This is a genomic window from Fodinibius roseus, assembly GCF_900129315.1.
Taxonomy (GTDB): domain Bacteria; phylum Bacteroidota; class Rhodothermia; order Balneolales; family Balneolaceae; genus Fodinibius; species Fodinibius roseus.
The window spans coordinates 1-57,671 of the sequence record NZ_FQUS01000026.1; the positions used below are offsets into that span (position 1 = coordinate 1).

The 57,671-nt window shown below is 49.0% G+C and carries 56 protein-coding genes (1 of these 56 running past the window's edge); 17 read left to right on the forward strand and 39 right to left on the reverse strand.

The annotated features are described in order from the left end of the window. Positions 1 to 355: 355 nt before the first annotated feature. Both BUB16_RS18070 and BUB16_RS18075 read left to right on the forward strand, forming a co-directional pair. Positions 356 to 1,075: a response regulator transcription factor gene (locus tag BUB16_RS18070; RefSeq protein ID WP_073067701.1), complete on the forward strand. Its 720-nt coding sequence runs from the start codon at positions 356 to 358 to the stop codon at positions 1,073 to 1,075. A 7-nt stretch (positions 1,076 to 1,082) separates the two neighbouring features. After that, positions 1,083 to 2,531, forward strand: coding sequence for a sensor histidine kinase (locus BUB16_RS18075; protein ID WP_073067703.1), 1,449 nt, complete (start codon positions 1,083 to 1,085; stop codon positions 2,529 to 2,531). Positions 2,532 to 2,533: 2 nt separating this feature from the next. Here the strand turns inward: BUB16_RS18075 and BUB16_RS18080 are convergent, their stop codons facing one another. From BUB16_RS18080 to BUB16_RS18110, 7 genes are all read right to left on the reverse strand, one after another. After that, positions 2,534 to 3,184, reverse strand: a complete 651-nt coding sequence (locus BUB16_RS18080; RefSeq protein WP_073067705.1) for a class I SAM-dependent methyltransferase — start codon at positions 3,182 to 3,184, stop codon at positions 2,534 to 2,536. 47 nt (positions 3,185 to 3,231) lie between these two features. Continuing rightward, positions 3,232 to 3,825 carry a YceI family protein gene (locus tag BUB16_RS18085; protein ID WP_139240373.1) on the reverse strand — a complete coding sequence of 198 codons (594 nt, stop codon included), beginning with the start codon at positions 3,823 to 3,825 and terminating at the stop codon, positions 3,232 to 3,234. 110 nt (positions 3,826 to 3,935) lie between these two features. After that, complete coding sequence (locus BUB16_RS18090; protein ID WP_073067709.1) at positions 3,936 to 4,541, reverse strand: YceI family protein; 606 nt, start codon at positions 4,539 to 4,541, stop codon at positions 3,936 to 3,938. Between the two features lie 130 nt (positions 4,542 to 4,671). Next, positions 4,672 to 5,961 carry a hypothetical protein gene (locus BUB16_RS18095; RefSeq protein WP_073067711.1) on the reverse strand — a complete coding sequence of 430 codons (1,290 nt, stop codon included), beginning with the start codon at positions 5,959 to 5,961 and terminating at the stop codon, positions 4,672 to 4,674. A 382-nt stretch (positions 5,962 to 6,343) separates the two neighbouring features. Next, on the reverse strand, positions 6,344 to 6,544 hold the full coding sequence (locus BUB16_RS18100; protein WP_073067713.1) for a YgaP family membrane protein: 201 nt from the start codon (positions 6,542 to 6,544) through the stop codon (positions 6,344 to 6,346). 161 nt (positions 6,545 to 6,705) lie between these two features. Next, a complete protein-coding gene (locus BUB16_RS18105; protein ID WP_073067715.1) occupies positions 6,706 to 7,626 on the reverse strand; it encodes a c-type cytochrome in 921 nt (306 codons plus the stop codon). 209 nt (positions 7,627 to 7,835) lie between these two features. Beyond that, positions 7,836 to 8,624: a GntR family transcriptional regulator gene (locus BUB16_RS18110; protein WP_073067717.1), complete on the reverse strand. Its 789-nt coding sequence runs from the start codon at positions 8,622 to 8,624 to the stop codon at positions 7,836 to 7,838. A gap of 235 nt (positions 8,625 to 8,859) precedes the next feature. Between BUB16_RS18110 and BUB16_RS18115 the strand changes: the two genes are divergently transcribed. The 10 genes from BUB16_RS18115 to BUB16_RS18160 all read left to right on the forward strand — a co-directional run bounded on the left by BUB16_RS18115 (position 8,860) and on the right by BUB16_RS18160 (position 17,347). Beyond that, on the forward strand, positions 8,860 to 9,246 hold the full coding sequence (locus BUB16_RS18115) for a DUF302 domain-containing protein (protein WP_073067720.1): 387 nt from the start codon (positions 8,860 to 8,862) through the stop codon (positions 9,244 to 9,246). A 74-nt stretch (positions 9,247 to 9,320) separates the two neighbouring features. After that, complete coding sequence (locus BUB16_RS18120) at positions 9,321 to 9,827, forward strand: hypothetical protein (protein ID WP_073067722.1); 507 nt, start codon at positions 9,321 to 9,323, stop codon at positions 9,825 to 9,827. A gap of 71 nt (positions 9,828 to 9,898) precedes the next feature. After that, on the forward strand, positions 9,899 to 10,132 hold the full coding sequence (locus BUB16_RS18125; RefSeq protein ID WP_073067723.1) for an SHOCT domain-containing protein: 234 nt from the start codon (positions 9,899 to 9,901) through the stop codon (positions 10,130 to 10,132). Between the two features lie 51 nt (positions 10,133 to 10,183). After that, positions 10,184 to 11,551, forward strand: a complete 1,368-nt coding sequence (locus BUB16_RS18130; protein WP_073067725.1) for a TolC family protein — start codon at positions 10,184 to 10,186, stop codon at positions 11,549 to 11,551. Positions 11,552 to 11,597: 46 nt separating this feature from the next. Further along, entirely contained in the window at positions 11,598 to 12,692 is a 1,095-nt protein-coding gene (locus BUB16_RS18135; protein WP_073067803.1) for an efflux RND transporter periplasmic adaptor subunit, read from the forward strand. 23 nt (positions 12,693 to 12,715) lie between these two features. Continuing rightward, on the forward strand, positions 12,716 to 15,946 hold the full coding sequence (locus tag BUB16_RS18140) for an efflux RND transporter permease subunit (RefSeq protein WP_073067727.1): 3,231 nt from the start codon (positions 12,716 to 12,718) through the stop codon (positions 15,944 to 15,946). Between the two features lie 28 nt (positions 15,947 to 15,974). Next, positions 15,975 to 16,292 carry a hypothetical protein gene (locus BUB16_RS18145; RefSeq protein ID WP_073067729.1) on the forward strand — a complete coding sequence of 106 codons (318 nt, stop codon included), beginning with the start codon at positions 15,975 to 15,977 and terminating at the stop codon, positions 16,290 to 16,292. Between the two features lie 49 nt (positions 16,293 to 16,341). Further along, on the forward strand, positions 16,342 to 16,575 hold the full coding sequence (locus BUB16_RS18150) for a YgaP family membrane protein (RefSeq protein WP_073067731.1): 234 nt from the start codon (positions 16,342 to 16,344) through the stop codon (positions 16,573 to 16,575). 17 nt (positions 16,576 to 16,592) lie between these two features. Then, the gene (locus BUB16_RS18155; RefSeq protein ID WP_073067733.1) at positions 16,593 to 16,835 is read left to right on the forward strand and encodes a glutaredoxin family protein; all 243 of its coding nucleotides are present in this window, start codon (positions 16,593 to 16,595) and stop codon (positions 16,833 to 16,835) included. A gap of 50 nt (positions 16,836 to 16,885) precedes the next feature. Then, entirely contained in the window at positions 16,886 to 17,347 is a 462-nt protein-coding gene (locus tag BUB16_RS18160) for a rhodanese-like domain-containing protein (protein ID WP_073067734.1), read from the forward strand. A gap of 9 nt (positions 17,348 to 17,356) precedes the next feature. Here BUB16_RS18160 and BUB16_RS18165 read toward each other — a convergent pair whose 3' ends face one another. The 32 genes from BUB16_RS18165 to BUB16_RS18320 form a co-directional block, all read right to left on the reverse strand. Further along, positions 17,357 to 18,055, reverse strand: a complete 699-nt coding sequence (locus BUB16_RS18165; protein WP_073067736.1) for a hypothetical protein — start codon at positions 18,053 to 18,055, stop codon at positions 17,357 to 17,359. Between the two features lie 8 nt (positions 18,056 to 18,063). Next, the gene (locus BUB16_RS18170; protein ID WP_073067738.1) at positions 18,064 to 19,089 is read right to left on the reverse strand and encodes an ion channel; all 1,026 of its coding nucleotides are present in this window, start codon (positions 19,087 to 19,089) and stop codon (positions 18,064 to 18,066) included. A 246-nt stretch (positions 19,090 to 19,335) separates the two neighbouring features. Then, a complete protein-coding gene (locus tag BUB16_RS18175; protein ID WP_073067740.1) occupies positions 19,336 to 20,697 on the reverse strand; it encodes an NADH-quinone oxidoreductase subunit N in 1,362 nt (453 codons plus the stop codon). 5 nt (positions 20,698 to 20,702) lie between these two features. After that, a complete protein-coding gene (locus BUB16_RS18180) occupies positions 20,703 to 22,181 on the reverse strand; it encodes a complex I subunit 4 family protein (RefSeq protein ID WP_073067742.1) in 1,479 nt (492 codons plus the stop codon). Positions 22,182 to 22,184: 3 nt separating this feature from the next. Then, positions 22,185 to 24,071, reverse strand: coding sequence for an NADH-quinone oxidoreductase subunit 5 family protein (locus BUB16_RS18185; RefSeq protein WP_073067744.1), 1,887 nt, complete (start codon positions 24,069 to 24,071; stop codon positions 22,185 to 22,187). Between the two features lie 7 nt (positions 24,072 to 24,078). Further along, on the reverse strand, positions 24,079 to 24,387 hold the full coding sequence (gene nuoK, locus BUB16_RS18190; protein WP_073067746.1) for an NADH-quinone oxidoreductase subunit NuoK: 309 nt from the start codon (positions 24,385 to 24,387) through the stop codon (positions 24,079 to 24,081). Between the two features lie 5 nt (positions 24,388 to 24,392). Next, complete coding sequence (locus BUB16_RS18195; RefSeq protein WP_073067805.1) at positions 24,393 to 24,908, reverse strand: NADH-quinone oxidoreductase subunit J family protein; 516 nt, start codon at positions 24,906 to 24,908, stop codon at positions 24,393 to 24,395. Beyond that, entirely contained in the window at positions 24,908 to 25,810 is a 903-nt protein-coding gene (locus tag BUB16_RS18200; RefSeq protein WP_073067748.1) for a complex I subunit 1/NuoH family protein, read from the reverse strand. The genes BUB16_RS18195 and BUB16_RS18200 overlap by 1 nt, the downstream gene beginning before the upstream one ends. A 12-nt stretch (positions 25,811 to 25,822) precedes the next feature. After that, the gene (locus tag BUB16_RS18205) at positions 25,823 to 28,051 is read right to left on the reverse strand and encodes an NADH-quinone oxidoreductase subunit D-related protein (protein ID WP_139240374.1); all 2,229 of its coding nucleotides are present in this window, start codon (positions 28,049 to 28,051) and stop codon (positions 25,823 to 25,825) included. Between the two features lie 18 nt (positions 28,052 to 28,069). Continuing rightward, complete coding sequence (locus BUB16_RS18210) at positions 28,070 to 28,432, reverse strand: NADH-quinone oxidoreductase subunit A (protein WP_073067752.1); 363 nt, start codon at positions 28,430 to 28,432, stop codon at positions 28,070 to 28,072. A gap of 270 nt (positions 28,433 to 28,702) precedes the next feature. After that, positions 28,703 to 30,010 carry an APC family permease gene (locus BUB16_RS18215; protein WP_073067754.1) on the reverse strand — a complete coding sequence of 436 codons (1,308 nt, stop codon included), beginning with the start codon at positions 30,008 to 30,010 and terminating at the stop codon, positions 28,703 to 28,705. Positions 30,011 to 30,304: 294 nt separating this feature from the next. After that, the gene (locus tag BUB16_RS18220) at positions 30,305 to 31,075 is read right to left on the reverse strand and encodes an SDR family NAD(P)-dependent oxidoreductase (protein ID WP_073067755.1); all 771 of its coding nucleotides are present in this window, start codon (positions 31,073 to 31,075) and stop codon (positions 30,305 to 30,307) included. 703 nt (positions 31,076 to 31,778) lie between these two features. Continuing rightward, a complete protein-coding gene (locus tag BUB16_RS18230) occupies positions 31,779 to 32,045 on the reverse strand; it encodes a hypothetical protein (RefSeq protein ID WP_139240375.1) in 267 nt (88 codons plus the stop codon). 48 nt (positions 32,046 to 32,093) lie between these two features. Beyond that, positions 32,094 to 32,885 carry a prolipoprotein diacylglyceryl transferase gene (gene lgt / locus BUB16_RS18235; protein ID WP_073067761.1) on the reverse strand — a complete coding sequence of 264 codons (792 nt, stop codon included), beginning with the start codon at positions 32,883 to 32,885 and terminating at the stop codon, positions 32,094 to 32,096. Positions 32,886 to 32,909: 24 nt separating this feature from the next. Continuing rightward, the gene (locus BUB16_RS18240) at positions 32,910 to 34,055 is read right to left on the reverse strand and encodes an NAD(P)/FAD-dependent oxidoreductase (RefSeq protein WP_073067763.1); all 1,146 of its coding nucleotides are present in this window, start codon (positions 34,053 to 34,055) and stop codon (positions 32,910 to 32,912) included. A gap of 95 nt (positions 34,056 to 34,150) precedes the next feature. After that, on the reverse strand, positions 34,151 to 34,333 hold the full coding sequence (locus BUB16_RS18245) for a YHS domain-containing protein (protein ID WP_073067764.1): 183 nt from the start codon (positions 34,331 to 34,333) through the stop codon (positions 34,151 to 34,153). Between the two features lie 10 nt (positions 34,334 to 34,343). Continuing rightward, on the reverse strand, positions 34,344 to 34,562 hold the full coding sequence (locus tag BUB16_RS18250; RefSeq protein WP_139240376.1) for a hypothetical protein: 219 nt from the start codon (positions 34,560 to 34,562) through the stop codon (positions 34,344 to 34,346). Between the two features lie 36 nt (positions 34,563 to 34,598). Next, positions 34,599 to 34,787 (reverse strand): YHS domain-containing protein, encoded by a 189-nt coding sequence (locus BUB16_RS18255; RefSeq protein WP_073067807.1) that lies wholly within the window; start codon positions 34,785 to 34,787, stop codon positions 34,599 to 34,601. A gap of 253 nt (positions 34,788 to 35,040) precedes the next feature. Then, the gene (locus BUB16_RS18260; protein ID WP_073067768.1) at positions 35,041 to 35,418 is read right to left on the reverse strand and encodes a cupredoxin domain-containing protein; all 378 of its coding nucleotides are present in this window, start codon (positions 35,416 to 35,418) and stop codon (positions 35,041 to 35,043) included. A 17-nt stretch (positions 35,419 to 35,435) separates the two neighbouring features. Next, positions 35,436 to 38,141 carry a heavy metal translocating P-type ATPase gene (locus BUB16_RS18265; RefSeq protein WP_073067770.1) on the reverse strand — a complete coding sequence of 902 codons (2,706 nt, stop codon included), beginning with the start codon at positions 38,139 to 38,141 and terminating at the stop codon, positions 35,436 to 35,438. A 182-nt stretch (positions 38,142 to 38,323) separates the two neighbouring features. Next, on the reverse strand, positions 38,324 to 40,732 hold the full coding sequence (locus BUB16_RS18270) for a spermidine synthase family protein (protein WP_139240377.1): 2,409 nt from the start codon (positions 40,730 to 40,732) through the stop codon (positions 38,324 to 38,326). A 105-nt stretch (positions 40,733 to 40,837) separates the two neighbouring features. Continuing rightward, a complete protein-coding gene (locus BUB16_RS18275; protein WP_073067774.1) occupies positions 40,838 to 41,104 on the reverse strand; it encodes a DUF5676 family membrane protein in 267 nt (88 codons plus the stop codon). Positions 41,105 to 41,153: 49 nt separating this feature from the next. Then, entirely contained in the window at positions 41,154 to 42,500 is a 1,347-nt protein-coding gene (gene nhaA, locus BUB16_RS18280; protein WP_073067776.1) for a Na+/H+ antiporter NhaA, read from the reverse strand. Between the two features lie 20 nt (positions 42,501 to 42,520). Beyond that, positions 42,521 to 42,739: a DUF2933 domain-containing protein gene (locus tag BUB16_RS18285; protein WP_073067778.1), complete on the reverse strand. Its 219-nt coding sequence runs from the start codon at positions 42,737 to 42,739 to the stop codon at positions 42,521 to 42,523. A gap of 20 nt (positions 42,740 to 42,759) precedes the next feature. Beyond that, positions 42,760 to 43,038, reverse strand: coding sequence for an SHOCT domain-containing protein (locus BUB16_RS18290; RefSeq protein ID WP_073067780.1), 279 nt, complete (start codon positions 43,036 to 43,038; stop codon positions 42,760 to 42,762). A 216-nt stretch (positions 43,039 to 43,254) separates the two neighbouring features. After that, positions 43,255 to 44,127, reverse strand: coding sequence for an alpha-amylase family protein (locus BUB16_RS21835; protein WP_211483227.1), 873 nt, complete (start codon positions 44,125 to 44,127; stop codon positions 43,255 to 43,257). Positions 44,128 to 44,255: 128 nt separating this feature from the next. Beyond that, positions 44,256 to 45,335: an alpha-amylase family glycosyl hydrolase gene (locus BUB16_RS21840; RefSeq protein WP_211483228.1), complete on the reverse strand. Its 1,080-nt coding sequence runs from the start codon at positions 45,333 to 45,335 to the stop codon at positions 44,256 to 44,258. Between the two features lie 151 nt (positions 45,336 to 45,486). Next, a complete protein-coding gene (glgC, locus tag BUB16_RS18300; RefSeq protein ID WP_073067782.1) occupies positions 45,487 to 46,764 on the reverse strand; it encodes a glucose-1-phosphate adenylyltransferase in 1,278 nt (425 codons plus the stop codon). Positions 46,765 to 47,023: 259 nt separating this feature from the next. Continuing rightward, positions 47,024 to 48,505: an aminotransferase class V-fold PLP-dependent enzyme gene (locus BUB16_RS18305; protein WP_073067784.1), complete on the reverse strand. Its 1,482-nt coding sequence runs from the start codon at positions 48,503 to 48,505 to the stop codon at positions 47,024 to 47,026. A gap of 192 nt (positions 48,506 to 48,697) precedes the next feature. Next, positions 48,698 to 49,024, reverse strand: a complete 327-nt coding sequence (locus BUB16_RS18310) for an SPW repeat domain-containing protein (RefSeq protein WP_073067785.1) — start codon at positions 49,022 to 49,024, stop codon at positions 48,698 to 48,700. Positions 49,025 to 49,196: 172 nt separating this feature from the next. Next, positions 49,197 to 50,336, reverse strand: coding sequence for a cyclopropane fatty acyl phospholipid synthase (gene cfa, locus BUB16_RS18315; protein WP_280173669.1), 1,140 nt, complete (start codon positions 50,334 to 50,336; stop codon positions 49,197 to 49,199). A 220-nt stretch (positions 50,337 to 50,556) separates the two neighbouring features. Continuing rightward, on the reverse strand, positions 50,557 to 51,780 hold the full coding sequence (locus BUB16_RS18320; protein ID WP_073067789.1) for an MFS transporter: 1,224 nt from the start codon (positions 51,778 to 51,780) through the stop codon (positions 50,557 to 50,559). Positions 51,781 to 52,039: 259 nt separating this feature from the next. On the opposite strand from BUB16_RS18320, the gene BUB16_RS18325 reads away from it, so the two are divergent. From BUB16_RS18325 to BUB16_RS18345, 5 genes are all read left to right on the forward strand, one after another. Then, positions 52,040 to 53,185, forward strand: coding sequence for a YncE family protein (locus BUB16_RS18325; RefSeq protein ID WP_084088428.1), 1,146 nt, complete (start codon positions 52,040 to 52,042; stop codon positions 53,183 to 53,185). Between the two features lie 23 nt (positions 53,186 to 53,208). Beyond that, positions 53,209 to 53,793 carry a helix-turn-helix domain-containing protein gene (locus tag BUB16_RS18330; RefSeq protein ID WP_073067793.1) on the forward strand — a complete coding sequence of 195 codons (585 nt, stop codon included), beginning with the start codon at positions 53,209 to 53,211 and terminating at the stop codon, positions 53,791 to 53,793. A 66-nt stretch (positions 53,794 to 53,859) separates the two neighbouring features. Further along, positions 53,860 to 56,799 (forward strand): efflux RND transporter permease subunit, encoded by a 2,940-nt coding sequence (locus BUB16_RS18335; protein ID WP_073067795.1) that lies wholly within the window; start codon positions 53,860 to 53,862, stop codon positions 56,797 to 56,799. Next, positions 56,792 to 57,025 (forward strand): hypothetical protein, encoded by a 234-nt coding sequence (locus tag BUB16_RS18340; protein ID WP_073067797.1) that lies wholly within the window; start codon positions 56,792 to 56,794, stop codon positions 57,023 to 57,025. The genes BUB16_RS18335 and BUB16_RS18340 overlap by 8 nt, the downstream gene beginning before the upstream one ends. A gap of 228 nt (positions 57,026 to 57,253) precedes the next feature. Beyond that, positions 57,254 to 57,671, forward strand: the 5' portion of a protein-coding gene (locus BUB16_RS18345; RefSeq protein WP_170864463.1) for an outer membrane lipoprotein-sorting protein. Its footprint extends 344 nt past the window's final position; only the first 418 of its 762 coding nucleotides appear in the window; it begins with the start codon at positions 57,254 to 57,256; its stop codon lies beyond the right edge, outside the window.

The following is a 57,671-nucleotide window of genomic DNA, read 5'->3' on the forward strand; positions in this document are numbered from 1 at the left end:
GCAACTTCACCTGTTAGGTGAATATACAAAAACTGGTAACTGCTTGTTATTAGTAAAGTTATATAACTAATTTTAAATTAACTCACGGATTCAGGCTTAAATTAACCTTAAATCGGTTGCTGCTATATGAAATGATATTGCACATGCAATTGCCATAAAGTGAGATTTCTTCCATGTACTATTTTGGCACCTATTTTATTTTAGACTAAAACGTTTAATGTTAAAATTAATATAAGGGTCAGGCCAGTTCACCATGAGAGATTTTTGATACGTGTGATGTAAGAGAAATCCCTACATGAGGGTTTTCCAATCTTTATTCCTATCTTTTGGGAAAATGAAAAAATAATTTTTTGCCATGTGGATATTATTAGTGGAAGACGAAAAACAGCTTGCCAACTCATTGAAGCGCGGGCTTGAGGAAGAAGGGCATGTGGTGGAAGTCATGCATGATGGTGAGGAAGCGGAGCTGCAGGGATTTGTGAACGATTACGACGTCGTAGTATTAGACTGGCGGCTGCCGAACCGGGATGGAAAAGAAATTCTGGAAAGCTGGCGGGCAGAAGAACGGGCATACCCGGTGTTGATGCTTACGGCGCTGGGAGACCTGGATCACAAGGTTTCGGGGTTGGATGCGGGGGCGGACGACTATATGAGTAAACCATTCTCGTTCGAAGAACTGCTGGCCCGGGTGAGAGCGCTTGGGAGGCGATCCTCGGATATCACACGATCTGAAAAAGTAACGGTTGGTCCCATCGAGTTAGATTCCCGCCAGCATTGGGTTAAAATTTGCGGCGTTGAACAGTCCCTGAGGCCCAAAGAATTTATCCTGCTGGAATTGCTGCTCAAGGAGCCAGAAACCGTTTTTTCCAAGACACAGATTGCCGAGCGGGTATGGGGATCGGCGGACTATGTAAGTGACAACACCATCGAGGCTACCATTTCAACCCTTCGCCAGAAACTGGCCGAGTCATTTAAGGAGTGCGGGGAAGTTTTATTAAATGATGATTCCCAAATCATTGAAACCATCCGCGGGGCGGGTTATCGACTAAACAGCGCACTAATAAATTCAGATTAATAGTACTTTGGCTAACATATCCTCTTTTTTTAATCGGCTATCCATTTCAAAGAAACTGGCTTTTTGGTATGGGTTGAGCCTGTTTCTAATGCTCAGCCTGTTCGGGTATTTTCTGTACGAGACGTTCCACCAGTCGATCCATCACAATTACGACCGGCACCTTCGTTTTGAGGCTGAACAGTTATTATCACATATCAATACGACGGGTGATACCCTCTCGATTGACCTGTCGGAATACAGCAGAAATGAAGCGCTCAAAAGCGGCATTGAATACGGCACCTACGTACGGCTATATAATGAGAACGGCAGCCTTATTTATCAAAGTCCAAACTACACCGAAGTAGATCAGCCGCTGGAAACAGATATTCCAGATTCGCCCCAAGAGCACTCCTTCAGCAGCCAGTGGCAGGACCTTCCCGCACGAACGTTGTTTTATCCTATCAAAGATAATGACGGTAAATTTTGCGGATGGCTGGAGGTTACCGGCTTCGAGTGGACCCTTCATGAAGAGCTAAACCGCTTCAGGCGGTATATCATCATATTGATAGCTATTAGTGTTGCATTTTCGATTCTGGGGGGATACTGGCTTTCCAGGCGGGCACTGTCACCGGTTGCTTCTATTATTGAGGCTGCTAAAAACATTTCCGCGACGGATTTGGATAATCGCATTCCGGTCAACTACCAGGTGCGGGATGAGCTAACCGACCTGGCAGAGACTTTCAATATCATGTTAAACCGCCTGCAAAAGGGCTTTGAGCGTGAAAAAAGATTTACCTCGGATGCAGCCCATGAACTCATGACTCCTCTTTCTTCGTTGCGGAGTGAGGCGGAAATCATGCTCAGAAAACCCCGGTCAGAAGAAGAATACAGAGAAACCATTGATCGCATGCTGACCGAAGTCAGGAGAATGAGTAAAATGGTGAACCTGCTGCTTCAGCTTTCGCGGGTGGAATCCGTGCATCGTTCCAAACCGGAGGTCATTAATATAAGCCGGATAACCGAAGTTGTGGCAGGTGAATATGAAAAAAAAGCATGTAAAAAGGATATTACTATGGAGGTAACTATTGATTCTGAACTATATATTCGAGCTCATGGGGCCTATATCGAAGAGGTCATCACTAATCTCCTGGAAAATGCTTTAAAATATACTCCCGAAGCAGGAAACGTGAACCTGCAGCTACAACGATCCAGTGGCAAGGCGGTACTCCATACCATTGATTCCGGCATCGGTTTTGATGAAAAAACACAAAAGCACCTGTTTGAACGGTTTTACCGGGCCACACAGCAAGAGGTTCAGGAACAACCCGGCAGCGGACTGGGATTGCCACTCGTAAAGGCTATTGTTAAACTTTATGAGGGTAGAATTCGAGCATACAGTGACGGCCCCGGGAAAGGCAGTACTTTCGTGGTTGAGCTGCCGCTGGTGGACCCACCCCAACCCCTCCCTATGCCGTAAATTCACGGCACAAGGAGGGGCAGTTGCTTTGTAATAGGACAAGGACCCTGTAAAAAAGTCAGTTCTTCTTTTTTCAGGATCTCCCACCCGGCTTTCTCCACATTTTCTACGGTCTTTCGAGCAATATGTACGCCACTTATATAGTGGATAGGAGTATCCAGTTTATCCATGACGGATGCTAATGCAGGGTGATCAGCCCGCATATGTTCCAGAAGGTAAAGTTTTCCACGGGGTTTTGTAACACGGAGGGCTTCTTTCAATCCAAGAACAGGATCGGGAACGGAGCAAAACGCAAAAGTCGCCACAACTTCATCGTAGGTATCATCGGGGAATTCCATCTGCTGGGCATCCATCTCCTGCAGAGTGACATGATTATTCTTAGCTTCTGCCAACAGTTTTTTCGCACGCTTGAGCATGCCGGAAGAGAGATCAACTCCGGTTACCTCAATATCATCAGGATACCAACGGATATTTTTGCCGGTCCCCACACCGATTTCAAGCACTTGGGGACCGTTGACCTTTTTCCACAGCATTTTGCGCCATGTTTTATACCACAGTTGTTCTACAGGCCATTCCATAATGTTGTACACTACCGAAGTGGCGTTATATCGCTTTTTGGTATGTCCGGTATGTTGTCGGTTGTGTTCCACCATTTCATGTTAACTATAATTGCAGCAGATTTTTTTGCACTGGAATTCTATCAGGAAGATTTAAGTCGCACCGTTACGTCAAAATAGACCGTTAACTCGTTGCTGGCCTTGATTAATCCAAGCAAAGCCGTAGGTGGTTTTATATCATATGTTTTCATGCTGATTTGTTTGCGTCCCTTTACCCGGAACCGATCATCGCTGAGCAGCTTGCCTTTTACGTACACCTGCGTGGTATCTTGTGCACCCGCTATTTCGAGCACTCCGGTTGTTTTGATGTTCATCCAGTTGTTCAGTTGATCAACTGAAGAAGTTGTACTATCAACCAGGATCGCATGAAGGAGTTTGTAACTAATGGAGGGGTATTCCCCGGCCTTAAGGGCTTTATACATGTCGTTGTTCATGGCTTTTCTGCCACATTCCAGGGAATAAACCGGAATACTGACGGAGATAGTAACCGCACCGTGACCTTTAACATTTTCTTGAGGATTGCCGGTATTTTCAATCGTTCCGTTGCCGGATAACCGCTCGGCCTGACATCTGTAATCGACAATGCTGGCAGATCCCTCGATCCAAAGTTTGCCTCCCTGTTCTATCTCAATCGCACCTTGTGGCGAAATTTGAGCTTCTGCCGGAAAAGGAATCACTGCCAATAAGCTAACAAACACGATGGGATAAATCCCGGGGAAACGGGGTAAATACCTGCCAGCCAAAGATTGAACAATACTTCTGGTCGGGGACATGAGTTGTCTCAACGTTAATTCGCTGTTAAAAGAATATTGAATTTTATTTCTACTTCTTCCCTGCTTTTAATGGTGCCAAAAATGGCGGAAGGCGGATCAACATCATAATCTTTCATATTGATACCATAGGTTCCTTCAAACCGGTAGTTGTCTTCTCCAACCCTGGTTCCTTTCACCGGAAAGGAAACCTCATTTACGGTCCCGGCAACACTCAAATTTCCTTCCACCTTCAGGGTAAACAATTCAGCAGACTGTACCGTATCGGCCAATGCTGCAGAAATAAGGTTGAACATAATTTCGGGATGATCTTCCTCTTTCAACGCCCCGTAAATTTTTCTATTCATTCCTCCTTTTCCGCTTTCTATTTCCTTGACAGGAATGGTCAGCGAAAATTGTGAAACCGGACTTGCCATGCTGTCCTGTTCAAGCAGGGAAGGCGTTAGCGAGATTTTTGCATTCATCTCTTCTACTTCGGCTTTCCAGTCTTTAATGTTGGAAGTTCCGTTAATGACCATGGTACTGCTCTTGTCTATGGTATATTCGGTTGTTTGAGCCCATCCCTGCCCGGTAATAAGCAGCAGCCCGAGCGATATCCATATAGAGTTAATTATTGTTTTCATAATAAAGGGATTAGTAATTAATTTTCTTGTGAATAACCCAGGTTAATATCACTTACTTTTAATTAATGACGCAGTTAGCAACTGCGCCATTAATTATTTAAGCTCTGATGGTAGAATAATTATGTCTGGCTTAGAAACTGATGACCGCTTCGATTACAACACCGTCAAAGCTTGCACCCTGGAAGTCGGTGTCTTCGTAGCCAGCGCCATCGTAATTTTGTGTTACATACTCAAGTTTTGCGAGTACGTTCTTGGTCAGGAACCAGCCGCCGCCAATGTTGAAGCGATCGATTTCAGTGTCACCACTGGTCATTTCCCCATCGACCATGTTGTAGCGACCGCCGATATAGAGATCTTCGCCGGCACCGAATCTATACAGCAGTTCGGCTCCATACTGGTTGAAGGTGCGGCGGTCATCGGCAGATTTGATTTTGCCGCTGGTATTTTCAAAGACCCCATAGAATTCCAGACCCTGGTATTTTATGAACGGGTTGATCATGAAGGCGGTCATTTCGCCGGGGGCTGCAGGCTGGCCGAAGCCCGGAGTAAAGCTTGGGGCAAAGCGGCCGGCGCGAAAGTTGTCCGGGGTAATAACATCGTAATAGCGGGAACCGGCCCGGTCACCCGAGTACAGGTAAATGGATGCCGACTGTGCAATATTGAGGATGGAGCCGGTTAGGCGCACGCGCAGATCCGGGTTCACTTGTTTGTCGAACCCAAGTTTCCCGTACACGGAGGGTTTAGTTTTAAAGTCATTCTCGGCCGCATCGGTCACGCTTTGGTTCAGTTTGCCGTTGCTTACCCCGAACATGGCCAGCAGGCCTTCATTGTAGTAGTACACCTCACCGGCCACTTCGGTGGTAAACGAATCCATAATGTAGTTGCCTACAAAGGGGTTGTGAATGGCCTGGGCATTGTCTGTTCTTCGGAAGTGATTATCGCCGTAGTTCAACTCCATGTGGCCCACTTTAAAGCGTACCTTGTCCATCAGTCCGCCCAGAAATCCTTCTTGGATAAAGTCGAGTCGGTCTACCTGCAGGAAACCACCTTTAACATAGGCTTCGGTATGGTTTTGAGAAGAGAGGTAGGTACGCAGGTGCATGCGCACGCCGTTGGCAAGCGCAACATCCAGATCCAGATTGGAGGTGGCCAGGTTAAAGTTCGATTCCAAATCGGAGAGGCTGCCTACATCGTTATCTTGATTCAGCGCTTGAAATTGCAGGGTGTTCGCCCCGCCGATACGTATGTTTAAGCCATCGAATTCAACGTCGGTTTTGAACGGGGCTTCAAACTGGTTGAGGCCACGTTGGTCTGGGTATTGGAAGTATTGCATGTCCCGGGTAAATTGTCCGAATGCGCTTCCTACACTCACAAAGAATGTGATAAGTACTAAGGTGATATGTTTGGTTGAAAGTTTCATAATGGACTCCTGTAATGATGTTTGGAATTAAGAAAGTTATAGTTGTTTAGGTTACCGAGCCATGTTTAGTGACTCTTTATTTAAGTTTCTACTCAATGATAATACCTTAACCCTTAAAGCAAGCTTAAATCAGACAAAAAAGACTGGATTTGATTAAAATGAAACATAGCTCAAATTCAAGGTATGACGGGTTTCCTGAAGGTCACGTTTTATGAATCGAATTTTAAACATTGGCCAACGTTCAGGAGAAGAGTTCTGCACATTGTTCTGCATGAACTATTACGCATCATTTTATTAGGCACCTGTCTGAAAGAGATGAGGTAAAAAATAGTATTCGAACCCGGGACGCTTCTTTATTTTCCTGAATTCAGCTATCCAAAACTTATTCCTTTTTTGTTGACAGCCCGAACGGCATGTACAGCGGACAGGTACTGACCAGGCTGGTAAGCAGAAATACGATAGCCAAGATGCCCAGCACAATGGCAACCGTTCCTGAAATAATGTTCATGTAGTATAGCACACCAACCAAGATGGCCAGCAGTGTGCGAATCAACCGGTCAAGTGTTCCCATGTTTTGTTTCATAATAAAACCTCGTACTTATTTATTGATTAAGATTAGGATGTAATCCATTGTACCAAATACACAAGTCCTGTGATAATGCCTACACAAAGCAGGCAAACCAGCAATAGCTTTTTTAATGTATTGCTCGTCCCATTTTGCATATCTAAAAAGACTGTTAGTTGTTATTCATTTGACTGAGGCTGAAGCTCGGAAGCATTCCAGGGCCGGTTTCGTTTGCTGTAGGTTTTTGCAACACGGCTCACATCATCCCGGTTGATTTCCGGAAGGTCGCCCCCGCTTTGAGAACGCAGATAATTTAAAATGGCCGCTATTTCTGATGCACTCAGGCGGGCCTTAAAAGAAGGCATTACTCCCTGGTAGGTTTGCCCGTTCACTTTAATTTCTCCATTAAGCCCGTGCAGAAGGATGCGTATGGGCACGAATTTATCAGTGGTAACCCACTTTGAGTTAACAAGAGGAGGAAACGTCCCGGCTATTCCCCCGGCGTCACTTCCATGACAGGATGCACAGTTCTGGGCATACAAGGTTTTTCCGTTCTTCAGTGCAGAGGGATCTATTTCTTCGCTGGATGAAACACCTGACGGTTCATCAATACCAGGAATCATTCCCATCATCTGCTCAAACCGGCCGGAGAGCTGCCTGTGCATTTCGGCCATCGGCTGCTGCCCCATTTCCCGGTGCATAGCAGCCATTTGTTCGTGCATACCCATCATTTGCTGGTACCATTCCCCGGTCATGTGTCCCTGCCTCTGCATGCTCATCCTCATGCCTCCACCCATCATACCGTCGCCTTGCATATGCCCCTCCATATTTCCGGACATCATTTGCCGGTGGTTGGTCTCCATCTGCCCGTGCATCTGCTGCATTTGGGCGTACAAATACTGCAGATCGGCGGGCAGAGAATCCGGAGAAGTCTCGTATTCCGCGACCAGTGTTTTATAGGCGTTCTGCAGCGAGTCGTAAGTCGTTTCGAGCTGCCGACGCTGTTCGTCGCTCATATAGTTCGAACGTCCCATGTGACAGGAGGCAAAAAACACGGTTACCGATAAAATTAAAACAAATTTCAGGGTGGAATATCTCATGATTCGTAAAAATTGGTTGTTAATGTTGTTGCCACAAAAAAAAAGTAAAGTGGCTATTAATCCATTAGAGTAGTCATGGTCATTAGTTTTCTGTTACGAGTCAAAGGGGGCCGATTACCCTGCAACCTGCAACTCTAAGAACTATAATGTTAAATTACTACTAAGTGCTGGTTGGCTGCTATAGAAGGATGCAGGTGGTGTTATCTTTCTCATGCATTTATGCGGGCAGTAAATTCATTGACCTGCGCATTCTCCGGTCTCTTCCGATCTGAGCCTCCTCTCTGGGTACGGACCTCAAATACGATCTTGTCGTTCCGGTAGAACCGCTTCTGAAAATAGATCGGTTTATCCCCGATGGTGTACGAAATCCTGTTGATCAAAAGCAAGGGAGTATGTTCTTCTACTTCCAGATGGGAAGCCAGCGTTGCATCGGTGAGCGTCGCCTCCAGGCGATAGCAGCCTTTTTCCACCGGAATTTCAAATTCGTTTTCCAAAACCTTGAATATGGTTGTCTCCTCCAAGTCAAATCCTTCAATAAGCTGTCCATAAAATACGGGTAACCAGGTAATATCATAAGCGATAGGCTGTCCGTTGCCGAGCCGGATACGCTCAAGTCTTACTACGATACCGCCTTCTTTAACATTCAGGTAGGAAGCGACCACTTCACTGACTTTTTCCTGTCCCAGGGATATCACTTTTGAGGAAGTCTGTAAACCGGATCCGGCCAACTCTTCGTTAAAATCCTTTAGCTGTGCGAACGACTGATGCGTTCGATGGTCGCTCACAAACGACCCCAGTCCCTGGCAGCGGTAAATAAGCTGCTCATTTTCCAGCGTTTGCAAAGCCCGCCTGACGGTAACACGGCTGACCTCGAAGGTGTCGCTCAGCTCGTTCTCGGAGGGCAGTTTTTCATTTACCTTTAACGAGCCATTCTGGATCTGTTCGCGCAGCCAGTCGCTGATCTGCTTGTGAAGGGGGATACCATCTTGTAATTCCATAAGCTTTCCAATTTACAAGGTTCAATTTTTAACAAATATAGTCATTAATAATTAAAATAACCATACCTGTAAATACAAGTACAATTCGTGATTCATAAGAAAAGAGTAATTTTTTTTAAAATTTAAGCTTTATTTAAGGTTTAGGCTGTATCTTTCAAACAGTAATAACTTGTATTGACATGTCAATTATAATCATATTTTGGGACTCGCAAAAAATACCGAAAGAGCACATATTATGAAATACTTCACTTCAAAAACGACAGACCGATCGTACGAACAGGCCATAGCCGATGTAACCGAACTCCTTAAAGAAGAAGGATTCGGCGTCTTGACGGAAATCGACGTCAAAGAAACCCTGAAAAAGAAGCTGGACGTGGATTTTAAAAAGTATAAGATATTGGGGGCTTGTAATCCCAACTTTGCCCACCAGGCTTTGCAAGCAGAAGACAAAATTGGCGTAATGCTGCCGTGCAATGTGATCGTAGAGGAGCACGAAGACGGTACGGTAGAAGTCTCGGCCGTGGACCCGGTAGCGTCCATGCAGGCCGTTGACAATGACAAACTGCAGCCCATAGCCGAACAGGTTCGGGCCAACCTTAAAAAGGTGATCAACAAACTGTAATCACAACACGCTCTATTTGAAGTATCTGAATAAATGTTTAGTTCAAATCATACACAAAACAAATGGTGACTATTATGAAACGCTTAACCACAATATTCGCACTCATGTTCTCTTTGATGCTGATCGCAAGCACTGGCTTTGCCCAGCAGAAGAAAGCTGACATGAGCCAAAAGAAACAACAAATGATGGAAATGATGCAGGATTCGACCATGCGGTCCATGATGATGGAGCATATGGCACAGAATCCCGAAATGCGCAAGCAGATGATGCAGTCCATGATGCAAAACATGAAGATGGACAGTACCATGATGATGGGTAATATGCAGGGTATGATGGATAACCCTGAAATGAAGCAACGCATGCAAACCCATATGCAGATGATGCAATCCATGATGAAGGATGGAAATATGGATCAGGCCAAGATGAAGGAGATGATGAACAATCCCATGATGAAAAAGATGATGCCGATGCATATGATGTGCATGCAGATGATGCAGGGGGATATGATGGATCAGAAAGGCATGATGAACAAGGACGGAATGAAGTCCGGCAACGGTGACCATCAGCAACATCATAATTAATCAATGAACTGGCATCTGCCCGGGGACCAATAACCCGGGCGGTTATTAACTATTAAAATTATGGAGCAATTATGCATGGATTTGACGGCTTCGGAGGCGGCTGGATGATGATACTCTGGTGGATACTGATCATTGTGGCAATTGTAGCCCTGCTTAAATGGGCGGTCCCCTCATCCGGAAGATGGCCCGGAAGTGAGCGGCAGCCCCAAAGCAAAAGCGCACTGGACATTCTAAAAGAACGGTACGCCAGGGGTGAAATTGACAAGGACGAGTATGAAAGAAAGAAGAAAGACTTGCTGAATTAGCAACACAGAATACCAATCTGATTAAACGAATTTATAAATAGAATTAAACCTATGAGCATCCCTTTATCCATACTACTTCGGGTTCTGCCAGCCGGGCTGCTACTGTTGGCAACAATACAGCCCCTGGCGGCCCAAAATAATGAAACCGGCGGTCAGAGTGTACGCAAGATGAGTCTCGTAAAAGTGCTGAATATAGCAGAAAAAGAGAACTTCCAGGTACGCATGGCTGAGTCCGACATTGAAATAACACGGTCGCAATACCGGCAGACGAACGCCGCCTTTTTGCCCCGGATTTCACTGGAAGAGACGGGAGTCAGCACTAATGATCCGCTGAATGTCTTCGGCTTTAAACTGAAGCAGGAATCGGCAACGACCGCCGATTTTAACCCTGCACGGTTAAACGCTCCCGACCCGTATGAGAACTTTACGACCAAACTGCAAGTACAACAGCCTCTGTTTAATCCCGATCAGCTATTCCGGCGCAGTGCGGTGAAGAACCAGCTCAATGCTGTAAAAGAGCAACTGGAGGGCACACAAAGCTATGCCCGGTTTCAGGTTAAGGATACCTATTACCAGCTGCTGCTTACCGAAGAACGGCTTTCTGTTATCAATACGTCGCTGAAAGCGGCGCATAAAAATGAAGAACGGGCCCGGGATTTACGCGAGCAGGGTATGGTAAGCAAGGCTGACTACCTGGCCGCGGCCGTTCGGGTCCGGGATTTGGAAAGCCGTCAGTCCGAGGCAGAAAATCAGCGGCAATCGGTTCAGGAGAATTTACGTTTTCTGCTGGGGATGAACGAAGAGGTTGTTATTCAACCGACGGACAGCCTGCAGATGGCTTCGGCTTCTCTGGGTTCGATACCAGATAACCCGCCAGTAGAAAATTCAACATTACAAGCTCTGCAATACCGGGTTCAGGCAGCCGAAGAGATGGTAAAATCCTCGAAGTTCAGTTTTTTACCGAGTTTAAACGCCTTTGGCAGTTACGAATTTAATGACAAGGTGCTGCTGGGCACCCGCGGCGAAAGTTACTTTGTGGGCGCCACCCTGAAATGGGACCTATTCAGCGGCTTCAGCAAAGCGGGCAAGGTGATGCAATCACGGGCTGAGCTGAAAAAAGCCGAAGTGGCCTACCGGAGCCGGTCGCTGAAAACCCGGATGGAAATCAAGCAGGCCCGCCGCTCGGTAAAACAGGCCCAAAAACAGTTCGATTTCGCCGATGCTTCCGTGGAGCAGGCTGCTGAAGATTTTCGCATCCGCTCCGACCGCTATCAGCAGGGCATGGAAACAACCTCAGATCTGCTACAGGCAGAAGCGAGGTTATCACAAGCCCGTCTGCAGCGGCTTAATGCCCTGTATCAGTATAATATCAGTATTGCCAGGCTGGAGCTGCTGCTCGAACAGGAGCTACCCAATTAACCCCCAAAATTTTTGAGATAAGATGAATATCAAAACGACAAATACCATGAAAAGGAACCAAATATTTACGACCACCGCCAAGCTGTTGGCAGTCGTACTGCTTTCTTTTTCGGCCTATTCGTGCAGTTCACCGGAAGAACCCCCGCAGGAAACTGAAAATCCTGTCACGGTGGCCATAGAAACGGCGGAACGTAGTCAAATGCCAGCTTCGTACCATTTTTCAGGGACCGTCAAAAGCGAACATACGGTACATCTCAGTACCAAAGTGATGGGAAAGATTACGCAGCTGGATGTGGAGGCCGGGGATTTTGCCCGGAAGGGAGACGTACTGGTACGTATCAAAGACGATAACCTGCAGGCACAGAAAAACCAGGTGGAGGCGAACCTGGCACAGGCTCGTTCAGCCCTGCAGAATACCGAAACCAACTACAAGCGCCTGAAGGCCCTGCATGAAAAAGGGAGCGCCACCCAAAAAGAATTCGATGACATTAGTACCCAATACGAGTCGGCTAGGGCAAATGTAACCGCCCTCAACGGAAAGCTGCAGGAAATCAACGATATGCTGGATTATACGGTGCTGGAAGCTCCCTTTAACGGCTACGTGGTTGCAAAGCAGGTTTCGCAGGGCGACATGGCGGGACCCGGACAGCCGCTCATATCTTTTGAACAGGAAAAGGGAATGAAGGTGATAGTAACGGTGCCGGAGACGGAAATTGCTCTGTTTAGTCTTAATGATACGGTGTCGGTGGATGTTAAAGCGGCCGGGCGGCAACAGCTTGCCGGTGTAGTATCCAGTGTAAATCCTTCAGGCAGCCGGGCAAGCCGTCAATTTATGGTGGAAGTAAGGTTGCCGGAGTTGAGCAGGAATCACGGCCTTAAATCAGGAATGTTTGCCGAAATCGGGCTCGGGTCTGTCTCAGATTCTTCGTTGACCGTACCCAAAACCGCCATTGTAGAGCGGGGGCAGCTTACCGGCCTGTACACACTTACCGACGATTCAGAAGTACTGCTTCGCTGGGTTCGTCTCGGAGATTCAAGCGGGGACCAGGTTGAGGTACTGTCAGGTCTGGCGCCGGGCGAACGATATGTATCGTCTTTTGGAGCCCCGCTTCGCGAAGGACAAAAAGTGAATGCACAGTAACAGCACAGAACGAAACAGATATTATGAAAACCGGAATAGCAGGAAACATTGCAAAGGCCTTTATTGACTCAAAGCTGACACCACTGCTAATGGTGGTGTTTTTGGGACTGGGTTTCTATGGAACCTATTTAACGCCCCGCGAGGAGGAGCCGCAAATTGATGTACCGATGGCTGATATCTTTGTCGGTTACCCGGGCGCTTCGCCAGATGAGGTGGAAAAAAACATCTCCATACCGCTTGAAAAAGTGCTCTCAAATATTGAGGGAGTGGAATATGTCTATTCTACCTCCATGCCTGACCAGGCGATGGTCTCGGCCCGCTTCTATGTGGGCGAAGATGTGGAGCGAAGCCTGGTACGCTTGTATAACGAGCTGATGAAAAATATAGACCGGCTGCCTGAGGGGGCCACCATGCCGATGGTCAAGTCGCGCTCCATCGACGACGTGCCCATTATGACGCTGACGCTCTGGAGCAAATCGTACAGCGATTTTGAGATCCGCCGTGTGGCTGATGAGCTGGCGCTGGAGATCAAACAAATCGAGAATGTTGCCCAGACCGATATCCACGGCGGGCGGACGCGCCAGGTTGAGGTCTCCCTCGACAAAAATAGAATGGCCTCCTACGGTATCTCCCCGATGAAGGTAGCCCGGCAGATACAGGCGGCCAACCAGGAGCTTTCCTCGGGTTCATTCAGTAAAAATGACACGCAGTACCTGGTAGAAACCGGCAGTTTCTTTCGCAATGCCGAAGAGGTGCGCAACCTGGTGGTTGATGTACAGGGCGGCGACCCGATTTACCTGAAGAGTATTGCGGAAGTGACCGACGGGCCGCAGGAACCGGGCGAATATGTTTCCTACGGGGTGGGAAATGCCAAAGCGGAGAGGACCGGAATGAATATCGGGGAATCCTATCCCGCGGTGACGCTTTCGATAGCCAAGCGTCCGGGTTCGGATGCCATGTTTATTGCCGAAAAAGTTCAGGAAAAAGTGGATAAGTTGGATGGCAACCTTATGCCTGCGGACATCACTGTGACGACTACGCGTAATTACGGAGAGACCGCCGCCGCGAAAGTGCTTTCCCTGCTGGAACACCTGTTGGCTGCTATACTTGCGGTGACCGTGGTGGTTGCGCTGGCTATGGGATGGCGGGGTGGTCTGGTGGTCTTTTTGTCGGTACCGGTTACCTTCGCCCTGACCCTGTTCCTTTACTACATGTTCGGCTACACCCTGAACCGCATCACCCTTTTTGCGCTGATATTTGTAACAGGTATTGTGGTGGACGACTCCATTATTATAGCTGAAAATATGCACCGCCACTTTAAGATGCGCAAGTTGCCGTTGAAGCAGGCGGCGATTGCAGCAATTAACGAGGTAGGAAACCCGACCATCCTGGCTACCTTCACCGTCATTTCGGCGGTACTACCGATGGCTTTTGTATCAGGTTTGATGGGGCCGTATATGAGCCCTATGCCCATTGGCGCATCGTTGGCTATGATCTTTTCTCTGGTCGTAGCACTGGTTATCACTCCGTGGCTGGCTTACATGCTACTGCCCCATGTGAAGCCGGAAAAAGACGAGAGCGGCGCCGACAAGGAGTACCGGCTTGAAGAGACCCGTATCTACAAATGGTACTCGCGCATTGTGAAACCGCTGCTGGAGAGCGTAACCAAGCGATGGGTGTTTATCGGAGGCGTAACCGCTTTGCTTTTCGCCTCAATGCTGCTCTTCGTATTTCGCATGGTGGAAGTAAAAATGCTGCCTTTTGACAATAAAAACGAGGTACAGCTCATCATCGATATGCCCGAAGGCACCACCCTGGAGCGGACCAATGCCGTGGCACGGGAAGTGGGATTAAGTTTAAAAGAAGTGCCGGAAATTCTTGATTATCAAATTTATGCCGGTACCAACGCCCCTATTAATTTCAACGGACTGGTACGGCACTACGACCTGCGCAACGGGGCAAATATCGCGGATATACAGGTGAACCTGATGGATAAAGGGAATCGCAGCGATCAAAGCCATGCTATTGCCAAGCGCATCCGTCCCATCGTGCAAAAGGTGGGCGATAAATACAACGCCAACATCAAAGTGGTAGAAGTACCGCCGGGCCCGCCCGTACTATCCACGCTGGTTACCGAAATATATGGCCCTGATGAAGAACAGCGCCAGAGGGTAGGGCGTAAGGTGAAAAATATCTTCGAAGATATGGAGGGAATTGTTGATGTAGACTGGATGAAGGAAGCGCCCCAGACCAAATATAAGATGGATGTGAATACCGAAAAAGCGATGCTTTCCGGCATTTCATCCCGGCAGGTGGTGCAGACGGTCAGGATGGCGCTGAGCGGCAAGCCTGTTTCACGACTTTATAGCGAAAAGGAGGTCAATGATATCCCTATTGTTTTAAAGCTATCTGAAAACGAGCGTTCCGGAATTGAGCAGTTAAGCCGCCTTTATATGCAGTCGGCTTCCGGCGCTATGATTCCGGTAACAGATTTAGTAACGGTGACCGAAGATACGTTGGAGCCGAGTATCTATCGCAAAAACCAGCGCCGGGTGTTGTATGTAACGGCCGAGGTGGCCGGGGCCATCGAGAGCCCGGTCTATGCCATCCTGGATACCGGCGAAAAGATTGATGCCATTGATATGCCTGCCGGTTACAACCTGGATCAGATTTTTGCAGGTCAGCCCTTCATGCAGGAGGATTATACGCTGAAGTGGGACGGAGAATGGCAGATTACCTACGAAGTATTTCGTGACCTCGGGATCGCTTTCGCCGTTGTACTGGTGATTATCTATATGCTCATTATCGGCTGGTTCCAGGATTTTATGGTCCCCATTATTATGATGATCGCTATTCCGCTTTCACTGGTCGGTATTCTCATCGGGCACTGGCTGCTGGGGGCTTTCTTTACAGCAACCTCGATGATCGGTATGATCGCCCTGGCAGGAATCATGGTGCGCAATTCCGTGCTGTTGATTGACTTTATCGAAATACGGCTTAATGAAGGAGAAAAGATGAAGCAGGCGGTTATTGAAGCCGGGGCCGTGCGCAGTATGCCTATTTTGTTGACGGCCGGTACGGTGGTTATAGGGGCATTTGTAATACTGTTCGATCCGATTTTCCAGGGATTGGCCATTTCTCTGATGGGCGGAGCAATAGCGTCAACCGCCCTTACGCTGCTGATGGTTCCGCTAATTTATTACATGGTGGAAAAGAAAGCCGATCAGCTGAAAGACAGCAACACGGAAACATAGTTTAAAATTAATCTTCAACCTCAGACCAATGAAACTACTGATTATTTTGAGCATCGAAGAATACGCGGATGAGGTACGCCGTATTCTGGTCAGGCAACGCATCCCCATTTACAGTGAAACCGAAATCCGGGGTTGCCGGTGCGACACGAAAGATAAGGCAACCGACCTGACGAACTGGTTTGCCCATACGGATACGATGGTGTATTCTCACCTGTTTTTCGCCTTTCAGAATGAGGAATCAGTCGATACGATTCTTTCGGAAGTGGATCACTATAACCGGATGCATGGCGAAGAACAGACCAACCCTCTTCACGCATACCAGTTGAACGTAGAAAAATCCGTTTAACCAAGACAACTAATAACGATCTAATAATTTTAAACAAATACTTAATATTATGAGAAAAATGGAACGCATTATACGAGCGGTCGCAGGAAGTTTTGTAACTATCAGCCTGATACTGGGCTACTTTTACAGCCCCTGGTGGTACCTGTTCACCCTGTTTGTGGGATTGAACCTGTTTCAGTCGGCCTTCACCAAGTGGTGCCTGGCCGAAGAGATATTGAAGAAATTCGGTATTGGCGTGCCCTGCGCTACAGACGAGAGTACAACCACCCAACCTACAGAATAAAAGTAAAGGTAGTAACCATGAATGTACTTATTATAGCAACCGAAAATTGTAATCATCGTCCCTTAGTGGAAGAACGACTAAAGAAGATGAACATACCATACGAGGTCCGGTTTATAGATAAGCACCCGGAACTGGTTAAAAAGTTCGACGTTTCTTCTTCCCCCAATATTATCGTAGACGAAGAAGTCATTTTCCGCGGCGACTGTGGACAACCTCTTCCTACAGAAGGGGAGTTGAAAGCACTATTTTCTAAAAAATAGCCGTGATTGGAATTCGTAAAAATGAATCGTAATACAGAAAGCATATACCAATGGAACAGACGATAGAACGATTTCCCCAGCGAGCCGAAACGCAAATGATTCCCGAATATGCAGCGGATAAGAAAGGATTGGTGACGGTTGATATAACGTGGGGAGAAATTCAACCGATGCAGGCCGCCGAAGGAGTACAAACCGTCGGTGAAGAGGAAGTAATCAGGCATCTTGAAAAGGGACTGCCGGTGGTTGATGTACGTGCTCCGGGTACGCGTCATGGAGCGGGTATTCCCGGAACAGCTGCCATTCGCCTTTCAGATATTGTGGAACGCATGGATGAGCTGGACCGGGCAAAGCCGACGGTTTTCTTCTGCAACGGTCCGCAGTGCCCGCAGTCGCAGAAGGCGATCAACATGCTGCTTGAGGCAGGGTATCCCGCTGAAAAGATGTGGTACTACCGCGGAGGAATACACGACTGGATCACCCTGGGGTTACCGGTTGTGAAAGACAGTGAATAACGATTTAGATCAAATCAGCCGTATTACAAAATAGCTGCCATCATCTTTACTGGTAAATTTTTGCCATATAATACCCCGGTTCCTTTCAATGATTTCAAAGACACGGTACCCAAATCCTTTCATTTTGATGCCCAGTACATATACACCGATATCTACTTCCGAGTTAATTTGATACTGTCCGGCTTGTAGCGTATCGTTGGATACCACCCGGCGGTCAAAAATGGTTATTTTGCTTTTACCTCCCAGAAAACCCACCAGTCCCTTGTCGATATTCAAAGCAAATTCAATAGGTTTCATCTCCCATCCGGGCTCGGGAGAAACCGGGTAAAATGTTTTCGTATCCAGCAGATTGACTTTAATTTCGCTGCCTTTGCCATAGTCGGTAAACGGAAAAACATTTAACAATACCTGTTGTTCATCCGGCCTGCAGGTATAAAGGGTTTTGGTGCTGTCCTGAAGTTCTCCTTCTGCGTTATACGAATACAGCTCTACCGGAAGGCGGTAGGTTTCGTCGTTCTCCTCGATAGAACCGACTAGGAGCTTTTGAAAGGATTCCAGCTCTCCCTCTTTGTTATAATTGCACTTTTTGTACTCGTTGTCGTCGATCTCAAAGAGCAGCATTTCTTCAGATTGTTGGGCATGGAGGAGATGAGCCGGAAGCAAAACCGCCAAAAGGATAATGCTTAAGGAGAAAATATTTAAACGCATAATGACGGTTAATCTGAGTTGGTAATTTGTTGTTTGGGATAAATATCATTCCAACTCCAGCCATTGCTTTGCAACAGTCCATTCAATGAACACCTGCGTTCGTGAATTTCTTTCTGGCAGGAAGAAATTGCAGATTTTTGTTCCAATGGAATCTTGTTGGATTTCAGATACTGAAGATGCGGTGTATTGTGAGTAATTTCAAAATTTTTTTGCTGATAATGATGACTGGCTGTATCAAGAAACTTTGTAATCGCATCCCTGAGCGGTCTAATATCTTTTTCTCGCCATGTTTTTGATTCAACGTGATGGGTCAGAATAGTTAATGCTTCATCTACATTTACCAGATTTATGGATAGTGATTCATCCCTGGCAGTACTGTAAAAATAATGCACAGCCGGGTGAGCATAGTGATTCTGGTTATGTTTGTTGATCATCTCCCTGAGTCTGGCAGAAATATCAGTCAAAATAGAGAAGCGCTCTCCATCATAGAAACTGGCTGCAAGTTCTTCGGGAGAATCTCCCATATTTGTTATAAAAAGGCTGAGATTTCTCTTGTGGATCACCGCCGTGGTCAGGCTCATCAGATAAGTCATGGCGGTAGTTATGAAAATAAAGCCGGCAAACGAAAAGGCGGCCATTATAATTTGCCACCCTTCGGAACCCGGTACATAGTCACCTACTCCCAGGGTGGAAAGGGTATATCCGCTTACATACAGCTTGGTAAGAACGCTTGCGGCAGATCCTGTGCCCGCCTCTACTATAGCGCGGGGATCGCTGACGAGCAGCAGGAAAAATCCGATCCATAAAAGCCCGATCCACATTCCAAGAAGAAAAAGGATATGCGTTACCCCGGAGTAGCGCAACGCGTTTCTCCGGGGGACATACCTGTTCAAAAAAAGAAAAAGAGACGAGAGGAACCGGCTCGTCAACCGGGACAGGTATCCTGCCCCGTTGAAGGAAAGCGTGGTATAGAAAAAGTCGTAAGCAATTACGACGATTATGGTGATACCTAAAATAAGATAAAATGTATGCATGTTTGGTTTCCTAATTAATTTTTCTTTGTCTGACCCACTGCTAACCCTCCTTCCAAGAACTTATGATCCCGACAGATCGAAAACTATCAAATTTTTGAACTTAAATTTATTATCCAAGTGCATATTTTCAGTATCTCTTGTCTATGTTGACCCACCCCCGGCCCCTCCCTACGTCGAAAGACACGCCGCAAGGAGGGGGAGTTTTTCGATGCCCTTGAAGGAGGTTTGGAGGATGGCATTTTCTATTCAAGCCAGAAACCACTGCACGCCAATTCCCGCAGCTATAGTTAAGGCAAATGTGCTTATCCATACGAAGGATGTTCCCGGAGCGTAAGTTTTGATTTGCCTATCTTCGGTCTCTTGAAAAAACATGGGTACCACAATGCGCATATAGACCGCCAGAGAGATGGCACTGTTCAGGATGGCAACAACCGCCAGCCAGCTATACCCGGATTCTATGGCTGCCCCAAACAGTAGAAATTTACCGGCAAAGCCAGCCAGGGGCGGCATCCCCACCAGGGAGAGCAGGAAAATGGTCATGCCCACGGCCTGCCAGGGGCGGCGTTTTCCCATGCCTTTAAAATCGTCCAGCCGGGTACCTTCTCCCAAAGTAATGGCAAAAGCGCCGGTGTTCATAAGGGCATAGGCTACCCCGAATACCACCAGTGAATCGATCGCAAGCGAACTTTGTCCCACTCCGATAACGCCCAACACGTAATACCCTGACTGGGCAACGGTGGAGTAGGCCAGCAGCCGGATCACATTGTTCTGCCAAAGGGCCACCACATTGCCAAAGGTCATGGACAGCGCGGCCAGTACGGCCAGGATCAGCGGCCAGTCAACAAGGGAAACCGGAAGATCACGAACCACCTGTGCGAGTGCAAACAGGGCTCCTATCTTGGGAACTACCGACAGATAGGCGGCGATGGAGACGGGGGCGCCTTCGAAGGTGTCGGGTATCCAGAAATGGACGGGAAACAGGGAAGCCGCATAGCCGATTCCAATTACCAGGGTAATAAAGCCGAACATAACGGCATAAGAGGATAAGTCAGGATTGTTAATCCCGGAAATCAGCGTGGTGCCGGCAAGGCCCGCCCAGTAGGTTAGCCCGAAAAGCATGATGGCTCCGGCAACCGATCCGTAAATAAAATACTTCATTGCTCCTTCGCTGGAAGGGCCGTTTCTGGGGTGAGCTGCCATGGCCATACCGGCAAGAGTACCAATAAGCAGGCCCAGTACAATGAACATGAGATCTCCGCTGCCCGCCAAAATCATGGCTCCCAAGGCTGAAAAGCCCATCAGACTGTATATGGTGCCTTCGCGGGCCGAATCTTTCAGCTCCGACCGGCCCAGCAATGCAAAAAGGATGGTTGCCGGTCCCAGAATGATGACGGCCCACAAGCTGAGTGCGTCAACACGGAAGGTAGTGGAAAAAGCGGTGGTATCTGTCCCCAGCAAATCTACGGCAACACCGGTGGCTGTGAGCATGCCAACCACCAAAGCCCATAGTGCAGCCCGGGGGAGTCGGGCCATTTCCAGGCATAACACGATAGCCGTGGTGGATAAAACAATAAGCTGTGGTAAAATATTCAGTAAATCTGTGGCCATTGTTATTACAGTCCGAAGAAATTAGTGGTAGCGTGAATCATCGAGAGCAGGGAATCGGGATAGATACCAATCAGTATGGTAGCTAATATCAAAGGAACAATAGCCCACAGCTCCCGGCTTCCCAAATCTTTAACTCCGCTAAATCCTTCCGCCAGGGTACCTAAAAATACTTTTTGAATAGCCCGCAGGTACAGGGCTGTGGTAATCGGCAAGCCAATGATAATGATGCCGACGGCGATCGGGTACACATCGAAGCCGCCTAAAAAGATTTGAAACTCGGCAGGGAAATGAGCCAGCCCGGGCAACCCCAGAGAAGCAAAGGCCGCGAGCATAAAAAGTCCGCTTAAAATCGGATAGGCTTTTAGCAGCCCGCTCATTTCGTTCATTTCCCGCGTACCAGTGCGATCCTGGAGAGCTCCTACCAGCAGGAAAAGCACCCCTGTAACCACACCGTGGCTTATCATTTGAAGTACCGCTCCGTCCAGGGCAATCATGCCGGATGTGGTAGTGGTGACGGCTGCTATGGCCACACCGAATATCAGATACCCCATGTGGTTTACACTGGTGTAGGCCACCATCCGCTTGATATCGGTTTGGGCCAGGGCTACGAAAGCCCCGTACAGCGCTGTAAAGACGGCAACGACGATGACGTAGGGTGCAAATTCACGAAATGCATCAGGCGTCATTTGCAAAGGAAAGCGAATAAAACCATAGGTGCCCAGTTTCAGCAACACCCCCGCCAGGATGGCACTTCCCGCAGCAGGTGCTTCGGTGTGGGCCAAAGGAAGCCAGGTGTGGAACGGGAAAAGCGGTGTTTTAATAGCAAAAGCGATAAATAATCCCCAGAACGTAAGCGTAGCTGCAAGTCCGGTTATGGTGGGATTTGCTACCAACTGTTGTATGTCAAACGTATTGGGATCGGAAAAAAGATACAGCGCCAAAAACGCCAGCAGCAGAAACAAACTGCCTACCAGGGTATAGATAAAGAAAGTTAAAGCCGCCTTTTTGCGATGTTCGTGCCCCCATTTGGCTATTATGAAATACATGCCAACAAGAGTGATTTCAAAAAACACGTAAAAAAGGAAGAGGTCAAGCGAAAGGAATACCCCAAGACAGGCGGTCTCCAGCATCAGAACCAGTTCAATAAAGATATTGGCATTATCCTTGATCTTTGCAGAAAAAATCAGCGAGGTCAGGAACAAAAATGCCGTCAACAGCACCAGGGGAAAACTGATGCCGTCCACCCCGAGCCGGTAAGCTATGCCTAAGGATGGTATCCAGCTGAGTTCTTCAATTTGTGACAAACCACTGCCTATACCCTGTATCCAGATCATAATAGCAGCCAACAGGGTGAGTGAGGCAAAGGCTATCCCAATACCATAGGCGGTTTTGGTTTGTTTGGGGCGGAGTACCATAATGACAAGGGCCCCAAAAACCGGCAGGAATGTAGTGATAGAGAGTAATGGTAATGATGAAAAATCCATGATTTACAGATAGGTTAGTGATAAAATAATTAAAGCTAAGATCATACCGTACACCGACCACGCCAGCTCCCGGTGAACCAGTCCCGATTGAATGCTCCGGCTGTAATGGCCCAGTCGCTGGACGGAGGCTACGAGCCCGGCAATCCACTCCACAATGCCGCGATCGTCCGTTATTTGGGTCCATTGGCTGATGTTCAGATTGAATGCCCCGATTTGGTTAACCACAAATGACACCGCACGGTCCGGAACGTCCGCCAGCCAGCGCGCCAACATCAAAAACGCCTTGCCAATCTCAAAGACAGATTGAAGGAGAAATTGTTCGATCAGGTTTGCGGCGGCTGCCAGCATCTGAAACGGTTGCACGATAACATTGGTGTAGCCGCCTGCTACGGGATAGTTATCCCGGAAAAATATCCACACCCGGTTTTTAAAGACGGGAGCGGTGGCAACCCAGCCTGCTGCCAAACCAAGAAAAGCAGCTCCAAGACCGCTTATCATGGCAATGTTGTCTTTTGGAATGGAAAAACCTGACGTTTCAACCAAAGGATCCAGAAACAACCAGCCTGCAATAACAGCCGTTACCAGGGTTAGAAATCCGAGATGCATCCAGGACAGTTTTTTTGGCTTTTCTTCCGGTTCGCTGTGTCCTTTCCATAAAATTCCGAATGCGCGGCCCATATAGATAGCAGTAAAAAAGGCTCCAATCAGCACAGCGGGAAAGTACCATGAGGCCGGGTCGGCCTGCAGGCCTGCCGTCAGGATGGCATCCTTCGACCAAAAGCCGATTAATGGAGGGATCCCGGCCAGGGCCAGCCCGGACACAGCGAATCCTGAAAAAGCCAGTTTCAGTTTCTTTCCGGAGCCTTTGAGTTTTTCGTAATTTGTGGAATGCATCTCGTGCTGAAAGATTCCGGCTCCCAGGAACAAGCTGCTTTTCATAAAGGCGTGGGCAATCAGGTGGGCCAGGGCCGCGGCCGGATACCCGGCGCCAATAGCCAGCGCCATAAAACCAAGCTGACTTGAGGTGGACGCGGCAAGCATGCGTTTGATATCTTCGGAAAATATGGCGGTTGCACCGGTGAGCAGGATGGTTATTCCTCCCACTAAGCCGATCCAGAACAGGGCCTCCGGCGGGAAAAGAGGGAAGGCTTTAAGCAGCAGAATAATACCTGCCGCCACCATTGTGGCCGAATGCAGCAGGGCCGAAACAGGTGTTGGGCCTGCCATGGCTGCCGAAAGCCAGCTCTGGAAAGGAACCTGTGCCGATTTACCCATTACCGCCAGCAGCAGAGCCAGGGTTCCCACTACAGAAACGCCCTGTACGGGTTCAGCCAAAATCTGGCTGGACCCGCCGGCAAGAATGATAACAAACACCCCGACATAGAGCCCAAGGTCGGCCACACGGTTCATAGTAAACGCTTTGTTTGCGGCGTCACCAGCTTCTTTCTTCCAGTACCAGGTACCGATCAGCAAATAGGAGGCAAAGCCCATAACTTCCCAGGCTATCACAAACAAGATCCAGTCTCCGGCTAACACCAACAGCTGCATGGCTCCCATAAACAGCGTTATGCCGCTCCAAAAACGGAGTTTTCCTTTTTCTTCTTTCATATACCCGATGGCATACACAAAAATGGAGGTGGTAATCACAGCGACAACCAGGGAAAGTACGGCTGCCATTTCTGTGGCTTCAAGGCGAAAGAGCATTCTCGGAAGCCCGGCAAATTGCAGTTGAGTAACAGCGCCGTTCAAAGCGGCCCTAAAAAGCAGTATCGAACCGGCCAGCGAGCCTGCTGCTCCGGTTAAGGCTGCATACCCTATTTTTTTTCGGGTTACGATAATCAAGGCACTTGCCGCCAGGGGAGCTAATATGGTAAGTAATATTGCTGCCATAGAGGGACTATCCTTTTAATTCTGCTGATTCTTCCATTTCAACCGTTCCCGAGGTACGGAACCGCTGGGTGGCAATGGCAAAGCCGACGGCTCCTTCCAAAGCCATCACGGTCATCGCGATCAATACAAACATTTGTATAGAAAAAGCCTCGGGGTGCAGGTATCGCCAAAAAGCCACAAGGTTTATCATGGAGGCCCCAAGCATCAGTTCAATGCCCATCATGATCATGACCAAATTTGTCTGGCTCAAGGCGCCGTAGAGCCCTATACCAAAAAGGACGGCGGCAATAATAAGGGCTGTAATTAATAGCTCCATAGTGTTTACTTCTCCACGCTGTTTTTAATTGACAATGCGACTGCAATAGAGGCGATCATTCCGGTAAGAATGGTCACCCCGGCGGTTTCGAAGATCATCATCGACCGCTTCAGAATTTCCATACCCAGCAGCCGGTTTTGCTCATGCGGCCCCGGGAACTGAGTAGCTATTGTACCCCAGTCGGCGGCAAGAGCGGCACCGACTATCAATACAGTTACAATTACGCCCGCTGCTATGGAGATATTTTTCTGGTGATACATATCCATCTGTCCCAGCCCGCCCGGATCCATCATGTACATCATCATAAAGATGGCCATAATGCTCATTTCGGTTCCCATCATCATGATTTGCAGAACACCCAAAAATTCGGCTTCCATAACGAGAAATAATATGCCGATGGCCACCATGGACGCCAGAAGTGAGAGAGCGGAACGGACCATGGAGCTGGTCATGAAGACGCGCCACCCGAACCAGATGGCCGCCAGGCCGAATATAATAAGTAATATGAGTTGTACAGATATCATAACAGCAAGACTACTCCTACTTGAAAAATGTTATAAAGAGCTAAAGGCACCCCGTACTTCCAGTTGTATTCCAACAGGTGGTCGTGCCGGATGCGCGGCATAAAACGGCCAATGGCAAAAAAGGAGGCCGCCACCAGCAGGGTCTTCAGAAAGGTCCAGACAAAATCGGGCAGCCAGGGCCCCATCCATCCTCCCAGGTACAGTACCACTACCGCTGCCGATACGGTGAACACCAGGGTAAGCCGCCCCAGGCGAAACAGCAGCTTGCGGGCGCCGGTGAGATCAGCCCAGACGCCTCCTGCCAATTCTCCCCTGGCTGTCGGCAGGTCGAAAGGGGGAAGAAAGGTAATAGCCAGCGCTGAAATATAGAATAAAATAAAGCCCACCGGCTGGTACAAAATGTTCCACAGCCCTTGTTGGGATTCGACGATATCGGTTAAAAACATCGATTCGGCCCGCATCACCGTAGCCGTCAATGCCATAACCACCGGCATGGAGTAGGCGATAAGCTGGGCCAGCGCACGCCATCCCCCTACCATGGCGTACACACCGTTTATGGCCCACCCGGCCATCAAAAGTGCTACCATCACATACACCAGGGCTGCATTGATAAACAGGGCGCCTGTCCCCAGATCGATGACCACGCTGCCCCGGCCGAAGGGCAGGATGGAAATGGTGAGTAGTATCACTCCGATAAACAGAACCGGGGCGGTTTCAAAAAAGACTTTGTCGTGCTTCCGGGTTTTGATCTCCTCCCGGGCAAACAGCAGTAAAAATGAGCGAACGGGGCCGCCCCAGTTTACATGTCCCGTCACCGACCAGCGTTCCATTACTGCTGCCACATAAACACCGCTCAGAAACAGGAGGATAATGATAAAACCGGTTAAAAAAGGAGTCATAAATAGCGTCTGTTAATGATGAATTTCCCAGGGTGAAATGTCCAGTGAAGCTACAGCCGTCAGCGCATCGGCCAGCTCGTACTGTTCGGTTAGGTGTTGTATGATGCCCGCCAGCGCTTCCGATGGCGTGTTAAGCTGCATGTGAGCCAGTTTGCCTTCATGAATATGAAATTTAAGCGTCACGGTACCGCGGGGGCTCTCGATGCGTGCGATGCCATTTCCCATTCCGGCAGAGGGTATGTCGATTTTTTGTGAAGATTCACCGCCGGAATCATTTTCCGCCCTGGCTATAAACCGAAGGCTTTGTTCCATTTCGTCCAGCCGTACCATCAGCCGGCTCCAGGCGTTATTTCCGGCAGCGGTTACAGGAGTCCAGCCGGCTTGCTGATATACAGGTTCCTCTAAGCGGTGGTCTTTTTCAATGCCCGCTGCCCGTGCCACCGGGCCTGTGATCTCATCCGGCAGCTGACCGGAAATCTGATCTTTGCCTCTGCTTCCATGGCCGTGATCGTGGCTTTCATGACCCGCGTGGCCGCTGTGCTCATGGTGATGATGTTCGTGCCCTTCATGTCCTCCATGCTCATGATCTTCATGTCCATGATTATGCCCGCTATGCCTTGAGTGATCGTGCCCGCCATGCTCACGATGTTCATGCCCCTTGTGCTCTTCGTGGCTATGACCTGCATGATGGTGTTCGTTACCCGCTTGATCTCCGTGGTTATGGCCGTGTCCGCTATGATCGTGGACCTCATGTCCGTGACCCAGGTTGTGATCTCCCATTTCCACCCGGTGTTTTCCGGCGGCGGATAATTTTAATTTCAAATAGGGCATCTTTTTTATACGGCTGATAAATTCGGAGAGCCGGCTGGCATTTCCGGCCCCGTTTTGGAAACGGTGGTAATGTTTTATAGCCCGATCCCGCATCCAGTCGCTGCCCAGTGCTGTGGCAAAAACAGCCAGCCAGTTCAGGTGACTGGTTATCCGCTTTTTTTCCAGCAGTACTGCCTCTGAAAGGGTCAGTGTGGAATCCGGCGTTTTACCGGAAAAGTTGGCCAGCGCTTTTTGTGCCAGCAGCCGGTAGGTAACCGGTGCCAGAGGATGGGCCGCCGCAAGATACTCAGGCAGGGACGCAGGGTCGTTCAGGACGGATGCCGGCAGGTTGTGTCCCAACAGGCCTTGGCCAGCCTCTGCTATGACGACGGTATCTCCGTCGAGCTTCATGGAGAGGCGCAACCCGCCCGGCAGGCCCGGGTGAAAGGGGCCAAAATGTACATCACTCCACTCCATCGGCAGTCCGTCGGGGCTGCGGGGGAGATCTTTGGTCATGGCTATCATCGACATAAAGCCCGGGCCGTGGTCGTGCCCGCCATGCCCGTGATCGCCATGGCCCGAATGATCGTGCTGCCCGCCATGTCCAGGCCCTCCGTGGCCAGAGTGGTCGTGAGCAGAATGATCATCATCCTGGTGCTCCTCTCCATGGTTGTGTCCCTTGTGCTGATGACCTTCATGCCCGTGTTCATGTTCTCCATGATCATGATGTCGATGCCCTTCGTGTTCGCTATGTGAGTCGTGTTGATGGCTGTCGTGGCTGTGCTTGGCCGGTGCTCCGTGGCAGTCTTTGGTATCTCCGGCTTCGGCATCATCAGAATGGTCGTGGTGGTGATTTTTACGATCTCCTTGATCATGGTTGTGGCCTCCATCCGTTTCACCGTGATGATGGGCGGAATGATCATGCCCTTCATGACCGTGATCGTGCGACCCGTGGCCGCCATGGTCATGCATATGGCCCTGCTGCTGACCGGCTTCTTCTATTTTGCTGACCACTGGTTCCGGCCGGTACGGCTCCGCCTTTTCTGTCCACGAGTAGCCGCTCAGGCATTCGCGGGCGGCAGGTATTGCGGTTCCAAGAAAATCTTTTTCCAGGGGTACGTGAACGTCCGGGTGTGGAAGCGGGTCAAGATGTTCCGGCCCGGCGATAACCAGCACCCGGGGGCGCGGCATCTGTGCGTAAACGGTGGCCGCCCGTTCAGCCAGTTCTGTACTTACATCGCCAATAAGCAGCAGTACATTGGCCTCTTTGGGGCTGTCTGCCAGCCGGGCTTCTCCGTGCAAAGGTTCAGATTGATACATGCGCAGCAGGTCGGCACCCGGAACCGGAAATATTACCAGCTCCTGTGAAGCGGCTTTTGCCAGCCATCGCCGCCAGAAATTCATAGTTCCTTTTCGTGCTCCGTATTTCATAGTCGTTTCCATTGGCATTTATTGGCGTTTGAGTCCGAGTTGAGTCCAGGTATATATAAGCCCGAGAAACAGGATCATAAGAAAAACACCCATATCCAACAAAGCTACAAGTCCGACTTCCTTATACACCACTGCCCAGGGATACATGTAGGCCATCTCCATATCAAAGGCCAAAAAGAGCAGGGCATAGCCGTAGTAGTGTACATGATAACGCAGCCAGGCCGGTTTGGGTGCCAGGTTTCCGCTTTCGGCGGGGATGTTCTTGCCCGGCTCGTCCAGCGTTTGGCCCAGCGACTGCTTGATAAGATAAAGCATCCATACCAGGCCCGCCGTGGCAACGAGCATGCCCAATAAGATGAGGTATTGTGTTAAGGGAGCCATGCGAATTCTTTCTCGGTTTTCTGGTTAATGGCTGTCAGGGTTGTTATTTGCTATTAATAACAATCATTAAACCTAATTAAGCAAATATCCATTTTCTTAAAATAACGCATCAAACTGCGGGTTTATGAATGCCAAAAATCGCTGTGCAGGATTTCCTGATTCGCAGTATTCAGCAATATGTGCCAGAAAATATGAGATGCAGCTTAAATTAAGCTTAAAGTCTTTGTTATTCCCGGATTAATCAGGAAATATTTGAGGTGGGTACAGAACTCAATCCAGGGGAATGATTTTTCTTTTAAGCACATCCCGTTCGAAATACAGAAGCTCTGCCGTTATCACCAGCGCTGCTATAATAAGCACCGAGTAAAAGGTTTCCGGTTCGGCATTGTACAGGTGCCAGAACATCAGCACAAAGAATGCCGCAGTACCAATCATGCCCACTGCCGGTATTACGCTTGAAAATTGCGGCCTTTTTCGCTGGCGGAAGGCGAGGTAGCTCATGGTACCGAAAATGATGATGAAAGCCAGCGAAGCAAATGAGGTAATGGCATCGAGGCTTCCATAAGCGGTAAACGCAGCGGTAATGACGGCAAGAATGACGAGCGTACGATTGGGGATACCCTCTGCTTTCGGACTTCCAAACTGGTCGGGCAGCAGATGGTCAGAGAGCATGCCTTTTGCAAGATAGCCGCTGCTGAATAAGGTCGCGTTAATAGCGCTGCCGGTTGAAAACAGGGCGGCCAGCGAAATGATGGTGAAGCCAAACGGGATGAGCGGCTCGGCGGCCACGGCCAGCGCCCGCTCGGGATCTTCCCGGATCACCTCCATCGGTGCCAGGCTAAGCGTCGTAAGAGCTACCAGAATATAGATACCCACAGAAGAAAGTATGGCTATATAGACGGCTTTAGGGATGGTGTTGTCGGGATCCTTGATGCTCTCGCGGTCATAAAACAGCAGCTGCCAGCCCTGAAAAGCCACAAACGAAACAGCCGCAGCCATAATCGGGCCAAAACCAACCGTCTGTTCAAGGCCAAAGCTTATCTTCTCCTGCGAAAATCCCAGCCAGACTCCTCCGATACCAAAAGCCACAAGAACCAGAATTTTAATGCCGACCATGATGTTTTCGGCTGTTCCCGTTGAGCGGGCGCCCATCAGGTTGAGCCCGAGAAAGGCCAACACTATCAGGATGGATATGAGAGGACGTGCGGGCAGCCCCAGCAGGGAGTCGGGAATTATATCAAAACCCACTGTATAACTGCCAAAGGCGTAGGCGTACATCGCCATCGACCCGATATAGCCGAACAGGAGCGTCCACCCTGCCATGCCCGCAAGCCTGGTGTTGCCGGTACAGCACTGAATCATGGAAACAGACCCGCCCGGATTCTTGCTGATGCTGTTGAGTTTGTTATAGGAGTAGCCTGCACACAGTGCCACGATGCCGGCCAGCACAAAGGCAAACCAGGTGGCTGCCTCCACAATTTGAGCTACCACACCCAGAACGGCAAAAATGCCGCCGCCGATCATGCCGCCCAGCGCTATGGATACACATTCTTTAAGTCCCAGTTTTTCTGTTGTCATAATGTCATTAGATTCTGTGAGTCGGGTTGTTTTTTTAAGATTGTTTGGTAGCAAATAACATATGACTTGGGAAAACAAGCAGTTACCAACTTTTTATGATTTCCAAAGTATATCAGTAAAATTAAATAATGCAATTTTCAGGTTTTCCAAAAATACACGATAGGCGGACTTTAAAAATGATCCAAGACATCTTCTGACTCATTTGCAGTTACCAAAACATCAAATAATAACAATAGCCGGGACGAACGTTCCGGCTATTGTTATTTACAAGGTTAAATTTTATGTATTCTCATTTTATTGAGCAGTATATCCACCGTCAATAACCAGCTCGCTGCCGGTCATAAAGCCGGCTTCCTCAGATGCCAAAAAGGCAATACCGTTGGCGATATCTTCCGGCTGGCCAATATGTCCCATCGGGTGCAGGCTGTCCAGCTGGCTACGGAACTCTTCCGCACTGATATTCTTTCGCTCGGCCAGCTCGTCCACAAGGGGCGTATCAATAAAACCGGGATGCACCGAGTTGATTCGGATATTCTCCTCGGCGTAGGTCAATGCATCGTTTTTAGTCATGAGCCGAACCGCTCCTTTTGAGGCGTGGTAGGGAGGCAAATCCTTATTCCCGATAATACCATAAATAGAAGACAGATTGATAATGCTGCCGCCCCCATTTTCTTTCATATAAGGGATAACGTATTTGGTGCATAAGAATACCCCATCTACGTTAATTTTCATCACCTGTTCCCACTCTTCTTTGGTAACCTGGTCGGTGGGCTTGTCAGCACCGCTTATGCCGGCGTTATTTACCAGTCCATAGATCGCCCCAAAGTTTTCATTAATCTCTGAGAAGATCTCTTCAATCCGGTTTTCATCGGTAACGTCCAGGTTCCAGTACCGGGCGCTGCCGCCGGTTTCATTGATTTCATCGGCCAAATCTTTACCGGGTGCATCCTGCACATCGGTGATGGCAACCTTCGCGCCTTCTTCGGCTAATTTTCTGCAGGTTGCTTGTCCTATACCGGAAGCTCCGCCGGTTACGATAATCGTTTTTTCTTTAAGTCCTTTCATAATATTCACCTTAAATAGTTTGTGTTGAAATTTTGCCGTAATTGGCTCTTTGTTTGTTGGATTACCAACTTTTTTTACTAAGCTGTGAGTACAGCCTTATGCTTTCTTAAAGATACGTATGACACCTTAAATTGAGCGTAAATTGAGGAAGTGATTCCCGTTTTATTCAGGCTCATAAATGAAGGTTACTGCAATGATTGAATAAAATGTTAAATCCTCATTTCAAATGAATAGAGCGAGATATACTGAATCCGGGGGAGGGCAGCCTAAAGCTGGGTTATTATTGTTATGAAGGTTGAAATACATGTCGGCGACTGATAAATATTGCCTTATGTATCATAGAAGGTACTTTAGTCGTGAGACGAGTGGCTTGTGCAAAGTTCTCATTGAGGCTGTCCCAAAAGTCCAAACCAGAAAATGGGTGCCTTAATAATTAAGGTAATATCAATCTCCCTAAATCCCTCTTCGCTAAGAGGGACTTCAAAAGTATCTTTATGGCATCCTGGGGTAGATTGTAATCCAAGAGTTCCTCCTTGGAGAAGGAGGATAGGAGGATTGACCAACCAATTGGAACCATAGGCCTTATTTTTTTAGGAATCTGATTGTTGAACATGACTTTTTAGACAGCCTCAACCATAAATGGCAATTCTTCTACTATTTCAACCGGTTAACGCCTTACAATAAATTGATAGGGTTCTGAGTGTCATTCTATAGAATAAAGCGTACCTGTTTTTGCGGTATTGTTTGGCGGGTTGATTTCTGGTCCCGACTCTGATTCCACCTCCTCATACTCCACTTCCTCCATTGCATCAAGGTTGGGCTTGGAATATAATTTTCCTCCTGTGCCCGGTGCACGGCGATCGCGGGACCCGTTGACGTGTCCGCCGCCATAATCGCCAATCGAGCTGTAGCCGCGATGCATAAAGAACATAAAAGCGGCAATGAGAATAAACCAAGGTAATATTGACACAGGAGTTTTCTTTAGAATTAAATTAGAGTAAACAGGCTGTTTGGTGCATTATTGAGATGTATCGAGCTTCAAACTCTTGTACTGATGCAGCTTTTTAAAAAACAGCCACAGGGCCGGAATCACCACCAGCAGGCTGATAATCTGCGAAGTGGAGATGAGTCCGTCAAGGTACACCCCGCGCGGGTCGTCTCGGAATATTTCCACGAAGGATCGTACGAGGGCATACAGCATGATGAAGGCCAGGAAGAGCTCCCCTTTAAACCGTTGCTGCTTTTTCCACCACAACAAGACACCGAACACCACCAGCAATACGAGCGTGGAGTATATCTGAGTGGGATGCAAGGGAATGCCCGTCGGGGCCATGGAAAGCGGGTCGCTAAAAGTGACGGCCCACGGTAGATCGGTCGGCTTGCCGTAGCTGTCGCCGGAGAAGAAACAGCCCAGACGCCCGAATGCGATCCCCAGCGCCAGGCCGGGCGCCGCCATATCACTTACCTTCCAAACATCCATTTTATGTTTGCGAACATACCAGATGCCGGCCCCGAGCCCGAACAGGAAGCCACCGTAAAAGGTAAAGCCGCCATTCCACAGCATCAGCATCTTTACCGGATTTTGCAGGTACCACTGCAGGCTTCCATCGAACAGGATGGAAAACAGCCGGGCGCCGATAACAGCCCACAGAACGACAACGAGCGATAGATCCATGATTTTTTGAGGGTCAAGGCGGTTTTTTATGGCCTGACGATAAAGCCACCAGATACCTATAAGAATTCCACCGGTATGAAAGATGCTGACGGTGTGTATGGTTATGGGGCCGATTTCAAAAAGAATGGGAAGCATTTTGGTATAGGTTTAGTTTACCGGTTAGCATTCCACTTCGGCATAGGCGTGCTCGCCGTGTCTGCACCATACACACGAGCAGTTCTCGTGCATGCACTGCTTGTCTTCCAGGCGGGTTTTAAAGGCTCGTTTGGCCACCGGCAATACCGTCTTTTTATACCAGCTCGGGTTATACTGTGTTTGCAGGGTGGGGATGATATCCTCTTTGTCCGCCAGCCGGTCCAGCATAATCGTGTAGCCCAGGTTTTCCAGGCGCGTAAACAGCCAGCGGTTGGCCAGGGAGGTTTCCATCTTCGGGATAATATGCTCCCTGCACAAGGCCGGGTAGGAGAGGTCTTCCATGATGCTTTGGGCCGCCAGATATCCAGAGTGCATGGCAAAGCGTATGCCGAAGCCGAACAACAAATCCTGGAAGCCCGCATTTTCGCCTACATAGTAGATACGGTGGTCTTTCATCAGTGGTTGGTTCAGGGAAAAATTGATATATCCGCCGAAACTTTTGGAATCGATGATATCAATATTGACATGCTCCTGCATACGTTCAAAAGCCGCATCAAAATAGGTGAAGGATTCGGAAAATTTCTCGAACAGACAGGTAGCAAAGGTCGCCTTGCCGTCGTTCACCAGCAGATAGGCGTACCCCTGTGGGGCGATTTCGTCATCAAGGAAAGCCGCGTAATAGTTTTCATGCATAGTTTTGAATACCATACCGCGGGCCACGACATCGGCGGCCTTGGGTCCGGTACTGATGATCACTTTCCCGCCCGGGGCGTGGGTCATGCGCCGTCCCCATTCAAACTGCACGCCCGTCTGCAGGGCCTGCCGCTTCAGCCCTTGGTCTAAGCTCCACTCGCTGGTGCCGCGTTCCACCAGGTAGAAGAGCGGGCGGGACATGTTAAAATAGTACTTTTCTCCGGAGGGATTAAAGAAGTCGCCGTCGGCATACGGTTCAAAGCGAAAATTCGTTTCGACGCCGACGGTCTGCAGGAACTGGCGGGCGTCTTCTTCGGTCGACCAGTTTTCGATGCCCTGGTAATCGCCGTTAAAGCGCGTGCCTACATCTTCTTTCATTTCGTAAACCGTAACGGGATAGCCGTTTTTTGCCAGGTTGATCGCGGCCACCAGCCCGGCCGGGCCGGCGCCAATAACGTGTACGTGTTCTTTTTTCATGACGGTGTTTTTCTTTCAGGTTGAAATGCACCCGGCCGGTTCAGGGTCCGGGCGCATGAGAGTGTATTGGGGATGGTATGTCAGGATTCAATATGTTAATGGCAGCCACTTTTATGCGAAGCGCTGCCGGATAGATAGTGATCCGGGTCCTCCAGGAAGGTATCCTGGCAGGAAGGGCAGCAGAAATAGAGCGTTTTGCCCTCGTACTCCATATTGGGAGCCGTGGCCAGGTCGTCGATCTGCAGGCCGCTTACCGGGCACGTTTCATGATGTGCCATAATAGGCCTCCTATGGTTTAAATTTGAGATTAAGGGTTGTTGAATAAGACGGCTGGCCGTTTGCCGGATAACGTTTCTCGGCGAACTTGACCAGGTGCCGGTCAAAAATATCTTTGCAGGTCGAAGTACAGAAGGTAATCACCTTCCCATTTACGCTGCTCCTGGGAGCTTGGGTGGGGTTGATGACTTCATTACCGGTCACTGCGCATACCTTGTTTGTTCTTGCCATAAAGGGTTGGTTTAGCGGTTGTCGATTATCTCCTAGTTAGTGATGGTGATGATGGTGTCCTTCGGCGCCGCCGTTGCCTGTATAGGTCGCCGGGTTGCTGTCGAAGGTTTCCTTGCAGTTCTCGCAGCAGAAGTAGTAGGTCGTTCCCTTGTACTCACTACTGGGTGCGGTTGATATGTCATTGATTTCGTGTCCCATTACGGGGCATATTTGTTCGTTGTTCATGATGTTCTCCATGTTTGGTTAATGTTTAAAAAATGGAGGCCCGGCCTGGGGATTGGGAGTAATCGTATAGAAAGGCCGGGCCGTCCATCGGGGGATTAATCTTGTTCGAGGCATCCACAGATTGTTCCATGTAAGGGCCCGGGCTACGCTTAACAGCTTGTGACCAGGGACTCTTCCCCGCTGTATGAGATTCAATATGGATCGTCGGTTCTTCATGATGCGTTCTGCGGATTTGTTTGATTTTAGATTTTTGTTATTCGACTATCAGTTTGCCACGGAGCATCCCCATGGCGCACTGAAACTCATATTCGCCGGGCTGCTCCGGAGTAAACTCAACCGGAATGGTTTTATGCGGGGTCAGTGTCGCCTGCTTGCCGAAGTCAGGGAACACCACCTGTTCGGAACAGGCGGCCGTTTCTTCGCGCAGAAAGTTCAGCTTCACCGGTTTTCCGGCTTCCACGACAACAATATTGGGGCTGTAGCCGCCTTTTACTTTAATCAAAGCTTCCTGCAGTCCGCCAGTACCGCTTTGGGCGTGTGCGCCTTCGGAACTGGAAAACCAGAAATACCAGGCCACGAGTGCAATAAGTAGTATGCCGCCGATCAGTACAAAAATTTCATCGAGTGTCATAATAATCTCCTTTTAATTTAGTTGGCTTTTGAAAATTTTGGTTGGAACTTGCGCAGCCGGTTGGCATTGGTAACAACTGTTACAGAACTAAAGGCCATGGCGGCGGCTGCAATCAATGGAGAGAGCAGTAGACCGAACAGCGGGTAGAACACTCCTGCGGCAATCGGCAGTCCGGCCGTGTTATAGGCAAAGGCGCCAAACAGGTTCTGTTTGATATTTCTCATGGTCGCCTTGGAAAGCTGGATCGCCAGTACCACGCCTTTCAGGCTGCCTTTGATCAGGGTGATATCGGAGGCCTCGATCGCCACGTCTGTTCCGGTGCCGATCGCCAGCCCGATGTCGGCCTGGGCCAGCGCGGGCGCATCGTTGATGCCGTCACCCACCATGGCAACCCGTTTGCCTTCGTTCTGCAGTTTCTGCACATTCATCGCCTTGTCTTCGGGCAGCACTTCGGCCATCACGCGGTCCACGCCTACCTGCCGGGCAATAGCATCGGCGGTACGCCGGTTGTCACCGGTTATCATGACGACCTCAAGGCCCATTTTCTTAAGTTGAGCTATTGCCTCTTTGGAGTCGGCTTTTACGGTATCGGCCACAGCCACGATTCCAGCGGCCTTGCCGTCCACGGCGACAAACATCGGGGTTTTACCGTCATCGGCCAGGGTTACGCTCTGATCCTGCAGGCCGCCGACATCAATATTGTTATCGAGCATCATTTTAATATTTCCGAGGAGTACCTTGCGTCCTTCTACATTGGCTTCTACACCGTGGCCGGGTACGGCGTTAAAGTTTTTGGGGTCGAGGAGCGTGATGCTGCGGTCTTCAGCGCCCCTGATGATGGCTTCGCCCAGCGGGTGTTCGGAAGCGCGCTCCACGCTGGCGCTCCAGGCCAGTATATCTTCTTCACTAAATCCATTTGCAGTAATCACATCAGTCAGCGAGGGCTGGCCTTCGGTAATAGTACCGGTTTTGTCCAGTACAATGGCGTCAAGCTTTTGTGCGGTTTCGAGCGCCTCGCCACTGCGAATCAGGATGCCGTTTTCGGCGCCTTTACCTACACCCACCATCAGAGAGATCGGGGTAGCCAGACCCAGCGCGCAGGGGCAGGCGATAATCAGTACGGTCACGGCTACAACGAGCGCGTAAATAAGTGCGGGAGCCGGACCTACAAGATACCAGATTACGAAAGCAGCGATAGCCAAGATAATGACGGCGGGCACGAAGTAGCCGGAAACTCTGTCCACCACCCGCTGAATGGGCGGCTTGGAACTCTGGGCTTCCTCGACCATCTGTACAATCTGGGCCAGGGCGGTGTCTTTGCCCACTTTGGTGGCCCGGAATTTAAATGAACCCGTTTTATTGATGGTGGCGCCGATCACCTCATCACCAGTATGTTTTTCAACCGGAATGGATTCCCCGGTGATCATAGATTCGTCAATAGCCGAAGAGCCTTCCACGATTTCGCCGTCAACCGGTATCTTCTCACCGGGACGAACTACAATTATATCGTCCAATACTACTTCTTCGACGGGTATATCTTGTTCTTTCCCATCACGCACTACACGCGCGGTTTTGGCCTGCAAGCCCATCAATTTCTTAATGGCCTCAGAACTGCGCCCTTTGGCTCTAATCTCTAAAGCCAGGCCTAAATCTACCAGTGCTACAACCACCGCTGTAACATCATAAAATACTTCAGCCAGTGCTTCAGTTGGAAAGATTTCCGGGAATAATACTGCTACCGTAGAGTACAGCCAGGCTGCCGTAATACCCACGGCAATAAGGGTATGCATGTTCGCCGACCGGTTTTTGAAAGCTGCCCACGCTCCGGTATAGAAATGTGAACCTGCCCAGAACATTACCGGCAGGGTTACAACGCCCATCGAGAACCAGATCCAGTACAGCAGGTCGGTGCCCCGCTGGAACTGGTCCGGCAGGCCCAGGAAATCGGGATAGCTGAAAATCATCACAGGTATGGAGATCACTGCGGAAAAAATAAATTTCCACATCAATGATTTATATTCTTTTTCGCGGGCCAGCTGATTCTCGTCCACCGGTTCTTCTTTGGTTTTGAGCTTCTCTTGTTTGCCGGTTTTTTTATCGTCTTCAACCGGATCGGATAGTCGGGAAGCCTCAAAGGTTTCATATCCCAGCCGTTCAATAATGTTCTTGATTGCGGGCATGTCCACCTCTGAGGGCAGGTATTTGACAACGGCCGATTCGGTCCCCAGGTCGACACTGGCGCTGAGCACACCGGGGGTCTGGTCAAGCTCGCGCTCAATCTGGGAGACGCACGAATTGCAGTGCATGCCTCCGATGCCCAACCGGAGTGTGGCATAACCTGCCTTATAGCCTGATTTCTTAATGGCCCCGATGATCTGTGTTACCGACGTTTCAGAACGATCGAACTCTACATAGGCCTTTTCGGTGGCTCCGTTCACCACTGCTTTTTGAATACCAGGCAGCCGGCGGATCTCCTTCTCGATCGTAACCGCGCAGGAAGCACAGCTCATATCCACGATCGGCAGCTGCAATTTTTCCACCCCGTTGGGGGTGATGTTGTAGGTTGCTCCCGCTTTATCTTTCCCGGTAACAAATTTTTCCGGGTTCTCTTCAAATTCGTTTTTGCATTTTTCCGAGCAAAATTCGAAGGTCTCTCCCTGGTACGTACTTTGCCAGTCGGAGGGACTCTCCACTTCCATTCTGCAAACAATATCTTTAGCCATTGGGTACTCCGTTATAGGTTATAATGAATATTTTATCAAGTATCTTTTTCAAGTTTCTACCCAATGATAACACTTGCTACCTTAACGCAACCTTAAATGAGACAAGTAAATCTGAAATAAATCTTTCAACAATTTATATATGGTAAATAGGTGAGCTTTGGGCTTCAGACTGGAATCTGAAACTAAATCTGCCGCCTGATAGCTGTGAAAAGCAAGCCGGTAATTAGATAGAGCACACCTCCAATGAAAAGGACCTCAGTAAACCCCCATTCGATGCCAATGATCATCGCAGTGATCGCCCCGGCGACCGACGCCAGGCCGTTGGCGCCCCACATCGCTGCGGTAAATTCTCCCAGCCCGTGCTTATTCATCATCCGCAGGGCCAAAGGAAAGGGGAAGCCCATGGCCACCCCGAGCAGTCCCGTGATCAAACCGGCCCGAAACGGAACGATGGCGGCCGAGGTCATCAAATCTTCCAGCACATAATTATAGGCCAGGCTGAGAGCAAAGACGGCCCCCGTGCTGATAACGACGGCGATCCACAGGCGATGAGTGATCCGGCTACTGCCGAGACTACCCACTCCAACGCCGAGCAGCAGCGAAAAAAGCAGCACTGATGTTGACGAGACCGGGTTTCCCAGGTACAAGGTCAATTTTTGGAAAAGGGCAATTTCCAGCATCATAAAACCCATCCCCAAGAGTAAAAAGATCATCAAGAACCATTTCAGTTTCGTGTGCCGCGCAAACGGACGGATAAATCCCGTTTTCACATGCGCGGACGGCTTTTTAACCGACACCACCCATATTACGATTCCTATCCCCAGTATGATCAACCCGTATAGCTGGCGGAACGGGGAGGGCAACTCCTTGTCAAAATTGTAAAAGAAGGGATTGTCATCGCGCACGGGCTCAATGTTCAAAGACGCAGTATTTACGAGTTCATCCAGTGTCAGTGTCCCTTTTGACAGGTTCACCATGGTCTGATCGAACATATTCCATGTTAAGGTGGAGGCGGTATCATGGGAAAGGGCCAGGCTACGAGAAACTTGTTCCTGGAAAGGTAAAAAGTAGTCTCCGTCGTCAAATCCCAGCTCGTGCAAAGCGGCATGCCGGGTTTTCATCTCTTCGGGGCTGAATGGGTTTTTCTGAATTATCAATGTGGGCATTCCGTGCCGGGCGATGGTGTAGAGGTGGTTCATGGCCTGATCCACCGGGATCCCTCGCTCCTCAAAGGCCGTCAAGGTTAGTGCCAGCAGGCGGTAGAGTTCAGCCTTGCCGTGTGTAACAAAAATAATGCGTCCTTCAGGGGTAAGACGGCCGAGATAATCACCGAAGGCCTCCACGGTAAACAGGTAATTTTCGGTCAGGGCATAGCCGTTGATACTGCGGCTGCTCTTGGTTACCGGCAAGGCCAACATGAGGAGATCATATTTTTCAGAAGTATTTCGGAGAAAACTACGCCCTTCATCAACTACTATTTCAACATTGGGCAGCTGCGTATATAAACCGCCATTGAAATCCTCATAATCCTTAACTATCTGCACCAGCTCGGGGTTCACTTCAACGGCGGTAATGAATGATACGCCCCCGAAAAGAGCTACTAACACGTCCCGGCCGCCGCCCGGACCAATAACCAGGGCACTGTCTTTCTGGTTTTTCTGTAAAAAATAGAACGGGAAGTACTGCCCGAAATTTGTGGTCAGGTCCCGGAGTTTTGTCGAGTCGTTCAACAGCGACTGGTACCCGTACATGGATGTCCCCGCAGCCCCGTCGATGTAGATGATCTTTTCACCGGGCAGCAAGTCGCTTTCCACCAAATCTGTTTGTCCAAAGGCACTCCAGCGCGTTTCTACGATGCGGCCATCCCCGGAATCTTTGTATATAATGCGATTGATATCTTTGTTCAGATCGTTCTTGATCGGGAGGATACGCGGCGGAGCCAGCCATATGCCACCGGCACCTAACAGGAGCCCAATCAGCGAAAATATAGCAATCTTCATATTGAAATATTCTACTGCCGCCAGGATCATCGAAGCGAAAACTACGACAAGTACCACGATAAAAGCCACTTGGGGCGCAGGAACCGTATTGAGCAGGGGTACGGCAGCCAGGGCGGCCAGCGCCCCACCGACTATATCAAAGCCGTAGAGCACTGAACTTTGCCCCGGGGCCTGTTGAAAAAAGGAGGCGATAGTCATGCCGAAAAACAGGAACGGTATTACCGGTAAAAACAGGATAACCCAAGTGACCGTATTTCCCCATGATACCGGAGCTGCCTGTGAAAGGTAAAGGGTCAAGGCTGTTATAATGCCTGCTACCAGCGCAGTTACAGCCGTAACCATATACAGGTGAGGGCCTCGGGTGGTTCGACACCACTTTTTTAGCAGGAATCCACCCATGCCCAGCCCGAGCATGGCCAGCGAAAGGATGGCAAATACGTAATGGTAGCTCAGGATGACCGAAAAGATCCGCGTCAATACGATTTCGTAGAGTATCATGCCAAAGGAGACCAGGGCCAGCGAGCATAACATATGTATTGGTGTGCCGGTGGCGTTATACCATCGTTTACCCATATTATGTTTATCAGTCATGATATATTCGTTTCGCATCCCGTCAGAAACGTTCCTGAAAAACGGGGGCCGGGCTATAACGATCTTGGTAAGCACCTGGCCTTATTGATTATTGTTTTTTGAATCTCAGGCCGTTACCGATCCCCACCTTTTATAAAAAAAGTTATAAATCGGTACGTAAACCAGACCGATATAGGCACCCCAGGCAAAGCTCTCGATCAGTCCGAGAAAGAAGCTGCCGACCGAGAGCCATTCGAATGCGGGCAAAACAATTTCCAGAAACTGATGCATGTGAATACTCTCGGGCGTTACCAGCCCGTAAATAACGCAGAAAATAAAACTGACTGCCGTAAAAGTTCCTGCCGCCCAGCTAACGATTTTGATATTAAGCATAATGAATCACCTTTTGTTTTGTTATTGATGTTGATTTTAGAATCCATTTTTATGTATCGGTTTTTACAGAACGGTATTGGGAACTTGACCTTGAGGACACCCAAAGCATAAAAGAGCCACCTATACCGGCCAAAACGGAAGTAAACAGGATGCTTAGCTTGGCAATATATCTAAGCTCTTCACTTTGGAATGCCAGATCGGTGATAAAAAAGGACATTGTAAATCCAATGCCTGCAATCAAAGCCACACCGCAAAGTTGCCCCCATGTTACTCCTTCTCCCAGTTGTGCAATTTTTAGTTTTACTAAAATCCATGAAAAGCCAGCAATCCCGATAAATTTGCCAACTATAAGTCCTGCCATGATGCCCAAGCTGATTTGCTGGCTCAGAGTATTCAGAATATCACCATGAATATGGATGCCCGCATTTACCAGTGCAAAAACAGGTAGTATAAAAAAGCCGACGATAGGCGATAATCCATGTTCTAATTTTTGTAATGGGGTTTCAGCATCATTGGTATTACTTTTGATTTTTTCAAGTATCTCCAGTTGACTTTCAGAAATGAAACTTCCTTTAATGGGGGTGGCTTCGATAAATTTCCGGTGAAGGATCGTTAGATTTTTCAGGTAATCTTGTTCCTTAATTTTTACTTTTCCGGGGATGGCAAAAGCGATAAGAATGCCGGCAACGGTAGGGTGAACCCCTGAAAAGAAAAAGGCCAGCCAGACCCCTCCAATACCAATGATGAAATAAAACCAGGCACTCCTGACTCCAAAATAGTTACCTCCTAAAAGTACCAGGAAAAAAAGGAAACCATGGAGTAAATCCATTTCTGATATTCCCGAAGTATAGAAAATCGCGATCACCAATACCGCCCCCAAATCATCTACAATAGCAAGAGCAACTAAAAAGATTTTAAGCGAAACCGGTACTCGATTTCCAAACAGGGAAAGTACACCCAATGCAAAAGCAATATCGGTGGCCATTGGTATTCCCCAACCACTTTGTCCAATGCCATTGCCATTAAAGAATGAATAGATTAGTGCCGGGACAAGCATTCCGCCCACGGCGGCCCCAATCGGCAGTATGGCTTTACGGGGATTCGAGAGTTTTCCACCAAGTATTTCACGTTTTAACTCTAAACCAACAAATAGAAAGAATACGGCCATTAACCCATCATTTACCCACAACAGTAAGGGCTCTGATAAGGTATTTCCATTTAGCCCCATGAAAATTTCCATATGAATAAATTCATTGTAATATTCTTTTAAAGGAGAATTTGCCCATAGCATAGCAACAATGACTGCCAATAAAATTGCAATACCGACCCCTGCCTGATTCTTTCCTTTTAGGGATTCCAAAAAAATCACCAGGGGATTTCGCTTTAACGGTCTCATGCTTATTCTCTTATGTCAGGCTAATGATGCTGGTGTTTGTTGTTGTCATCCTCGGTGTGGTCATGGCCTTGGTGCGAACCGTGTTTGTGTCCGTGTCCGCCGCAACCGCCATGGCCGCCGCCTTGTTTTCCGTGTCCGCCATGTCCTCCGTGCCCGCCATGTCCGTGTCCAAACATATGCATCCCCACAAAAAGGATGATGATCAATATGAGGAACCAGTTTTCAGCTATCCATTCCATAGTATTCACCTTAAAGTTATTTATCGTTTTTCCAGCGTTTTCAGCTGATGTGTTGGTGTTCGTTTTTTCTTAGACTTAATCTTTTTTTCATATTCCTGCAGATCCTTTTTCAACTCTTCAAAATCGTCCCGGCTTAGTTCACCACGGGCATAGCACCGGCAAATGCGATCCAAATGTTCCTTTACCGGATCGACCTTCTTTTGCCTCCGTATGAGGACCAATATGATGAGTCCTGCACCGAAAACGACCAACAGGAGCCACCAAAGCAGCGGGGTATTCCATATATTTTCAAACCACATAAGCGCCTCCTTTCGGGGTTAAAGGGTTCGTACTTGTAAAACAGAAAAGTAAAACATCCTTTTTCTATATACAGGTTAACACATGGAGGCTTAAAAGAAGCTTAAATTCGGGGTAAATTTTTTATGAGTTATGCAGGCTGGGCCGCAATGCCCTGCGGTGTATTAAATATGGAACAGGTTTATCGAAAGCGGGTGAACCGGTGGGAAATTCATAATTCATACGGAGCGCTCCCGTATCAATACGACTACCGAACGGGCATTTACGGTGTAAGTGACTTGATCTATTGTTTTCTCATCTCCGGGAATGGCAATGTCGTCAGGACTTGGCAGGCTGGTATCAATCACCCGCTTCCATTCCCCGGCATTTCCTTTTTGTATGGTAAAGTCCAGGCCGTTCCACCAGGCATTGATTATCACATACAAATCATCATCTTCCTCGGAAGCGCCGTCCAGGTAGAAGGCGATACTGTGCGATGCATGCGAGGTATCGGCCGCCCCGTCTGTGCCAAACCATTGCACATCATCGCGCCAGAACCGACTTCGTGCCAGGGAAGGATGCTGTTTACGAAAGGCGATCATCAACTTAAAAAAACGAAATATCTCTCCATTTTCTTCTTTCCGGCTCCAGTCCAGCCAATTGATTTCGTTATTCTGGTTATAGGGATTGTTGTTGCCGTACTGGGTATTTAAGAACTCGTCTCCGGCCCGGAACATGGGCGTGCCATTCGACAGAAACAGCAGGCAGCCGAAATTTTTGGCCTGACGCCTGCGCAGCTCCATCACCTCTTCGGGCACATTTTTATCGCCCTCCCAGCCGCAATTCCAGCTGAAATTCTGGTCCATCCCGTCCCGGTTATCATGGCCGTTGGTTTCGTTGTGCTTCCGGTTGTAGGAAACCAGGTCGTACAGCGTAAACCCGTCGTGCGAATTGATGAAGTTGACGCTCTGCCAGGCGTGGCAGGCATACTCTACCGAATCGGGAAACAAATCATCACTTCCGTACATGCGGGTCATAACTGCACCCACCATACCGGGGTCTCCTTTTACAAACTGCCGCAGGTCGTCGCGATACTGCCCGTTCCACTGCATCCAGGTGATGCCCGGGAAACGAACGCCCAGCTGGTAGCTGCTTACGTCCCACGCTTCGGCAATAAGCCGGGTCTTTGAGAAAGCGGGATCCCCGGAAATTTCGGCAATGAGAGGGGGATCGTCCAGGTTCAGCGAACCGTCCCGATTGCGGGTAAAAATAGATCAAACCGGAAGCCGTCCACCTGCATCTCCTTTACCCAGAAGCGCAGGCTGTCCATAATCATTTTCCGGACGGCCGGGTCGGCGCAATTCAGCACGTTCCCGGTACCCGTATCGTTGCGGTATCGGCGGCGGTCCTCTTCCAGCAGATAGTAGGTTTCATTGTCGATTCCCCGGTAGCTGTAGGCCGGGCCGTTTTCGTCACCTTCGACCGTATGGTTGTACACCACATCCATGATAACCTCGATACTCGCCTGGTGAAAGGCCTTTACCATAGCGCGAAACTCATTCATCAGGGCATCAGGCTGCCTGCAGCTGCCATAACTGCGGTTGGGGGAGAAAAAATTGAGCGGCATATAGCCCCAATAATCCTCCTCCTGCGGATCGTTCTGGTGCACCGGCATCAGCTCTACCACGGTTATACCCAGTTCTTTGAGGTAAGGTATTTTTTCAATCAGCCCGCGAAAGGTTCCCCGTTTGTCCGGCGAAAGACCTGAACTGGCGTGTCGGGTAAAGCCGTGTACGTGCAGCTCATAAATGATGGTATCGTGGCTGTGCTTTGGCTTTACGGTCTCCTCCCAGTCGAAGGCCGGGGCGTGGGTGTGTATGACTCCAAGAGGTGCCTTGCCGGCATTTGGTCCCGGTTTGCACGCTGCTTCACGATCAAAATCCGGCGGAAAATAGACCGCTTCGGCATAGGGATCGAGCAATATTTTATCGGGATCAAACCGCTTGCCGGAGGCTGGATCGTCAGGGCCCTCTACCCGGTAGGCGTAATAGGCCGCCTTGTGCATAATGGAGTGCGGAACCCGGCAGTGCCAGATATGAGCGGTTTTGTTGATGGCCGGATCAAAGGGATATCGATAGCAGGGTGTGTCGGTGTCATCTTTGGCATACAGCAGCAGCGTTACACCCGTGGCAGCCTCGGAATACAGGGCAAAATTACAGGCATGATTCTCGTCTATACTTGTAACCCCAAGCGGATAAGGCGTGCCTTCCCGCTGCGCCCATTTATTAACCTGTTTTTCTTCGGTCGCTTTTTTGTTCATATCAAGCTTGGCTATGTTTAAATATAAGCGGCTCAAAAATCCCGCTTATCAATTTCGAAAGTATTACTCTGATCAAAGGTTAAATTCATTTTCATCAAAACTTGCAAGCTGACCGCTGCGTTTTGTCATGTGCATTATACAGCTTCTACCGCTATTCGATTTGATGGATTTTCTGCCCCAGCATCTCTGGTTCCACCAGCACGATGCCTCCCGGACTTACATCAAACCGCCGCCGGTCTTCCTCCGGATCTTCTCCAATTACCGTGCCTTCCGGTATCACGCACTCTTTGTCGATAATGGCATTAGTGATCCGGCACCGCGCCCCGATTTTGACGTTGGGAAGGATGACTGAATTTTTTACGGAACTGTACTCTTCTACGCGCACGTTGGTGGACAGCAGGGAATGCTGCACCTCAGCCCCGGAAACAATACATCCCTCCGAAACAATGGAATCGATGGCTTTACCCTGGCGCCCGTTTTCATTAAAGATAAACTTGGCCGAGGGATAGTGATGGGGCGAAGTTCGGATGGGCCAGTCCATGTCGTACAGGTTTAACTCCGGGGAAACACCGATCAGTTCCATGCTGGCTTCCCAGTAGGAATCGACGGTCCCCACATCCCGCCAGTAGAAGGGGCGGTCGTTGTCGAAATCGATAAAGGGATATGCGTAAATGCGGTTACTTTCGATAACCGGGGGAATGATATCTTTGCCGAAATCGTGGGAAGAGTGTTCGTTTTTAGCATCCTGCAGAAGCTGTTCCACAAGAAATGAAGTGTTAAAAATGTAGATGCCCATCGAGGCCAGCGCCCGGTCGTCGCGGTCTGGCATGGGTACGGGCTGATCGGGTTTTTCCTGAAAGCCAGTAATGCGGTACTGCTCATTCACGCTCATAATACCGAATCGCCGGGCTTCCTCCAGCGGCACGTCAATACACCCCACGGTCAAGTCTGCCTTTGAGCTTTTATGGAAAGCCAGCATGTGGCGGTAATCCATTTTATAGATATGATCTCCGGCCAGAATCAGTACATACTTGGGGTTGTAAAACCGGATGAGATCGATGTTCTGATAAATCGCATCGGCTGTTCCGGTGTACCAATCCTCACCAAGGCGTTTTTGGGCGGGAACGCATTCGATAAACTCATCAAGTTCCGAACGAAGCAACTCCCACCCCCGCATTACATGACGAATCAACGATTGTGACTTATATTGGGTCAGGATACCGATCTTGCGGATATCGGAGTTGACCAGGTTCGACAGTACGAAATCAATAATCCGGAATTTCCCCCCGAATGGAACGGCGGGTTTCACCCGCCACTGGGTCAGTTCTTTTAGCCGGGTGCCACGGCCTCCGGCCAAGATCAATGCCAGGGTATTTTTTATATCATTTCCGATATCACAGTAATGCTCAAATGGCTCAAATGATTTCATAGCTGCTTAATTAAAAGTGAGTGCTTGTTGTGTTTCGAGCAGTTTTATGGATTTGATAGGATAAAATCCTTATCATACTGAAATTACATGACTACACCTTAAATAGACCTTAAAAAGGATCGAATTTTCTGTGGAAATGCAGGATTTTCTGTTTATTTACAAATGCCTTGAATACCGGAAAGGTTATAATATTCACAGCCTCCCATTACAGGATGGCTGTCGCATGGGGTAAGCATTAAGGAGTAATAAAAACTCTTTTCTACGGCTCAAACCATTCGGCCAATTCAGGATCGGTCTTTTCCGACCGGTGGTAAAATTCATTGGTTGAAGAAGAATAGCGGTAGTCCCGGGTCCATGTTTCTGCATTATCAACAACCAAGTTTATGGCGTCCAGGATATAGTATAATTCGCTGTTGGTCATGGTTGGATGTAGTGATAATCTTACCCATCCGGGTTTTTGGGAAAGGTCGCCATGATCTATCAGATTGGTGATTTGTCGGGATTGCTTCCTGGAGACGTGCAGCAACAGATGCCCATAGGTGCCGGCACACGAACATCCTCCCCGCACCTGGATGCCATAGCGGTCATTTAGAAGTTTTACCATCAGGTTATGGTGCATATTTTCTACATAAAAAGAAAATACGCCCAACCGGTGCTTTACGTTATCCGCAAGCACGTGGACTTCAGGTATTTTGGCAAATTCGGTAAAACAGATGGATATCAACTCTTCTTCGCGTGCCATCATTTTTTCCACCGTCATCTTTTCCTTGAGCCTGACGGCCAGCGCCGCTCGTATAGCCTGAAGGAAGCCGGGGGTGCCGCCATCTTCCCTCACCTCAATATCGTTAAAGTAGCTGCGGCCGCCCCAGGGGTTGGTCCAGGCAACTGTGCCCCCGCCCGGATGGTCGGGAATGCGGTTTTTGTATAGTTTTTTGTCGAACACAAGCACGCCCGAACCGCCCGGGCCGCCCAAAAATTTGTGGGGAGAGAAAAAGATAGCATCCAGGCGTTCAGCCTCCTTTTCCGGGTGCATGTTGATATCCACGTAAGGAGCCGAAGCGGCAAAGTCGACAAAGCAGTATCCGCCATGATCATGCATGATTTCAGCCAGGCGATGATAAGGAGTAACGATGCCGGTTACGTTGGAACAGGCTGTAAACGAACCGATTTTTACCTTTCGGTCCTTGTATTGTTCAAGAGCTTTGGTTAAATGTTCCGGATCGACCATAAGATCTTCGGTTGGTTCCAGAACAACAACGTCGGCGATGGTTTCCAGCCAGCTGGTATGGTTGGAATGGTGTTCCATATGGGTAACAAATACCACCGGTCGTTCCTGTTCGGGTATATCGAGTTTGCCACTGTATTTTTCCGGGAGTTTCAACCCCAGGATGCGCTGAAACTTGCACAACACGCCGGTCATGCCTGAATCTGCAGTAATAATCACATCCCCGGAAGAGGCATTTACATGATTTTTGAGGATAGCATGAGCTTCATGATAAGCACGGGTCATCAGCTTTCCGGTATAGCTCGACTCGGAATGCGTGTTGCCTACCCGCGGGCCAACCTGTTCCCGCAAAATATCCTCAATGGGCCCGTACAGCCTGCCGCTGGCTACCCAGTCGGCATAGACCAAAGATTTCAGACCGTTGGGGGTTTCAAATTCAGCATCTGTTCCAACAATATTTGATCGGAATTTCTGAAAATAGTGCTCTAACGACGTGACTTGTTTGTTGGTCATCATAGTAAAGAAAATTTTTGTCTTCCACTTACCGAATATCCCCCATTGGCCGGTACAAAATCGCAGTATTTTGCACAGTATTGGGGTAAACGATCCCTTTTACCGGTTTGTCAGAATGATGCTTTTATCAAACAGCCTCCCTGCAGCAGGGAGGCTGTTATTGTTATATTATTAGAAATTTGGCCTGATACTACTTTAGACGGCTTGCTTCTGCTTTGGAGATGTGCTCAGGGCATAGAATCCATCATAGGTTACGATGATGCCCGCGATGATGCCATTCCAAAGCAGTCCCATACCTTCGTGCAGGCCGGGGATAAAAGCGGTTACAATAAGCCATAGACCCAAAATACCGGCCGTCCATCCGAGACCCGGTTTTTCAGAGACCAGGGCAAATCCAAAGCCGCTAACCAGCGCACCTGCAATCAGGTTGCTCCATAGTATGAATTCATGACCAACATTCAGGAATGCCGATGCCAGAATCCAAAGTCCTACTATACCGATAATCCAGCTTTTCGTTTTCATAATATTCTCCGTTTAATTAAAAATTCAGTTACGTACAACGGTGACGGCAGCTTAGCCTTTTTAAAGCCCTTATCTGCGGGCTCCGTCTATATTTAAGATACAAATCATATCTTAAAATAAGCTTAAATCAGGCGGGACGATTGAAAGGTCCTTAAAATAATATGCCCGGGTGCTATCCTTCCGACCGGTAACGGGGCGGAACAAACCCTCCGGAGATACCCTGTTTGGAAAAGACGATTTGCCAAAGCTGATTTTTGCGCGCCCTGAAGCTGCCTGCGCAGCTAAGCAGGTAATAGGTCCACATGCGGTAGAACCGTTCGGAATAGGTTGATTTCAGTTCATCCCACCCTGCATCGAAATTTTGGTACCAGGCCATCAGGGTTTTATCGTAATGCACGCCAAAGTTCTGCCAGTCTTCCATCACGAAGAGACCCTCGGATGCCAGGGCCAGCTGCCGGATAGATGGCAGTTGGGAATTTGGGAAGATGTATTTTTCAATCCAGGGATCGGTGGTGCGAACCGAACGGTTGCTGCCGATGGTATGAAGCAGAAAAATGCCGTCGTCTTTCAAACACCGGTGGGCTGTTTGCATATAGGTGCGGTAATTTTTGCTGCCTACGTGCTCGATCATGCCCAGCGAGACGATATGGTCGAACGGTTCGTTGACCTCGCGGTAGTCCTGCAGCCGGATTTCTACCGGCAGGCCTTTGCACCGTTCTCTGCCCAGTTCCACCTGTTCTTTGGAAACAGTGATTCCCACCACCTCGGCACCATATTCTTCGGCGGCATATTGGGCAAAACTTCCCCACCCGCAGCCGATATCGAGAACGCGCTGTCCGGATTGCAGGCCTATTTTCCGGCATACCAGGTCCAGTTTGGCCTCCTGGGCTTCATCCAGCGTTTCAGTCTCCTGCCAGTACCCACAGGTATAGACCATGCGTTTGTCCAGCATGATTTTATACAGATCGTTGCCGGCATCGTAATGATGCTCTCCTATTTCATAGGCCTTATCTTGGTTCTGCCGGTTGGTCAGCAGGGATTTCAGGTATTCGAGTATAACAGCCGGTTTGAGAGCAAGTTTTTTTTCCAATCGGGCCTGCAACACCCGGGTGAAAAACCGGTCGAGCGCTTCGGCCTCCCACCAGCCGTCCATATACGCTTCGCCCAGCCCCAGTGAACCGTTGCGCACGACTCGTTCAAAAAGACGATCATCTTTAACTTGTATATCCCAGGGCCGGGTACCGTTAATGTGAATCCCGGCCGGTTCCAGTTCAGCTTTTATCTTTTTGATAATGCGATTCATGATCGTCACCTTTTCCTTAACTTCCTGCCAATTGATCAATGTTGTGTATTGATTGCCTTACATTTCACCACTGACAAAAACGGGTTATTAATAGTAACATTTATAGAAAGTCCTCATTCGGGTTTTAAGAAAAATTTTTAAACTCCTTCTATTGTTCTAAGGATAGAATACAATAGAAAGGCTTAAAAGAAGCTTAAATCTTGCAAGTGCCAGCGAGAAAAGTAAATGATTACTGGCTGATTTCGCTGTTCAGATATCTCTTGATAATGTAAACAGGCACTACCAACACTACGATGGAGAAGGAAAAGTAGGGCAGATGTATATCCAGTGAATACAATCCGGCCCCAATAAAAGAACCGGCGGCCAGGCCCAGGCTGCTGATGGATGCCAGCAGCCCCATGCGTTCACCGACCCGGCTTTCTTCTATTTTGCTCGTCAGCGAAGCCAGACTTGGGGTAACCAGCGCCATACCCAACGCCAAAATGCTGACTACCGTAATAATGAGGACAAAAGCATTGGCAAACATCAACAGAAACAAAGACAGACCCACCAGCAGATATCCAACAGGCAACAGCCGCTCTTCCCCCCAGTGGTCGATTAAAAACCCCGTCAAACCAATCTGACTGATACTCATCCCGAGTGCACAGGCCATAAAGATAAATCCCATTTCCAAAACGCTATACCCCAGGATCTGCTGCGCGTGCAGGGCATAGGTGCTTTCAAACATGGAGAGCGCCCCCTGTGCAATCAGGGCATAGATCAGTATCGGGAGCATCTCTCCCTTTATAATGCTTAAAAAACTGAGATTACCCTGTTGAAAGCTGCTACTTTTACTCTGAGATGGCACATCGGACAACCAGAATAATACGCCCATCAGGGCCAGCACTGAAAACCCGCCTGCTATCAAGAAGGGAACCGTGTAGGCGTTTGCCGCCAGCAGCTTCCAGGACCATCCCTCAAACCAGTTAACATCCATAAAGAATGAGCTCAGCACCGGTCCGAAGATCACTCCAAGGCTGGCCCCTCCGCCCGTCCACGCCAATACTTTGCCCCTGTTTTTAACCGGACTGAGATCCGTAACCCATGAGTTGACTGTGGGCAGTACAGCTGCCGAAAAAAGTCCACCGGCTATCCGAAGTACATACAACAGCATCAGGCCGTCCGTCCAGCCAAACAGGATCAGGGATAGGGCATAGCCGCCCATGCCTGTCGCTAACACGGGCGGCCGTCCGATTCGGTCGGACCACCGTCCCCAAAGCGGAGCTGCAAAAAACTGCATTAAGGGAAAAATCCCAGTCATCAACCCTACATGCATAGCCGGGGAAAGAGTGAACAGTTCATTCGAACGCGCTGATTGTTCTACCAAAAACGGAAGAATGGGTAGTGTCAACCCGTAGCCGATCATTACCAGAAACAGACAGAAAAGTAAAATGACAATTTCTTTTTTCTTCATGCCGGACACTGAATTATTTATGAAGGTATGTGTAGGTATTTTGACAAGGATAACACCGACATCCTTAAGGCAAGCTTAAATAAGTCCAAGTTTTGCTGCCGTGCAATATTATGTAAACAGCAGTGCAAGAGTGGTATTGGTTTCAGTAATTGAATTGCTGTCACTTTAAGGTTGGTTTAAGGTCACTGAACGTATCTTATCCCTTGTAAGTAATTATGGACATACACTGTTTTCAGCTAAAGAAAAAAAGGAGATTGTTATGAAAAATAAAATGCATGTTATTAGACAGTTAGATTTTACAAGATTGATACGAAATCTTTTATATGGCGAACTCATCAAACGAGGTGCGAGCAAAACAAATGTTATCCCTACTCAGGGTTTTACGGCCGGTGTAGTGATGATTGCTACGATTTTGTTTTCCACTTTTGTTCCATCGTTGTTGCTTGCACAGAAAACATCCGTCACAACAAACCCGAAGGGTAGTGTGGGTTATGCCATGATGGGACCTTCCAATGAGATTGCCGTGATCGATATGAACGACAAAAAAATTCTGGGTTCAATCCCGGTAGATGGCAATCCGCACGGCGGTGCACTCACACCCGATGGAAAATACATATACGCCTCCAGCATGGGATCGGATTGGGTTTCTGTGGTTGATACCCGTTCTCAAAAGGTGGTGGAAAAAATTGAAGTTGGATCAGTCTCCCACCATGCCACAGTACGCCCGGATGGCCGGTACGTGTATGTTGCCGCTGGCCAACTGGTTGTCATCGACACCGCTACCAACGAGATTGTCGGACGTATAGAAACCCCGGAATCCCCATTCTACCCGATCTTTGCGCCTGACGGACGCCGGCTCTATGTGCTAAACATGGGGAGTACAATAAGTGTAATTGATACGAAAACACAGAAGCTAATCAACACTATGGATATGGGGGCAAAATCAATGATGGGACATCTGGCGGCAGCACACGATGGAAAAACGATTTATGCTACAAATGACACGGCCGACAGACTTTCCATTCTTGATGTCGAGACCGGTAAACTGCGTGCTAAAGTACCGGTGGGTAAACAACCCCACGGTGTTGCGGTGAGCGAAGATGACAAATATGTATTTGTAAGTAATCGTGGCGAACCCAATTTATCTGTGATTAATGCTGAGACAGCAGAAGTAGTTGAAACCCTTGAACTGGGCGGATATCCCGAACATCTCAGCATGACGGCAGATGGAAATTATTTACTTGCTGGTCTCAAAGATCGTTTCCAGAAGAAAGATTCCCGACAGAGTAGCTCACGTAATATGACGGCTGCGATTACCTTTATTGATCCGAATACCCTGAAAATTGTGGAGGAGATTTCCGCTTGGGCACAAGTCCATGACATTCTGGTTCCCCAAAACAAATAACTGGCGTTGGCAAACAATTTATAATGGAAAAGATGATGAATACGGTTAATTGTATACTGCATATCAAAAATATGGTGTGTCCGCGGTGCAAATATGTCGTTAAGCAAATCTGTGAAGAGCTCGGCTATACCGTACTTGCCATTGAATTGGGACAAGTCGTTATCAAATCACAGGAGCCTGTTGCTGAACAGTTAAAATTGCGCCTGGAAGAACAGGGATTTCAACTGTTGGATTCCGACCATGAATGTCTTGTCGAACGCGTAAAAGTTTTACTCATCGACTTACTCTATTGGAACGGGGGCATAAAGCAACCTGTGAATTTGGCAGAAATTCTTGAGATGGGTACCCAAACAAGATTTGATAAACTGGAATCGATCTTTTATTCCGCCTGCGGGTGTACTATTCAGGAATATTTTGATTTGCTGCGATTTGAACGGGCCAAAGAACTTGTCTCTTACCATCAACACGTTCAATGTATTACCGAATCGTTGGGATATGGAGCGTGTGAAAGGCTGGAGCTTGAATTCAGACGAAGACTCAATATGGATCTTTCTGCTTTTATCGCATCAGAAAATAACTACAGAATCTCCCTTGATGCCCTTGTTTAAGCTTGTTTTAAGAATCCTCGTTGCAAGTTACTTACAACAGATATAGATAACTTAAAATCTAAAAATATGACACGCCTTGCCAACCTGATTATTAAATTCCGATGGTGGGTGATTGCTGCAACGCTGCTGATCACAGGTTTTATGGGATGGAAAACGATACAGACCATCAGCCTGAACGCCGATTTTTCTACCTATCTGAGCCAGGATGATCCCCTCGTGCAGGAATATAACCGGATCGGGGAGGTGTATGGCAGCAACTCCACCGGCATGGTGCTGATTACTTCGGAAAAGGTTTTTACCTCCGAAACCCTTGGGCTGATCAACCGGCTGACCGAGGCCTACGGCGATGTGGAAGGGATCCGGTATGTCACCAGTTTAACGAACGTACTTGACTTCAGGAAAACCGACTGGGGGCTGGAGGTTGGCAAGCTGCTCAATAAGGGAGAGGTCCCCGAGGACCCGGAAGTGTTGAACCGGCTGGAAGAGTATGTGATGAACAAGGAGCGCTATGAAGGCAACCTGGTTTCCAATGACGAAACCACAACGGCCATCATTTTGCGCTTTGCCAACGGCAGTAACGAATTCGCAACCAGCCTGCGCGTACGCGAGGCTTCCGATCAGGTGCTTGGAGAAGGCTACCCCGGCGGTGAAACACTGTACTATGGCGGCATGCCGTTCCTGATTTATAACATGACCCTGCTTATCGGCGAAAATATGACGGTGCTGATCCCGCTGATGCTTCTCCTGCTGATTGTAGTGCTCTACCTGGGCCTGCGCCACTGGACCGGGGTCGTATTTCCGCTGACGGTGGTGGTGGTCAGTACGGTATGGGTTACAGGATTTATGGGCCTGTGGGGATTGCAATTCGATTTGCTGACCGGGATCATGCCCGTCGTGCTTATTGCCCTGGGCAGTGCCGACGGCATCCACCTGATGAAGCGGTTTTATGAGCGCCGTCAACTGGGGGAAACACCGGAGAAAGCCGCCCGTTTCACCTTCCGGGATATGGGCATCCCCATTATTCTCACCACCATCACCACCATGGTGGGTTTTGCCTCGCTGAGCATTTCGGATTTTTCCGTAATCCGCCAGTTTGGCCTGCTTACGGCCCTGGGCGTGGTGCTGGCGCTGGTCGTCACCCTCACCTTGCTTCCCGCGCTGTTGTCATTCGGGGTGGGTGTGGAAGCAAAAACAGCGGCGGCTAAAAACAGAGGCAAAGTGCCCGGTACCGACCGCTTTGCTGCCTGGCTCTTTAATCATCGCTGGACACTCATCTCGGCCACAGCCGTGGTAGTAGCGGCCTCGCTGATAGCCATTCCCCGCATCAAAAAAGATGTGGACTGGACCCTCTGCCTGGCCAAAGGCAGCGATGCCTACCACGCCGAAATGCTGCTGCGGAATAAATTCGGGGGTTCGCTGCCACTTCAGGTCGTTGTTCGCGGCGATCTGAAAGACCCGGCCGTCCTTACGGCCATGCGTACCGTTGAGCGTAAATTGCAGACCGTCACTGAAGTCAGCAAGCCGCAGTCTATGGCCAATATCATCGGGGAAATGAACGAGGTAATGAACGGCCGTTTTGTGATTCCGGAGACCCGGCAGGGCGTTACCAACTTGTGGTTCCTGGTAGAAGGTGAAGATGAGATGGATCAACTGATCGGCCCCGAAGAAGACGAGAGCCTGATGAACTTTAAGCTGGGCACCTGGCATACCGCTACCCTGGCTGCCTCGGTGGACAGCGTAAATGCGTACCTGAAGACCCTGCCCTCGAAAATGGCCTTGGTAAACCTGAATCAGGTTTCCGGGCAGGCCCGCGCCCGCCTTGACCAGCTGCGGCAGGCCGAACTGGCCCGGGAATTGGAATGGCTGTTGCAGCGCTACGACGTGCCTTCAACGGACGAACAGCGGAACCGTATTGTTGCATCGGTACTTGAGTTTACTGTCAATGATGCGACCCGTACCCAGGTGCGCCGCTCGCTGGCCGATTACCTGCAAAGCCCGCAGGCCGAACTGGAATTATCTTCCGGCCGTATCCAAACGACGGCCGCAGAAATTGCCCGGAGCCTGGATGAAGCGGCTGCACCCTCCGCCGAACAAATAGCTGAACAAATTCGACAGGTCAATCCCGGTGTATCCGGCGAAGATGCCGAATGGCTGGCCGGTTCCCTGGCGGTTATTGTGGATGAAAGCCTGGGAGAAGCCATGATCGGGCCGGCGCTGAACCGCCTTGATCCGCTGATAGATCAAACAGCTGACCGGGCGCTGATACGAAAATATGCAAAAGGCCTGTTTTGGAGAGCTGCGGAAGACCAGGTACTGGTGGATGCCGCCCGGGCGCCTGAACTGCTGGGCGACTATACGGCAGCCATCGACCGCGAGGCCGAATGGAATATATACCAGGCGGGCATGCCCAGCGTACTTAAAAGCATGGAAGAAAATCTAACACCTACCCAGGTCGAAAGCCTGCTTCTGTCCCTGGTTTTTGTGCTTATCCTGCTGGCTGTTATTTTTCGCTCCAGCCTTGTCGCTTTTATCGGCGTAGCTCCCATTACGCTTACTATTCTGATCAATTTTGCGGTGATGGGTTACCTGGGCATCGGGCTGGATTCGTTCACCGCTATGATCGCCTCCATCATTATCGGCCTGGGCATCGACACCGACATCCACTTTATTTCGCGCTTCCGCGACGAGTTCAACGCCTGCGGCGATAAGCTCAAAGCCTTGAAAACCACGCTCAGTACCACCGGCCTGGCCATCGTTACCAACGCCCTGGCGGTCGGCAGTGGATTTCTTGTACTCTTGTTTGCCGGCGGGCAGCACATCCGCCGGTTTGGAGGATTGACCTCGCTGACCATGTTCGTGAGTGCGACTTTCAGCCTGACGCTTCTGGCCGTGCTGCTGCTGTGGCTCAAGCCGAAGTATTTGCAAAGAAGCGGGCCAATACCAAGCAACCGGAAAAGGAAGGGGCTAAAAAAAGATGAAACCGAAAAACCGGTCTTTTATGAATAATATTTTTAAAAAAATGCATTGGATGCCGCCCCAAAAATGGGGACACGGACAGCGGTGGATGCTGATCATTGACGCACTCAACGCCCTGCTCTCTATGGTTATCGTGGGCGGCCCTGATTTTTGCCCTGGGAATTTTTCAACATGTCTGGCAGATCGGTTTTGTTATGGCAGGTGTAGTCATTTTGTTGATCTGCGGCGCCGTGCTGAACAGGTTCGCCGGATTTGAACCGGAGTCTATCAAACATAACGAAGAACCCAAAATAAAAGACGAACATGCACATCAATCCTGACAGTCTCTTAACCAAATAAACCCGGCGTGATGATTAATAAAACAATAAAACCTGATAGAACAGCAAGCAGCAGCATAGATTCGGGCTGCACCGAAAATAAAAACCTTGCTCACTTAATAATTTATAAATTGCAACACCGGCAAAATATAATCCGAAATACCGCTATGTTTACCAAACCATTTGCCTTCGCCTTGTTTTTGTTTGTCCTGTTTGGAGGGCTGGCCTTTTTACAACCGGTACAAGCCCAAAACGCAACTGCCATTCTGGCTAAAGTCGATTCCGTACAAAATGCCTTTTCTGATATGACGGCAAACGAGCAGATGATTATTACCGATGCAAGCGGCAGCCAGAAGGAACGTACGCTGCGCATCAACCAGAAAGGCAGTGAGCTGCGCATGGTGCGGTTTCTTGAGCCGGCCGACGTGCGCGGGGTGGGATTTCTCCGGGTGGCGGCTGACCGCCTCTACCTCTACCTGCCGGCCTTTCGAAGAGTGCGCCGGATTGCTTCTTCGGCTAAAAATGAAAACTTCATGGGAACGGACTTTACGTATGAAGACATGTCCCAAAGTGTCTATGCAGACG

Bases quoted from the DNA above. Each gene is read 5' to 3' on its own strand.
- BUB16_RS18070 (WP_073067701.1), top strand. From the start codon at position 356: ATGTGGATATTATTAGTGGAAGACGAAAAACAGCTTGCCAACTCATTG.
- BUB16_RS18080 (WP_073067705.1), bottom strand. From the start codon at position 3,184: ATGGTGGAACACAACCGACAACATACCGGACATACCAAAAAGCGATAT.
- BUB16_RS18090 (WP_073067709.1), bottom strand. From the start codon at position 4,541: ATGAAAACAATAATTAACTCTATATGGATATCGCTCGGGCTGCTGCTT.
- BUB16_RS18095 (WP_073067711.1), bottom strand. From the start codon at position 5,961: ATGAAACTTTCAACCAAACATATCACCTTAGTACTTATCACATTCTTT.
- BUB16_RS18100 (WP_073067713.1), bottom strand. From the start codon at position 6,544: ATGAAACAAAACATGGGAACACTTGACCGGTTGATTCGCACACTGCTG.
- BUB16_RS18105 (WP_073067715.1), bottom strand. From the start codon at position 7,626: ATGAGATATTCCACCCTGAAATTTGTTTTAATTTTATCGGTAACCGTG.
- BUB16_RS18110 (WP_073067717.1), bottom strand. From the start codon at position 8,624: ATGGAATTACAAGATGGTATCCCCCTTCACAAGCAGATCAGCGACTGG.
- BUB16_RS18115 (WP_073067720.1), top strand. From the start codon at position 8,860: ATGAAATACTTCACTTCAAAAACGACAGACCGATCGTACGAACAGGCC.
- BUB16_RS18120 (WP_073067722.1), top strand. From the start codon at position 9,321: ATGAAACGCTTAACCACAATATTCGCACTCATGTTCTCTTTGATGCTG.
- BUB16_RS18125 (WP_073067723.1), top strand. From the start codon at position 9,899: ATGCATGGATTTGACGGCTTCGGAGGCGGCTGGATGATGATACTCTGG.
- BUB16_RS18130 (WP_073067725.1), top strand. From the start codon at position 10,184: ATGAGCATCCCTTTATCCATACTACTTCGGGTTCTGCCAGCCGGGCTG.
- BUB16_RS18135 (WP_073067803.1), top strand. From the start codon at position 11,598: ATGAAAAGGAACCAAATATTTACGACCACCGCCAAGCTGTTGGCAGTC.
- BUB16_RS18140 (WP_073067727.1), top strand. From the start codon at position 12,716: ATGAAAACCGGAATAGCAGGAAACATTGCAAAGGCCTTTATTGACTCA.
- BUB16_RS18145 (WP_073067729.1), top strand. From the start codon at position 15,975: ATGAAACTACTGATTATTTTGAGCATCGAAGAATACGCGGATGAGGTA.
- BUB16_RS18150 (WP_073067731.1), top strand. From the start codon at position 16,342: ATGAGAAAAATGGAACGCATTATACGAGCGGTCGCAGGAAGTTTTGTA.
- BUB16_RS18155 (WP_073067733.1), top strand. From the start codon at position 16,593: ATGAATGTACTTATTATAGCAACCGAAAATTGTAATCATCGTCCCTTA.
- BUB16_RS18160 (WP_073067734.1), top strand. From the start codon at position 16,886: ATGGAACAGACGATAGAACGATTTCCCCAGCGAGCCGAAACGCAAATG.
- BUB16_RS18165 (WP_073067736.1), bottom strand. From the start codon at position 18,055: ATGCGTTTAAATATTTTCTCCTTAAGCATTATCCTTTTGGCGGTTTTG.
- BUB16_RS18170 (WP_073067738.1), bottom strand. From the start codon at position 19,089: ATGCATACATTTTATCTTATTTTAGGTATCACCATAATCGTCGTAATT.
- BUB16_RS18175 (WP_073067740.1), bottom strand. From the start codon at position 20,697: ATGGCCACAGATTTACTGAATATTTTACCACAGCTTATTGTTTTATCC.
- BUB16_RS18180 (WP_073067742.1), bottom strand. From the start codon at position 22,181: ATGGATTTTTCATCATTACCATTACTCTCTATCACTACATTCCTGCCG.
- BUB16_RS18185 (WP_073067744.1), bottom strand. From the start codon at position 24,071: ATGGCAGCAATATTACTTACCATATTAGCTCCCCTGGCGGCAAGTGCC.
- nuoK (WP_073067746.1), bottom strand. From the start codon at position 24,387: ATGGAGCTATTAATTACAGCCCTTATTATTGCCGCCGTCCTTTTTGGT.
- BUB16_RS18200 (WP_073067748.1), bottom strand. From the start codon at position 25,810: ATGACTCCTTTTTTAACCGGTTTTATCATTATCCTCCTGTTTCTGAGC.
- BUB16_RS18205 (WP_139240374.1), bottom strand. From the start codon at position 28,051: ATGAAATACGGAGCACGAAAAGGAACTATGAATTTCTGGCGGCGATGG.
- BUB16_RS18210 (WP_073067752.1), bottom strand. From the start codon at position 28,432: ATGGCTCCCTTAACACAATACCTCATCTTATTGGGCATGCTCGTTGCC.
- BUB16_RS18215 (WP_073067754.1), bottom strand. From the start codon at position 30,010: ATGACAACAGAAAAACTGGGACTTAAAGAATGTGTATCCATAGCGCTG.
- BUB16_RS18220 (WP_073067755.1), bottom strand. From the start codon at position 31,075: ATGAAAGGACTTAAAGAAAAAACGATTATCGTAACCGGCGGAGCTTCC.
- lgt (WP_073067761.1), bottom strand. From the start codon at position 32,885: ATGCTTCCCATTCTTTTTGAAATCGGCCCCATAACCATACACACCGTC.
- BUB16_RS18240 (WP_073067763.1), bottom strand. From the start codon at position 34,055: ATGAAAAAAGAACACGTACACGTTATTGGCGCCGGCCCGGCCGGGCTG.
- BUB16_RS18245 (WP_073067764.1), bottom strand. From the start codon at position 34,333: ATGGCACATCATGAAACGTGCCCGGTAAGCGGCCTGCAGATCGACGAC.
- BUB16_RS18250 (WP_139240376.1), bottom strand. From the start codon at position 34,562: ATGGCAAGAACAAACAAGGTATGCGCAGTGACCGGTAATGAAGTCATC.
- BUB16_RS18255 (WP_073067807.1), bottom strand. From the start codon at position 34,787: ATGAACAACGAACAAATATGCCCCGTAATGGGACACGAAATCAATGAC.
- BUB16_RS18260 (WP_073067768.1), bottom strand. From the start codon at position 35,418: ATGACACTCGATGAAATTTTTGTACTGATCGGCGGCATACTACTTATT.
- BUB16_RS18265 (WP_073067770.1), bottom strand. From the start codon at position 38,141: ATGGCTAAAGATATTGTTTGCAGAATGGAAGTGGAGAGTCCCTCCGAC.
- BUB16_RS18270 (WP_139240377.1), bottom strand. From the start codon at position 40,732: ATGACTGATAAACATAATATGGGTAAACGATGGTATAACGCCACCGGC.
- BUB16_RS18275 (WP_073067774.1), bottom strand. From the start codon at position 41,104: ATGCTTAATATCAAAATCGTTAGCTGGGCGGCAGGAACTTTTACGGCA.
- nhaA (WP_073067776.1), bottom strand. From the start codon at position 42,500: ATGAGACCGTTAAAGCGAAATCCCCTGGTGATTTTTTTGGAATCCCTA.
- BUB16_RS18285 (WP_073067778.1), bottom strand. From the start codon at position 42,739: ATGGAATGGATAGCTGAAAACTGGTTCCTCATATTGATCATCATCCTT.
- BUB16_RS18290 (WP_073067780.1), bottom strand. From the start codon at position 43,038: ATGTGGTTTGAAAATATATGGAATACCCCGCTGCTTTGGTGGCTCCTG.
- BUB16_RS21835 (WP_211483227.1), bottom strand. From the start codon at position 44,127: ATGCAGTGGAACGGGCAGTATCGCGACGACCTGCGGCAGTTTGTAAAA.
- BUB16_RS21840 (WP_211483228.1), bottom strand. From the start codon at position 45,335: ATGAACAAAAAAGCGACCGAAGAAAAACAGGTTAATAAATGGGCGCAG.
- glgC (WP_073067782.1), bottom strand. From the start codon at position 46,764: ATGAAATCATTTGAGCCATTTGAGCATTACTGTGATATCGGAAATGAT.
- BUB16_RS18305 (WP_073067784.1), bottom strand. From the start codon at position 48,505: ATGATGACCAACAAACAAGTCACGTCGTTAGAGCACTATTTTCAGAAA.
- BUB16_RS18310 (WP_073067785.1), bottom strand. From the start codon at position 49,024: ATGAAAACGAAAAGCTGGATTATCGGTATAGTAGGACTTTGGATTCTG.
- BUB16_RS18320 (WP_073067789.1), bottom strand. From the start codon at position 51,780: ATGAAGAAAAAAGAAATTGTCATTTTACTTTTCTGTCTGTTTCTGGTA.
- BUB16_RS18325 (WP_084088428.1), top strand. From the start codon at position 52,040: ATGAAAAATAAAATGCATGTTATTAGACAGTTAGATTTTACAAGATTG.
- BUB16_RS18330 (WP_073067793.1), top strand. From the start codon at position 53,209: ATGGAAAAGATGATGAATACGGTTAATTGTATACTGCATATCAAAAAT.
- BUB16_RS18335 (WP_073067795.1), top strand. From the start codon at position 53,860: ATGACACGCCTTGCCAACCTGATTATTAAATTCCGATGGTGGGTGATT.
- BUB16_RS18340 (WP_073067797.1), top strand. From the start codon at position 56,792: ATGAATAATATTTTTAAAAAAATGCATTGGATGCCGCCCCAAAAATGG.